Source organism: Flaviramulus multivorans (assembly GCF_021728415.1).
Taxonomy (GTDB): domain Bacteria; phylum Bacteroidota; class Bacteroidia; order Flavobacteriales; family Flavobacteriaceae; genus Sabulilitoribacter; species Sabulilitoribacter multivorans.
On sequence record NZ_JAKKDV010000002.1, the window covers coordinates 346,028 to 403,698 of the forward strand.

Consider the following 57,671-nt stretch of genomic DNA (forward strand, 5'->3'; position numbering starts at 1 on the left):
ACCTCAAACATAGTTGATGGTTCTGTTTCAGTTGGTGTTAGACATACCATGGCTAACGGTTGGAATGTAGATTTTAACAACACCTACGGTAAAAACAACTTTCATTATTATATAAAAGATAGTAATAATGCATCGCTAAAAGATGCATCTCCAACAGATTTTGATGCTGGTGGACACTTTCTTTCTCAAAATACTACAGGTTTAGATTTTAATAAATATTTAGATGATGTTGCCTCTGGTTTAAGTTTAGCTTTTGGTTTTGAATACAGAACTGAAAACTTCGGAATTTTTGCTGGTGAAGCGGCATCATACGGCTTGTATGACGAAAACGGTGTGCTTTTAACAAACCCTGCAACCCAAACCGTAGCTCAAGACACAAACGGTGACGATTTACCAGGTGGATCTCAAGGGTTTCCTGGTTATAGTCCTGCTAATGAAGTAGACAGAACAAGAACAAACTATGGTATTTATTTTGACACCGAACTTAATGTAAGTGAAAGTTTTATGCTTGCTGCTGCTGTTAGGTTCGAAAATTATAGCGATTTCGGTAATACATTCAATGCTAAATTAGCTAGTAGATTAAATTTAAGTGATAACTTTTCATTAAGAGGCTCAGTTTCTACAGGATTTAGAGCGCCATCTTTAGCACAGCTATATTACAATCTTATATTTAACAATATTGTGGCTGGCGAATCTGTACCTTCTTTACTTTCTGCTAATAATAGCACCGTTACCAAAGCATTTGGTATTGGTCAATTAAGCGAGGAAAAAGCTGTTAACACTAGTATAGGATTCACATTTAAAAAAGGCAGTTTTACTGCAACAGTTGATGCGTATTCTATAACCGTAAACGACAGAATTATTTTAACCGATAATTTTACAGACCAAGCCGTTTTAGGTCCTTTAAATGTTGATGCTGCTCAGTTTTTTGCTAATGGTGTTGATACCAGAACAAATGGTTTAGATATTGTATTAAACTATAGCACCGATGTAGGACAAAACGGAAAAGCTAGATTTGGTTTAGTAGGTAACTTTAATGATTTAAAAATTAAAAGTATAAACAATGGTAGTTTAAACCAATTTACATTCTTTGGTCCATTTTCTGAAGCATATTTAAAAGCAGCGGCTCCTGATTATAAATTTGGATTAAACTTAGGGTATTCATGCAATAAATTTGATGCCAATGTTGCATTAACTCAATTTAGCGAAGTAATACTTCAAGATTTTCAGTGGGTTGATTCTCCCGCTACTAATCAAGCAGAAGCAGATGCTTTATACGACGTAGCTACTGATGTGTATGAGGCTGCTTTAACGGTTGATTTAAGCTTAGGTTACAAAATAAGCGACCAAGTTAAATTCAGTTTAGGAGCAAACAATTTATTTAACATATACCCAACGCCACAATTTGATGGTTGGACAGACCAAGGTGGTCTAGCGGATTCCGTTCAAATGGGCTCAGATGGAACGTACGTATTTGGTAGATTAAACTTTAGTTTTTAAACACAAAATTTATAAAAAAAACCGAGCTAAATGCTCGGTTTTTTTATTTATAATTATTAGTTAAATCAGTCAGAACTTCTATGGCTTTTTTAGCATCTTTTTTTGCAACAAAAATATGATCGTGGTAATATCCAGCTATCACATTACAACTTATATGGTGTTTTGTTAATGCTGCCGAAAATGCAGCTGTTAAACCTACTGCTTCCAATGATGAGTGTACCGTTAAGGTAATCCACGATAACAAAAATTCATAAGTCAAATTTAGCTGATCTGCTTTATTTTTTTCAATTACAATGGTTACGCCTTCATCTTCTTTAAACTCACAAATAGTGTCTGTTCTGTTAATTTTATCAGTGTTTTTAACGGTTGCAAAAACATAATACCCTTCATTAAGTTTAGGAACCATTTGCTGTATCAATTTTGCTAAATCTTTTTCTCCTGCCATATTATTTAGTTTAAAACAAACCTAATAATTTAAAGTTTACCCTTTAATATTTTTGTAACATTATCACGCTTTAATCGTTTAGTAAGTATAAATAATCCAGAATGAAACACCTCATTACACTTCTTACCATTTGTCTATCCTATTTTTCTGTTTTTTCGCAAAGTGTTACTGCAAGATTAGTTGATAAAAATACTAAATCGCCCATTCCGTATGCTACCATTCAAACTGGAGAATACAGCGGTGTTATTTCAAACCAAGAAGGTTACTTTACCATAAACCTTAATGATGAAAACCTAAAATCAATTGACATTTCGTGTTTAGGGTATCAGACAAAATCAATGAGTATTCAAGACATCAAAAACTTAAATTATATAATTGAATTGGAAGAAGCTATCAATCAATTAAACGAAGTTTTTTTAAGTAATAAAACTCCTAATGCTGATGAGATTATTAAACAGGTAAACAGTAATTTAAATAAGAATTACAAGCACGACCACCAAACCCTTCAGTTTTTTCATCGTAATACAGCTTACGCCGATTTTAACCGTTTTGAAACCGAAGTCACTATGGCTACTGGCATGCGAAATAAGGAGCATGATGGCGTCAATAAAAGTCTTGATTCCTTAACACGAGCCATTGTAAATAGCAACACAGTGTATTTTCAAGATTATTTAGGCGATTTAATGATAAAAAACAGAAAAGATGCCAAACTAAATGTTTTAAAAGCCACCAGTTTGGTTGATAAACGCAACAATTTTTCATTAGAAAATGTACAAACCAAAGCACAAGATTTAATTTTAAAATATTTAGACACCACACTTACCTATAAACTAAAAACAGGCATTATTAAGGTTGAAGATTCTATGTCGCTAAAATCTGAACATAACCACAATAAAGATAACGACCCTATCTACGATGTTAAAAACCTTAAAGGCGAAACACACGGTTTATTACATGCGGCACAGACCTACGATGATTCTTTTATGAAGCAAATTATAAACCCAGAATTATATGAATATGAGTTTATAAATGTTACCAGTTTTAATGGTGAGTTGGTTTATATTATTGGATTCGAGCCCAGAAAATCTAAAGCTAAATATGCTGGAAAACTATATATAACAGACGAAACCTTTGCTGTTATAAAGTTAGATTACGATTTTGGTAAAGGCAAACGTGGTGAAAAATTCAATTTAAAATTGTTACTAGGTATAAAATATGTTGAAAACATTAATAAAGGCACCATCATTTATCAAAAAACAGTAGATAGCACCTATGCGCCAAAGTACATCAATCAAGAGGAAGGACGCTACTTTTATGTAAACCGACCTCTTAAATTTATTGAAAACAGCAGCGAGAAAAACAAAGTAGGTTTTAATTTTCTTATTGAAGGTAGTATGCGGTCGAAAAAGGAGTTGTTTATAATAAACACATCTACATTAAACGCCGGTGATTTTACCGCCTTTAAAGAACCGGAAGATGTACCTTACCAAAAGTTAAACCAATACGACCCTTCTATTTGGAAAGCCTATAATGCTATTGAGCCCTTAGAAGAAATGAAAGCGTTTAAAGCAGAAGATTAATTTGGGTTACGATTATCGTTTAGTGCAAAATGCGCTTTAATGCATTTTTACACAGCGTTGGTAGTAGTTTTTTCCATTTTATATCTTTCCAAATCCTTTATGAATTCTTCAAGTTTAATCTCAAATTTCCTTTTCGTCATTCTGATTGAAGCTATTCGGTTCGAATCATCATTCCAATTCGATGGAAACTCAGTTGAAGCTAAAATTTCATAAACTCCTTGTCCGCTTTTTCTTTCTCCTTTAAACATTGGGTCAACAATGAAGCACAGATAAAGGCATATGTTTAATTCATCCTTATAATAAATTTTCCAATGTTCATCATCCCACCAATCCTCATTCGAACCAATGGTTTTTATTTCCCATTTATTTTTAAGAAGCGCTTGTTCAACCTGATATTTATATCCTGATTTTTTGCTCATTAATTTAGAATATTTGTCACCATTTTTTCTGTACCTTTTCTTTCTCAAAATCTATTAATTCTATAGGTTCATTCGGAATGTCTTTAGACCAGAAATACAAAGTCGTGGAAAATTCAAGTTTTGGATTTTTTATCTCTCCATTTTTTTTCAATTTCTCAAATTCCGATTCAAGATAATTTTCATTCATGAAAACCTTATATTTCGCTGGTTGACTACTAACAAACCCTTTCAATCTCCATAAATCAAAGCCATCCCATCTTTGTTCAGGAAAAAATGCGAAATCAAAATCTACTATCTTATCATTAAAATGAGCAGACAAACCAATCCCATGAAAAGCATAAAATTTTAATCCATTAGCTTTTAATTCTCCAGTCTGTTCATACTTCCTTGAGTGCCATCCTTCCAAAAGATTTTCAATGCCGTATTTTTTCTTGAAAATTTTCACCACTTTGTTAGCAGACAATTGATAGTCTTTTATTAAATCATATATGTTGAGTTTATCTTCCATCCAATTACTACCAACGACGTGATATGAAGTCGTTTTAATACTGAAACAAGTTCAGCACAGGTAATTTATATCAAAAGCCAATTTAATCCAAATCCTACAAATTTAAAAGTGAATTTATAAACAATTGTAAACAAAAAATCCCAAGCGTTTGCTCAGGATTTAATTATAAATTATAAATGGTCTATTATCCGTCAGGATGCATAAAGCGTTGTTTTGCCAACAATTCTTCTTCGGTTTCTACATGGTCTTCGTCAGGTACACAACAATCTACAGGACACACCGCAGCACATTGTGGCTCATCATGAAATCCTTTACACTCCGTACATTTATCGGGTACAATATAGTAAACCTCATCGCTAACAGGCTCTTGTGCCTCATCAGCATCTACCTCTCTACCATCGGTTAATACTACAGTACCTTCTAAACTCGTACCATCTTTATAGCGCCAATCGTCTGCGCCTTCATATATTGCTGTATTTGGGCACTCAGGTTCGCAAGCACCACAATTTATACATTCGTCTGTTATAATAATTGCCATAGCGTTTTTTTCTTTCTAACTTTGCAGTCGCAAAAATAACGCCAAAACCATTCATAACCAAATTAGGAATGCAATTACAAGAAAGAATTAACGCTTTTGTAAAATTAGGAGAATTTATAGAGCAATTTTCTAATGAAGCTATCCAAAAGAACGATTATGTTAAACATAACGATTTGTTTTTTGATGGTTTTAAGCACCAATTAAAACTTGCCGAAGAGCATAACGGTTGGTTTACACCCGAAAATATACGATTTGCACTAAAAGGTTGGGCAACTTCTTTAACCCAAGACAACTTAAATACTTGGTTAAAACCTTACCATATTAATGCCATAAAACCCAAACAAGTAGCTATTATTATGGCGGGAAATATTCCTCTAGTTGGGTTTCACGATTTTTTGTCTGTGCTCATTACAGGACATACTGTATTGGTAAAACAATCCTCAAACGATAAACACTTACTACCCTATTTAGCGAAGTATTTGGAATATGTAGAACCTAATTTTAAAGGCAAAATAACCTTTACAGAAAAGAAATTGGACGGTTTTGATGCTGTTATTGCCACAGGAAGTAATAATACTGCGCGTTATTTTGAATACTATTTTAAAGGCAAGCCATCCATTATTCGTAACAACAGAAACTCTGTTGCAGTTTTAACGGGTAACGAAACTCCTGAAGATTTAAAAAACCTTTCGGAAGATATTTTTAGATATTATGGTTTAGGTTGCAGAAACGTATCAAAACTATTCGTGCCTAAAGGCTATAAGTTTGATGCTTTTTTTGAAGCTATGTATCATTGGCATCCTATAATAGATAAAGCAAAATATGCCAATAATTACGATTATAACAAAGCGGTGTATTTAATGAGTGAATTTGATATGCTAGAAAATGGCTTTTTTATGATTAAAGAAGACGACAGTTACGCATCACCAATTGCTACATTGTTTTACGAATATTATGAAAACCCTAATCAATTAAAAGAAAAACTGGAAGCAGACAAAGGGCTAATTCAATGTATAGTTTCTAACGGATTTATAGAAAATGAAATTGCCTTTGGAGCCACTCAAAAACCAAAACTTTGGGATTATGCAGATAGTGTCGATTCTGTTGAATTTTTGTTAGCAATTTGATGAAAAAATTATTGAATTTTTAACATGAAATACCCAATTAATTAGCAACTTTACACCTTAAAATTTCAGTACAAAATGAAAAAACATAACTTTAGTGCAGGACCAAGTATTCTACCTCAAGAAGTATTACTAAAAGCTTCAGAGGCCATCATGGATTTAGAAAATAGTGGCTTATCGTTAATCGAGATTTCACATAGAAGCAAGGCATTTGTAGATATTATGGAAAATGCCCGAGCATTAGCTTTAGAATTACTAGGTTTAGAAGGCAAGGGTTATAAAGCCTTATTTTTACAAGGTGGTGCCAGCACTCAATTTTTAATGGTAGCATTAAATCTTTTAGAAAAAAGAGCAGGTTACTTAAATACTGGTGCTTGGAGTCAAAAAGCTATTAAAGAGGCACAGAAACTTGATGATATTTATGAGGTTGCTTCCTCTGAGAATGCTAACTTCAACTATATACCTAAAGGATATGATATTCCTTCAGATTATGACTATTTCCATTGCACTTCAAACAATACCATTTTCGGAACTCAAATAAAACAATTCCCAAAGTGCGATATTCCTATGGTGTGTGATATGAGTAGTGATATTTTTTCACGTTCATTAGATTTTAGTCAATTTGATTTAATCTATGCCGGTGCTCAAAAAAATATGGGACCTGCAGGAACCACATTGGTGGTTATAAAAGAGGATATTTTAGGAAAAGTATCAAGAGATATTCCTTCTATTATGGATTATAAAATCCACATCAAACAAGGCAGTATGTTTAATACGCCTCCTGTTTTTGCAGTTTATACATCTATGCTAACCTTAGAATGGTTAAAAGGTCTTGGTGGCATTGCGGGTATTGAAAAGGAGAATGAAAAGAAAGCACGATTAATGTATTCTGAAATAGATTTAAACCCACTATTTAAAGGCTTTGCAGCAAAAGAAGACCGTTCGAATATGAATGCAACCTTCAATTTAGTAAATGATAATTTAAAAGATACTTTTGAAACCATGCTTAAAGAGGCTGGAATAAGTGGTGTAAATGGCCACAGAAGTGTTGGTGGTTATAGAGCTTCTATGTACAACGCCTTACCATTAGATAGTGTAAAAGCGTTAGTAGAAGTAATGAGTGAATTAGAAAGTAAAGCATAAAAATTAATAAAGTTGAATGTGTTCAACTTTTAACAAGTAAACAGAAAATGAAAGTATTAGCAAACGACGGAATTTCAAAAAGTGGTATTGAAGCGTTAGAAAAAGGTGGATTTGAAGTTATTACCACAACCGTAGCGCAAGAACAATTAATAAACTATATCAACGAAAAACAAATAACGGTTTTACTTGTACGAAGTGCTACCACGGTTCGTAAAGATTTAATAGATGCTTGTCCTAGTTTAAAAATAATAGGTCGTGGCGGTGTTGGTATGGATAATATTGATGTTGCATACGCTAGAGAAAAAGGATTGCATGTAATTAACACGCCTGCTGCTTCTTCCCATTCTGTTGCTGAATTGGTGTTCGGACATTTTTACGGATTAGCGCGTTTTTTACATAACTCAAATAGAGAAATGCCTCTTGAAGGTGATACGAATTTTGGTAAATTGAAAAAAGCTTATGCAAAAGGTGTTGAACTTAAAGGAAAAACGCTAGGTGTTTTAGGTTTTGGTCGTATTGGTCAAGCTACCGCTAAAGTAGCTTTAGGCGCTGGAATGAAAGTTGTTGCTTTCGATCCGTTTTTAGATAAAGCAAATCTGGAGTTAGAGTTTTTTGATGGTCAAAAAGTAAATTTTGAAATCAAAACCATTTCTAAAGAAGAGGTATTAAAACAATCCGATTTTATAACACTTCATGTACCTGCTCAAAAAGATTATGTGATTGATGAAGCAGAATTTAATATGATGAAAGATGGCGTTATACTAGCAAACGCTGCTCGTGGTGGTGTGGTTAACGAAATTGCCCTTGTAAAAGCGATTGAAAAAGGTAAAGTTGCTGGAGCTGCTTTAGACGTTTTTGAAAAAGAACCTAAGCCAGAAATACAATTATTAATGAATTCAGGCTTATCATTAACACCGCATACCGGTGCTGCAACCAACGAAGCTCAAGATAGAATTGGTACTGAATTAGCGTCTCAAATAATTAGTATTTTAAACTAATACAAGCATAACTATAAACTTAAGTCCTAAAATCAAATTTTAGGACTTTTTTTTGTACATTGAAATCCATTTTTAAAAATTAAAACAATAAATCATGTCAGGAATTCTAGACTTATTAAACAGTGACCTTGGAAAAACAATTATAAGTGGTGTTTCAAGTCAAACGAAACAACCGCAAAACAAAACGCAAGATGTATTAACTATGGCATTACCCGTATTAATGCAAGCTATGAGGCGTAATGCTGCGACACCACAAGGTGCTGAGGGTTTACTAGGAGCACTAAATAGTAAACATGATGGTAGTATTCTAGATAACCTAGGTGGTTTATTTAGTGGTGGTGTAGATTCCAATGTTTTAAATGATGGTAGTAAAATTTTAGGTCATGTTTTAGGAAATAAACAACAACATGTTGAAAATACCCTTGGGGCCAAAGCCGGTATGGATGCAGGTAGTGTGGCTCAAATTCTTAAGGTTGCGGCACCAATACTTATGGGTGTTTTAGGAAAAGAAACAAGACAAAAACAAGTAAATAGCCCAAGCGGTATTGAAGGCTTATTAGGAGGTTTATTAAAAGGAAATTCACCACAACAAGAGCAAAGCTTCTTAGAGTCTATTCTTGATGCCGATGGCGATGGTAGTGTTATTGATGATGTTGCTGGTATGGTTTTAGGCGGTAGCAAAAAGAAAAGCGGACTTGGAGGTTTGCTAGGAGGTCTTTTTGGAAGAAAATAATATTTTACTTTAGACATAATTGAAAAGGGTTAAACAAATGTTTAGCTCTTTTTTTGTTAAAAGGTCTTAAAATTAAGCATTTAAGGAACAGTTTTTGTAACTTTAGTATTAGCACTGTTTACTCATTAAAAGGAGCATTTAACTCATTCTCACTTTCAAGAATGACCTATGAGTTATATATTTAAAAATGAAATAAAATATTAATGCTATGAAAAATCTAATATACTATTTACTTCTCAGCGTGTTTATTTTTAATTGTAATACTCCGAAAACGGTATCTACAGTAAAAAATGAGCGTTTAGAAAATGTAAAAGATAATGATACCGTTACCATCGCTAATGATGATTTAGAATATGAGATTATTATTATTGAGCCAGGTTTTAATTTTTGGTTAAATAGTACTGCCAGACCAGAAGGTTTTTACTCTCAAGAATATATGGAAGTTAGAAATAATCAATATGTTATTGCCTGGAATCAGCGTGTACTTCAACCTCAATTATATGACCCTAATTTATATGAATTACAAATTGATTATCAGCCACAAATCGATTATGGATATGAAGTAAATTATAAACTTTATAATTATTTCATCTATTTTCAAATAAGATATAATCAAAGATTAGCAGGTTGGGTTCCTAGAATTTAATTTAGTTTTAGTTATTTTTGCATAAAAATTGCAAGTCTTGGAAAAACTGAAACAACGTTGGGGTATTGAATCTAACGTACAAATTATAATAATACTAATTGTCTTTGCGGTAACGGGTTCTACGGCTTCTTATATAGGTAAACCCATTTTACATTTTTTAAATATAACCACCGAAAATTTTAGTACTTTTGGTTACTGGTTTACACGAATTGTATTGCTTTTTATTATGTACCAATTTTTACTAGTAGGATTTGGCTGGTTATTTGGTCAACATAAATTTTTCTGGAATTTCGAAAAAAAGATGTTAAGTAGAATTGGGTTTAAACGTTTTTTTAATTAGTGACTGACTTAAAACAACATATAGTTTTTAAAGTAATTTGCCTTTTGCTTATGGTAGCATTATTAATTCCTGCTACCGTTAAGTTTACTCATGTTTTTTCTCATCATGAACATAAAGTTTGCCTTGGAGAAAAATCTACTCATATTCATGAAGTTGATTTTGATTGTGAATTCCATAAATTTCAAGTAAACAAAAATTTCACATTTAATAGTTCTTATTCTGCAATATACTCGCCCATTGAGCAATCTACAGAGATAGTTTCTCAATACTTTTTTTTAAGCGAGTTTCAGCACTTGCATTTCGCGCTTCGGGGTCCTCCTACTTTAATTTAATAATCTTAAAATATGCTGAATCTACTCAGCAAAAAATATTATTAAATTAATCAAAATCATTTATGAAATTATTTTTAAATATGTTGCTATTGTTAGCAATATCAAACTTATATAGTCAAAACAGCATTCAAGGAACCGTAACCGATGCTAATACTAACGAATCTTTAGCTTTTGTAAATATTTACTTTTCAGATATTGAAAAAGGAACAACCTCCGATGAAAACGGGAATTTTATTTTCGAAAACTTACCATCAGGGAATCACAATATCGTCTTTTCCATAATAGGTTATAAAACGCGATCTTTTCAAATAACCATTCCTACGACCGAGAAAATAAGTATCAGCTTAATGCCGTCAGCTATTGAGATGGAAAGCATTATTATTTCAACGCCTTTTCACAAATTACAGAGTGAAAATGTAATGAAAGTAGAACAAAAAACCGTTAAAGATTTAAAGGCTAATGGTGCTACTACACTTTCAGAAGGCATTACAAATATTGCGGGTGTAGAAAGCGTTACCACTGGAGTTAGTATTGGTAAACCCGTAATTAGAGGCTTAAGTTCTAACCGCGTTTTGGTGTACACACAAGGCGTTCGATTAGAAAATCAGCAGTTTGGTGATGAGCATGGTTTAGGTATCAATGATGCGGGTATTGAAAGTGTAGAAATTATAAAAGGTCCCGCGTCTTTACTTTACGGAAGTGATGCTTTAGGTGGTGTTTTATATTTAAATCCAGAGCGTTTTGCAAGCAACAACTCGTCATCTGGCGACCTCAATCTAAATTATTTTAGTAATACCAATGGCTACAATACCAATGCCGGTTATAAGGCGTCCGAAAACAATTTTAAATTTATATTCAGAGGAAGTTTAGCAGAACATGCTGATTATAAAACCAATGATTACCGGGTTACAAATACACGCTTTAGAGAGCAAGATTTTAAAGCTGGTGTTGGCTATCAAGGTGATACTTTTAAAACGGAATTCAGGTATAATGTAAACAATTCAAAATTAGGAATTGCTGAAGATATTGGTATACAATCAACTAACAAAACACCTTTATTACCATATCAAAATGTAACTAACCATGTACTGAGTTCAAAATCTACAGTATTCTTTAATAACTCAAAATTAGATATCAATTTAGGGTTTCTTTATAATGATAGAAAGGAGTTTGAAGAACATCATGAGCATGAAGATGAGGAAGATGAAGAAGATCATGAAGAGGAAGATGACATTTTAGAAGCAGCCTTACACATGAAACTAAAAACTGCAAATTACGATGTAAAATACAGTTTGCCACAATTAGGAAAGTTCGAAACTATCGTTGGTGTTCAAGGTATGAATCAAGTAAATACTAATTATGGTGAAGAACAGTTAATCCCTGATGCCACAACCAACGATTTTGGCGTTTTGGCTACTTCACACATTCACTTTAAAAAAGTTGATATACAACTCGGGGCGCGATATGATAACCGAAACATTGATGTAGTATCTGGTATTCAAAGAGACTTTAATAGTTTTAATGGTGCTTTTGGTGTAAAAACGAACCTATTTAATAATATTACAGCTAGAGTAAATTTAGCAACTGGGTTTAGAGCACCTAATTTATCTGAATTAACATCTGATGGGTCTCATGAAGGTACGAACCGATACGAAATTGGAAATCCTGACTTAACGAGTGAGCAAAACTTTCAAACCGATGTCGCTTTAGAATTTAAAAACGAGCATGTTGAGCTTTTTGTAAACGGATTTTATAATACCATAAATAACTACATTTTTTTATCACCAAATGGTGATTTTGTGGACGACGACCCCGTGTTTTTGTATTTACAAGACGACGCAAAATTATACGGTGGTGAAATAGGTTTTCACTTGCACCCGCATCCACTAGACTGGTTACATTTAGAAACTAGTTTCGAGACGGTTACAGGAAAGCAAGACAACAACAGCTATTTACCACTCATTCCAGCTAACAGTTTAACCAATGTAATTCGATTAGAGTTTGAAAAACCGTGGCTTAAAAACGGGTATGCTTTTGTAAAACTACGTTCTACATTCAGACAAAACAATGTAAGTGCTTTTGAAACTACCACCAATGGTTATAATTTGTTAAGTGCAGGTTTGGGCGGAAGCTTTTCGGTATTTAAAAATGAATTAGCAATTACAGTTTCAGGTAGTAACTTAACTAATAAAACCTATATCAATCATTTATCCCGATTAAAACCAGACGGTATTTTTAATATGGGTAGAAATATTAATGTTGGTTTGAGTTATAGCTTATAAAAACCAAAAAAGAGCCAACATATATAAGTTGGCTCTTTTTTTTATAATACAATTTCTATAAAAATTATCTTGAATAATTAGGCGACTCTTTGGTAATGGTTACATCATGTGGATGACTTTCGTTAATACCACTTGCGGTGATTTTTACAAACTGCCCTGTTTCTTTTAAGGTAGCAATATCTTTAGCTCCACAATACCCCATACCAGCACGTAAACCGCCAACAAACTGATGAATACTTTCATATAAATCACCCTTATAAGGCACACGACCTACAATACCTTCTGGCACTAATTTTTTAATATCGTCTTCAACATCTTGGAAATAGCGGTCTTTACTACCTTCTTTCATAGCTTCTACTGAACCCATACCACGGTAAGACTTGAATTTTCGTCCTTCGTAAATAATGGTTTCACCTGGAGACTCTTTGGTTCCAGCTAATAACGACCCCAACATCACACAATCTGCACCTGCAGCAATGGCTTTAGGGATATCACCTGTATATCGAATACCACCATCTGCAATTACAGGAACACCAGTCCCTTTTATAGCCGAAGCAACTTCTAAAACCGCTGAAAATTGCGGAAACCCTACACCAGCAACCACTCGCGTTGTACAAATAGATCCTGGACCAATTCCAACTTTTACAGCATCGGCACCTGCATCTACCAAATATTTTGCTGCAGAACCCGTAGCTATATTACCAACTATAACTTCCAATTTTGGGAATTTAGCTTTAATATCTTTTAAAACGCCAACAACGCCTTTTGTATGTCCGTGAGCTGTATCAATAACCACCGCATCAACACCAGCATTTACCAAAGCCTCAGCTCTATCAACAGCATCGGGTGTTACACCAATAGCCGCAGCTACACGTAAACGACCAAAAGCATCCTTATTTGCCATGGGTTTAAGTTTCAACTTCGTAATATCTCTAAAGGTTATTAAACCAGATAGTTTGTAGTTATCGTCAACTATAAGTAGTTTTTCAATTTTATGCTCTTGTAGTATAATTTCAGCATCTTGTAACGATGTACCAACAGCCGCTGTTACTAGGTTTTCACCTGTCATCACCTCGGTAATAGAGCGTTTGTTATCATGCTCAAAACGTAAATCACGATTGGTAACAATGCCTTTTAAGGTTCCTTCATCATCAACAATAGGAATACCACCAATACCATGTTCAGCCATATTTTGTTTAGCATCCATTACGGTTGCTGTTAATGGTAATGTAACCGGATCTATAATCATTCCACTTTCGGCACGTTTTACACGTCTTACTTTTAAAGCTTGTGCTTCAATAGACATATTTTTATGCAATACGCCAATACCACCTTCTTGCGCCATAGCAATAGCCATTTTACTTTCTGTAACCGTATCCATGGCAGCAGAAATAATAGGTACATTAATGGTGATGTTTCTCGTAAATTTTGTTTGTATATTAACTTCGCGTGGAAGAACTTCGGAAAATGCTGGAACTAATAAAACGTCGTCGTAGGTTAAGCCTTCTCCTACTATTTTGTTTTGATGTGAAATCATGATGCAATTACATTTATAATTGCGTGCAAATATACAACTAAATTATAAGATAATCTGTTAACTTTTATATCTGTTTTCGCAATACGGTTTAAGAACTTCTAAGGCGTAATTATATCTAGTCTCCGGGTTTGAGAGCTCGCCTTTAAACTCAATAGCTTTAGGCACCACTAAACCATACAAAAATTTTCTTTTCGCTATATGTTCTAAAGTTTTTAAGCTTTTTGTATCTATAGTTTTATAAATTGAGTCTATCCATATATATTGTTCCTTTTTCAATACATTTTTGTCCCATTCTATAGCCTCTTCTCTTTTTAAAATAGTATCAGAGACATATAATTGTTGTAATTCGATAAAAGCATTTTTAAAGACTACTTCGCTACCTAGTTTTGCATATTCCTTTATACGCTTTCGTAGTAAAAGTGAATACGGAAACACTTCAATTAAATGTAGTTTTTTGGAAATAAAATGTGCCATTTTTACCCAAACAACTTCATGCCCTTTTGTTTCTAATGATGTATACAGCCACTGATAAAAATCGCGTCGCTGAACAACATTATTATATTCGTCAAATAAGTTATTTTTAAGATTATAGATATTTGCTTGTTGCCAAATTACAGTATTTTTGGTTCTATCGGTTTTTAACCAATCTGAAGGCAACAAATTTTCATTTTGAGTTGCTTTTTGATACGATTTTAAATTTTGCCATTCTTTAGCAAATAGTGAGTGCGTTATACCAAATAAAAAGAAGCAAATAATCCATCGTACCATTAAGTAAAAATACGAGAAATTATACTTAGCGTGGTTTTTGAAGAAGTTGTTTTAAAATGATTATTGTAGAAAGGGTAAAAGTAAGCGTCATTAATATTCCTGATATCATAACAATATACTTCATCCATAATATTTCTTTCCAAAGTAAATATAAGCCTCCAAATGTTAAGACTACAGATACAAAAGGTTCAACTATTAGAAATAGTTTTAGCTTTTTATCGAGCTTTGTGATGGAAACAATACCACCGACCAAAAAGAAAATAATCGACATGGATAAGATGTGATTATGCACTAAGGTTAGCATTTCTTGATCGCTCTTTTTAAAACGCATGACCTTCGCATTTTCGTCGGCTTCATTCCCTAAATACTGTTCTTCAATACCATTTGGATTGGCAGAAGAGGTTTCTTCAACAAATAACAAACCTGTATAAAAACCAATACTCAACACCACTATAAAAGCTCCAATTAACAATTTAATTTCTTTAGGTAGTGTAAGTATTAGTCCGTTTAGTTGCATTTACAGAATATTTTTTGAGTGTAAAATTTTTAAAGACTGTAGCAAATCGTTCATAGCATTTGTCATGGAACGGACTGAAATAGTTGCTCCAGAAATAGCAATTATATTATCGCCATAACTTAGCTGGTCGCCTTCTTTTTTACCTATGAATTGCCTTAACCAACGTTTACTACCAATTTCTCCACCGTATTCTTCGCGGTAAATTAATACTTTCGTTTTTAAAACGATTAAATCTTTATCCAATAACACTAAATAATCAAATTGAGCTGTCTTACTAGGTGCTTTTGCCACATACGCATACCCTAAAAGCCCATTATTAGTTTCTATTTTGAATAGATTATTATTATTAAATTGAGATGGTACTTCTTTAACTATGTCTGAAGGAACTATAAACTCATTCAAATTAAAGACTTCAATATTAAAATTGTCTTTAATTTCATTATCCACTTTTTTTTGAATATTTTTTGGTAGTCCAAAAAACATCATTAAAACCGTTGTGACTAATATTGAAGTTTGTTTTAAAATCATGTTGCAAAAGTATTGTTTTTCACTTAATATGATAATAGGTAATCGCCAAAAAAATGGCGATTACCTTTTTGTTATCTGTTGCGTTAGGGATTGAAGCTTTGTTGAAGCTCTACCGATGCAAAATCGGTAAGCGACTGCCGAAAGCCCAACCCAAAGGGTAACGCCCAAATTATTTTAGAACCAAACGCCGATTCCAAAATTTAGTCTGTCTGCCACATCGCCACCTGAAACAGCATTGTCTCTAAACTGGTAATCTCCTTTTAGCACAACACCTGGCGCAATATGATAGCTTAATCCAGTTGTTAAATCGTTGCGATTGTAAGCATCATTTCGTGTTAAACCACCTTCGGTTTTAGCATGTGTATCGTACTGCTCATATCTTGCAAAGGCAAATAAACGTTGTTCTTTTTCTTGTGGTAAAAGGTTGTAAGCAGCCTCTAAATACCAACCTTGTAACTGGCTACCTAAATCGCGCCCAGTTAAATTGTTATACGCTTCAGTACCTGATAAGCTTCCATGAACAAATTGTCCACGTGCTGTAAAGCGTTGGAATGCGTAACGTGCATCTAGTCCTAACATGGTGATACCAATATTGGCACCAGCAATATCCTCAACATCGTCTTCCGCCTGAGTGTCTCCAAAATATCCTGAAAGTCCTAAACGTAGTCCAGGAATTCCATAATAATCGAATTTTAACGATAAGGTTGGGCTATCAACCGTTGATTGAATAGCTTTTTGACGACCACCACGTAGCCCACTTGAACCACCAAGAACGCCATTAACACCGCCTTCTCCATCAAAAGATGTTGACTTAAATCCGTTAAAAACATAGGCTTGGTATCCTAAAGAAAGGTTGTTGAATCTACCTGTTACTCCAAAACCAATTTCTCTCCAAGTCGTTGGTATAATAACGTTATCAATTGCTGGTCGTTCAACACCATTAAACGTTGTAGGTTCGTGAAATTCGTTTATAATACCAAAAGGTACTAGCATTAAACCACCGCGTAAACTTACGTTTCCACCAACATTATAGTTAACAAAGGCTTGCTCAATAAATACTTCTTCAACATGTTCAAACTCAACCTCAGTAACGAATTGTGTTTTTTCGTTGAATTTGTAACCAAAAAGTAATACTAAGCGTTGAACATCAAGCTCGCCATTTTGAGCTTCGGGTTGATTGTAGGTTAACTCACCATAAGCACCAACTGTTACAGATTTTCCGTAGTTACCAGAAAGAATTCTTTGGGCTGCGTTAAGTTGTTTTTGAGGGTCGAAAGTAATAGAATCTTGTATAGTTTGTGCACTAGCAATAGATGCTAAAAAGATTGAAAAAAGTAGGGTTAGTTTCTTCATTTTAAAATTGAATTTTGTTTTTATTTAGACTTATTATAAATAATAATTAATTTGAAGTCGCAAATATAAAACTCATTTTTACTTACACAAAGTTTATTTAGAATAATTTTAAATAGAATTTTTGAAATGAATTTATACCATTAATTATCAATGTTTTATGATTGAAAAAATTTAATGGTATTTTAAAAATATTTTTGAGGCTTCGTTAAAAGCACTCTCAAAACTCAAGGCATTTAATCCGTTTACTTTTTTAGAAGTGAAGTAAGACAATAGCTTTTCGGTAGGCATATTCCCTGTAAGTTCGTCTTTCGCCATAGGGCAACCACCAAAACCTTGAATTGCACCATCAAAACGGTTACAACCCGCGTTATAAGCAGCATCAATCTTTTCATACCACGTAGTTGGTGTGGTATGTAAATGAGCTCCAAATTCTATATTAGGATATTTAGGAATTAAATTAGAAAAAAGGTAGTCAATACTTTCAGGGTTCGAAGTTCCAACCGTATCACTTAAGGATAATATTTTAACGCCCATATTTGCCAGTTTTTCAGTCCAATCGCCTACGATATCAACATTCCAAGGGTCGCCATAAGGATTCCCAAAACCCATAGATATGTAAACCACCACTTGCTTATTAGATTTGTGAGCAATTTCTAAGATTTCTGAAAGGGTTTCAACCGATTGTGCAATGGTTTTATGCGTATTACGCATTTGAAAATTTTCCGAAATAGAAAATGGATAACCTAAATAATCAATTTCTTTATGCTGGCTTGCATCTTCAGCGCCTCTTGTATTTGCGATGATAGCCAACAACTTACTGGTGGTTTTACTTAAATCTAGCATTGATAAAACCTCAGCTGTATCAACCATTTGAGGAATGGCCTTTGGTGAAACAAAGCTCCCAAAATCAATCGTATCGAACCCAACACGTAATAACGATTGAATATATTGCACCTTTTGCTCAGTTGGAATAAATGCTTTTATTCCTTGCATAGCATCACGTGGGCATTCTATAATTTTTACTGGTTTTGACATTCGAAAAAAATAGGAGGATAAAAATACTATTAATTTAATTAAGCCAACAATTGAAGTTTGAAGTTTTAACAATCTATTTGTAAGGATTCGTTTTTATCTCGACTCTAAAAAAGCTAAATAACTTCTGCTATGAAAAAAATTACTCAACTACTTTGTTTAATTACATTAACTATATCAAGCTTTACTTATTCTCAGAGTACCGCAAATTACACCATAGAATTTAATAGCATTTGGGAATCTGTTTCAGATAACCCAACTATGGGACAAAGTACTATTGACTTACCGGCAAGTGCTCATTGGTCGCCTTTAGCAGTTGCAACGCACAAAACGGTTAATACCTTTTTGATGATGGGCGGAACAGCTTCATTAGGAATAGAAAATATTGCAGAAACAGGTAGTACCACAGCATTTGTAAATATAGTTAACACTAGCTCTGATGCTGATCAAGTTATAGTTGGAAGTAGCTTAGGAACGGCAAAAGGCAGTATTTTTATCAATAATCTAGTAGTTAGTGAAGATTTCCCTCTGGTTACTTTAGCATCCATGATTGCGCCAAGTCCTGATTGGTTTATCGGCGTTAATGGTATCGACTTAAGGTCGGGTAATCCATCTATTAATAACGGTTGGAAAGATACGTTTACCATTGATTTATTCCCATATGATGCAGGAACTGAAGATGGTAGCTCGTACTCACTTAGTAACCCTGCTACAAATCCACAAGGCGTTGTTACAAGCTTAGTAAATGTTACGCCATTTAATAGCAATAAAATTGGGACACTGACTTTTACTTACAACTCTTCAACCTTAAGTAATAATAATAACGCTTTTGAGACTATTAAAATATACCCAAATCCGACAAATGGAAACATTACAATTTCTAATATTAAAAATATAGAATTAAGCACCGTTCAAGTTTATAATGTTTTAGGTAGGCTGATAAAAGAGATTTCTTTAAAAAATGGTTTAAACAAAGTGAATTTAGATTTAACTAGCTTAAATCAAGGTGTTTATTTATTAAGTTTAAATGACTCTAACGGAAGAAGTAAAACTCAAAAACTCGTTATAAACTAGCCTAAAAAGTTGCGTTTTCTCACATTAATCGATTATTAACCAAACTTCATCGTTTTTATTGTTTAATAATCATGCAAGGGTATACATTTATTAAAATGTTTTGCCCCAATGAAGCTTTTTAATAAAAAATCCCTCGTCTTAGTTTCGATAGTTCTATCGTTTTCTTTCAATATATTTTCTCAAAGTAAAACTGAAATAACTTGTGGTACGGTTACTTCACCAGAATTTATTAACCATTATAATAGTATAAAACAAGAGCTTAAAACTTTTGAGCAAGATTTCATGCAAATGAAATCTGGTAAAACCTACACCTCTAAAAAAGAAATTAGTAACATCCCGATTAAAATTCACATTATTAGAAATTCTGATGGCTCTGGTGGATTAAGTACAGATAACCTCAATAATGCTCTTGCAGAATTAAACGCTACTTATGCCGATGCGTTTATAGGATTATCCTTATACGAAGGTGTTAATTATATTGATAACGATCAATTATGCCACTTTCAAAAAGGAAACGAAAATGAATTAATTAAAAACAATTATGTCCCTGGAATAATAAACGTTTATTTTACAGAATACATCGAAAATTATTCGGATGAAAGTATTTGTGGTTATAGTAAAAATGAAAAAGTCAATACTATTTTTATAAAAAACAGTTGCGCTACTAATGGTTCTTCGTTAGCGCATGAATTTGGACATTTCTTTTCTTTAGTGCATACACATGGTTTGAGTAGTGAATTAACTACTGAGTTTGTTGATGGTAGCAATTGTGATACCGATGGCGATAGTGTTTGCGATACGCCAGCAGACCCGGGATTATCAAATAAAAATATAGACAACTTTTGTAATTATATTGGTGAATTAAAAGATGCGCATGGTGATAGTTACAAGCCTGATACTAATAACATCATGTCTTATTCTAGAAAAGCTTGTAGAAATCATTTTTCAAATGGGCAACTCGCTAGAATGTATGCGTATTATAAAATTATTGAAAAGCGCATCACATCGCCAAACGTGGATTTTGATGAAATTACTACTGATAAAATCAATGATTTAGCAAATTTAAGATTATATCCAAACCCTGTTACTAAAGGGAAAATCAACTTTAACGTTTCCAAAATTGAAGAGGCTGTCCGTTTTCAAATCGTTAATTTACAAGGGCAAATGCTTTCTCAAGGCATTGCAACTTATGGAGAAATTGATGTTAATTATTTATCGTCTGGAAGTTACTTATTGATTTTAGAAAACTCTAATTCAAAAGCCATTAAACGATTTATAAAGTAATTAAGCTTTAAGCAATGCTTTGTTAATACGCTTGATAAGGCTAGGACCTTCGTAAATAAATCCTGTATAAATTTGAATTAAATCGGCTCCCGCAGCTATTTTTTCTATAGCATCCTTTTCAGAGTGAATACCTCCTACTCCAATGATAGGAAATGCTTTTTTACTCTTATCGGATAAGTATTTTATAACCCTTGTACTTCTATCTTTTATTGGTTGCCCACTTAAACCACCATTACCAATACTTTCAAGTAGTTCGTTAGATGCCTTTAAACCCGTTCTGTCTGTAGATGTATTACTGGCAATAACACCGTCAAGCTTTGTTTCCTTAACTAAGTCTATAATTTCATCCAATTGTCCGTTGTTTAAATCTGGAGCAATTTTTAATAGAATAGGTTTTTGCTTTTTAAATGTACTATTAGCTTTTTGCACCGCACCAATCAACTCTTCTAAATAATATTTGTCATTCAATTTAGCATGACTTCCCACATTGGGGCAACTTACGTTAAGTACAAAGTAATCCACATACGAATGTAGTGCATTAAAGCACTCTAAATAATCTTTCGTATATTCTTCAGGTTTTGTAGCTGTGTTTTTTCCAATATTACCACCAATTATCAGTTTACCTTTATTTTTTTTTAATTGTTCTATAGCCGCTTCTAAGCCTTCATTATTAAAACCCATTCGGTTTATAATACCTTGGTCTTCTTTTAATCTGAATAATCGCTTTTTTGGGTTACCCGCTTGTCCCTTTGGTGTTACCGTTCCAATTTCAATAAAACCAAACCCAAAGTTCGCCAACTCGTTATACAAGACAGCATTTTTATCGAAACCTGCGGCTAAACCTACAGGGTTTTTAAATGTAAGTCCGAATAATTGCCTTTCCAATTTTTTATCGTTAACCAGATATAAACTTCTAAATAATGCTGAAAACCCTGGTATTTTAGAGGTGATTTTTATTAATGAAAATGTGAAATGATGAATTTTTTCGGGGTCGAATAAAAAAAATAAAGGGCGAAGTAATAATTTGTACATCAGTATTATTTATGCAAAAATACTTCTAAATAAAAAATTGCGCAATTCAAATGGTAAAAATCTTAATAATCGTAACTTTAAGGCGTATAATACGCTATTGATTATATCACTCAAACACTATAAAATGATTTCAAAAGAACACATTATAAAACGTTTTGTAAGTTACGTTACTATTGATACAGAATCTGATCCTACATCAAAAACCACACCCAGCACTAAAAAACAATGGGACTTAGCCAATAAACTAGCTGATGAACTTAAAGCCATTGGTATGCAAGATGTTGATATTGACGATAATGCCTATATTATGGCAACCTTACCTAGTAATGTAGATAAAGATGTTCCGGTTATTGGGTTTATTTCTCATTTTGATACCTCACCAGACTTTACAGGAGCCAATGTAAACCCGCAAATTATTGAAAAATATAACGGGAAAGATATTGTTTTAAATAAAGCTGAAAACATTGTTTTATCACCCGATTATTTTGAAGACTTGCTTCTTTATAAAGGACAGACTTTAATTACCACCGATGGCACCACACTTTTAGGAGCCGATGATAAAGCAGGTATTTGCGAAATTGTTTCGGCTATGGAGTATTTGATAAATCACCCAGAAATTAAGCACGGAAAAATAAGAGTTGGTTTTACACCTGATGAAGAAATTGGTAGAGGCGCTCATAAATTTGACGTTAAGAAATTTGGTGCAGATTGGGCTTATACGATGGATGGTAGCCAAATTGGAGAATTGGAATACGAAAACTTTAATGCTGCTAAGGCGGTTGTAAAAGTAAAAGGAAAGATTGTACATCCAGGTTATGCCAAAGGAAAAATGATAAACTCTATGTATATAGCGCAAGAGTTTATAAACTCGCTTCCAGCACTCGAAACACCAGAGCATACTGAGGGTTATCAAGGGTTTTTTCATTTACACGACATTCATGGTAATGTAGAAGAAACTACCTTACAGTACATTATTAGAGACCACGATAAAGAGCATTTTGAAGCGCGCAAAGAAATGATGGAGAAGTTAACAAACGAACTTAATTCGCAATACGGAAAAGAGGTTATTATTACTGAAATTAAAGACCAGTACTATAACATGCGTGAAAAAATAGAACCTGTAATGCATATTGTTGATATTGCCGAAGAAGCCATGAAACAATTAGGTATTAAACCACTTATAAAAGCTATTAGAGGTGGTACGGATGGGTCGCAATTGAGTTATATGGGGTTACCTTGCCCAAATATTTTTGCTGGCGGACATAATTTTCATGGGCGTTATGAATATGTGCCTGTTGAAAGCATGATAAAAGCTACCGAGGTAATTTGTAAAATTGCTGAATTGACCGCTTTAAAATAGCGGTTACTTATAACTTGACTTTGTACGAAAAATTAACAAACATTTACAAAGAACTTATGAGAAATTCAATATTCATTTTAATATTATGCATTACATATTTTAGCACATCTTGTTCTTCCGATTCTAATCAAGATGATGATAGTGTCAATTACACCTATAAAGTTACTAGAGAATACATTAATGACAAATATTATATAGAATATTCGTACAATGAAAATAATCTATTGACTCGACTTTTATATTATGATTATGACAATGTAACCTATTATCAAACAGATTTTCTTTATGACCTAAATAACAATGTAATTGAAACTAAATCATATGCTCCAAATTCAAATAACATATATACTAATACATATACTTACGATGATGATAATAGACTTAAAAAAGCATATTATTCAGAAAATTTTATTAACCCTAATCAGATTGTAACGCTAACATTTACGTACAATGACAATATTATTACTGTAAGCGAAAGCACAGATAATATCGTATCACCTCAAAAGGAAGTAACTTTTGAATTAAATAATGTTGGATTAGTTATTAGACTTAATAAATACTATTATTATTCGATATTGAATTACGATTCGAATAATAATCTTACAGAAATAAATACTTACAATAGTTTTGATAATACATTAATAAATAGTCAAATTTATTTATTCGACAATAATCCAAATCCATTTTATGGTCAATTGAAATCAATTTATTTTGTTAAACTTTTAGATAAATTTAGTAGCCTTAGTTTAGGTCCATATTTAAGAGGTGAATACCAAGGGTATGCATTTCCTTTTCAAAACAATAATGTAACTACTACGTTTCAGAATGGAAGCTTATTTGATAATTATAGTTATTCTTACAATGAGGATGATTACCCAATAAAATCAACCGAAACTAAAAATGGAGATAGAGACTCTGTATTTTACATTGAATATGAATAAAAACGATTTGCCAACACCGTGTATAATTCATTGCTTTGGCAAGTGCTTACTTGGAAAATTCCTTCGGAATTTTCTTGCGTTCGTTTTAGTTTACTAAATTAGTTGCTCAATCACGCAACGAAATCATACACAAACACGTTAAACGAAATAACAAACTCAAAACATGAAAAAAGTCTATTCCGTTGAAGAATATATTGAAGAAAACAACCATTTTGCTGATGCGCTAACGCTTTTGCGCCGTATGATTAACAAAACCGAGTTAGAAGAAACCGTAAAATGGAGTGCACCTGTATATACTTTAAATGGTAAAAACGTAGTTGGTTTAGGAGCTTTTAAAAACCATTTTGGTATCTGGTTTTTTAATGGTGTGTTTTTAAAAGACGAGCACAACTTACTTATTAATGCGCAAGAAAACAAAACCAAAGCTTTACGACAAATGCGTTTTGAATCGATTGAACAAATTGACAAAAACATTGTTTTAGCTTATGTTAAAGAAGCCATTGAAAACCAGAAACTAGGTAAAGAAATTAAACCAGACCGCAGTAAAAAAAAGCTTGAAATACCTATTGAGCTTAAAAACGCATTAAGTAACAACACAAGCTTAAAAGATGCCTTTAAAACCTTAACCCCTTATAAACAAAAAGAATACTGTGAATATATAGACACGGCAAAACGTGAGGCTACCAAACAAACTCGCCTTGATAAAATTAAACCCATGATTTTAAAAGGTATTGGGCTGAATGATAAATACAAAAACTGCTAAATAAACAACATACAGTCTTTAGTATCTTTAACTTCGCCATAATATGTTTCGCGGTATTTATGCAAGGTTTTTATTGGTAATCCAAACAGATATTTTTTAATATAAGTTACTTTGGTTGTAAGCTCACCCATCTTTACGGTGTGCCGCTTTTCAACTTGTGTTTTTCTTTTGATTTGTATAATTTTCATGTCTGTGTGTTTATTAAATAATTAAAGCATACAATAATTACATTAAGTAAATAATATTGAATACTTAAACATTAACTAATTATCAACGAGTTTGATAACGAAATGATTGAATTGAGTTTTAAAACTCGAGATTATGAAGTTGGAGGGATAAATTTATCCGATTGTGTTCTAAAAACTAGAAAACTAAAATTGAAGATTCTACTATTCTGTCTTTCATGCATTCCTTTTCCCATGCTGCAAACTTACGAAAACATAAGGCTACTGTCAAGAATGTTATGTTAAGATAAATACAACATTTCCAAATAAACAAAAGCCTCCAGAATATGGAGGCTTTTATATATATGCTTAATTCGTTTTTTTATTTCGCGGGTGCATTAAGCTTAGAGCTCATTTCCATAGAAATAGCAGAACGCTCAAACTTTAACTTTCCAGCCATTGTTTCAATAACACAGCTGTTATCTTTATCGTTTAACTCGGCTATTTTACCATGTAACCCACTTTTGGTAACCACTTTATCACCACGTTTTAATTCTGCAGCAAATTTCTTTTCTTTTTTTGCACGTTTCATTTGTGGTGCAATCATAAAGAAATACACAACTACAAACATTAATACAAATGGCAATAAACTACTTAATCCTCCTTCTCCCATTTTTTATGTATTAGTCGTGGTTATGTCCTTCGTGTCCAGGTTTTGTACTAGACTTAACCTGTTGAACTGGCGAATTACTAATTGATGGTGTAGGGTTTGCGCTTGCAGGTGCATTAGGGTCTGGTTTAACAAACGCCATAATTTTAACCATTTCAGTTCCTTTTTCTGTATTTGCAGTTACAGTAACCGTTTTTGTTACTTTATTAGTACCAGTTCCGTTAAATTTAACTGTAAACTGTCCTTCAGCGCCAGAAGCTAATGGCTCTCTGCTCCAATCTTGAGGTACCGTACATCCACAAGAACTTTTAATATCAGTAATTACTAATGGTGCATCACCAATATTTTTATATTTAAAAACAGTTTCAACGGCTGTTTTAGCTTCAATTTCGCCAAAATCATGCTCAGTTTTATCAAATTGAATTACTGGGAATTTTGATGAACTGGCATCTCTTTCAGCAGCTGCTGTTAAGTTGCCTTCTTCAATTTTTTTAGCGGCATTCTCTTTACACGATGTAAAGGCAATCAAGCATAATGTGCTTAATCCTAATATTACTTTTTTCATGATATTTATTTTAATTTGGTTTGTAAAAATAGTAATAATTTAAAGCATTTAAAATTTTTGGGTTGTTATTAACAAAATTTACATCAACCCTCTGCCTATTTTATTAAGCGATCCTGATGTTTCATACTCTTTTACCAGCTTATCTAAAATACCATTAATAAAAATACTACTCTTAGGTGTTGAGTATTCCTTTGATATTTCTAAATATTCATTGATGGTAACTTTTACTGGTATTGAAGAGAAACTTTTTAATTCGCAAATAGCCATTTGCAGCAATACATAATCAACATTTGCAATCCTATCAGAGTCCCAATTTTGTGTTTTATTCTCTATTTCTTTATTAATAGAACTTCTGTTTAAAAGTGTTTTGGTAAACAAATCAATAGCAAACTGTTTATCATCAGCATCTTTATAAAGTTTTGGAGTAAAATAATTTTCAGCCGATGTTTCTTTTACCTTTCTCAACAACTTTAAAATAGTTGTATTTACTGTAGGAAGGTCGTCTAGCCAAGTTAAATTTTTGTCTTCAATATATTCATATAGCTTTTCATTGGGCGCAATTACCTCTTTAAAAATATCTATAATAAAAGTTTTGTCTTCTTTAAAGTCTGAAGTTCTAGTTTTCATATATTCTGCATACAATTCACTAGAGGTTATTGCTTTAAAAATAATATCTACATACTCGCCATCTAAATCCCAATTCTTAATTTTATGAGTTTCAAACTTGTTTTTAAGGTCTGTATTTTCTTTTAAAACCTTTAATAATTGGTTGTTTACAAACTTCCGGTTAGGATTTTTGTCTTCATTAGTGGCAAGATGCTTTTTCTGTTTTTTTTGTAAATCGTCTTCAGCTCTTTTTTGAACTTCAATTAATAACGAGATTAATAACAAGTACAGGTTGTACATATTATCTATACTAAATAGCAGAAATTTTTGATCTTTACTAAAATCATCACTTTCACCACCTTTAAAGGCATATATAGTTTGCATTACTTTTACGCGAATATGTCTTCTGTTTAGCATAATTACAAAGAACTTAAATTAAAAAAGATGAAATATATTCATGGTTTTCACGCTGCAAAAATAATACTATATTTAAATAAAATACACTATTTATTCATTTTAATTAATTGCAATACTTTAAGCTATATTTAACAATTAGCTTTACGTTCAATTCCTTTTAATTATCATTAATACGCTATATTTGTGCTTCCTTAGTTTTTTACTAAATGAAAGAATTACAGCACTTAAATAAATATCTTTTAAAATACAAAACTCAACTTTTAGTAGGTGTAATTATTACCATTGCTGCCCGGTTATTTTTACTTTATACTCCCCGATACGTAAAACAAATTTTTATTGTAATTGAAAACTATTCTAAAGGCTTAATTACTGAAAGCATTTTTGAAAAACAGTTGCTTGAAGCCATACTATACATTGTAGGAGCTGCCATAATAGGTGGTATACTTACTTTTTTTATGAGGCAAGCTATTATAAATGTTTCTCGCTACATAGAGTTTGATTTAAAAAATGAGGTTTATAACCAGTATCAAAAACTTTCTCTAAACTTTTATAAGAAAAACAGAACGGGCGATTTAATGAATCGAATTACCGAAGATGTCAGTCGAGTTCGAATGTACTTTGGACCAGCCATCATGTATAGCATTAACACCATTACACTTTTTGTTATTGTCATAATTTATATGGTAAGCGCATCACCCAAATTAACATTATACACCATTGTTCCGTTACCCATATTATCGGTGGTTATTTATAAGTTAAGTAAAGAAATTCATAAGCGTAGTACCATTGTTCAGCAATACTTATCAAACCTATCAACATACACTCAAGAATCGTTTAGTGGTATATCGGTTATAAAAGCTTATGGTATTGAACCACGAACTTCCGTAAATTTTAAAAGTTTAGCTTCCGAAAGTAAAGAAAAGCAAATAAGTTTAGCCCGAGTACAAGCGTGGTTTTTTCCCATGATGATACTACTTATCGGCACAAGTAACTTGCTTGTTATTTATATAGGTGGTATGCAATATATTAATGGTGAAATAGAAAGCATCGGTACCATTGCGGAGTTTATTATTTATGTAAATATGCTCACATGGCCTGTAGCTACGGTTGGTTGGGTGACTTCCATTGTGCAACAAGCCGAAGCATCTCAAAAACGTATTAACGAATTTTTAAAGTTAGAACCTGAAATTAAAAACACGGTTGACACACATACAATTATTAAAGGAGCTATTGAATTTAAAAATGTTTCTTTTACTTATGATGATACCAATATCACTGCTTTAAATAATATTAGCTTTAATATTGATGAAGGTAAATCATTAGCTATTTTAGGTAAAACAGGGTCTGGGAAATCTACAATTTTAGATTTAATTGGAAGGCTGTATGATATTGACAACGGAGAAATTTTAATTGACAGCAAAAATATTAACACATTAAACTTAACTGATTTAAGAGATAGTATTGGTTATGTACCTCAAGATGCCTTTTTGTTCTCTGATACCATAAAGAACAATATTAAGTTTGGAAAACAAGATGCTACAGATGATGAAGTTATTGAGGCAGCAAAATATGCTCAAGTGCATAAAAACATCATCAAATTTAATAATGGTTATGATACTAAATTAGGAGAGCGTGGTATTACATTGTCTGGTGGACAAAAGCAACGCGTATCTATTGCAAGAGCTATTATTAAATCTCCAAATATTTTGTTATTAGATGATTGCTTATCGGCTGTTGATACCGAAACAGAAGAGAAAATTCTTAAAAACCTTGAAAAAATTTCAAAGGGGAAAACATCTATTATTGTAAGCCATAGAGTATCTTCTGCAAAAAATGCTGACAAGATAATTGTATTAGATAATGGAGAAATTGTTCAGGAAGGTACACACGACGCTCTAATAAATGTAGATGGGTATTACAAACACCTATATTTAAAACAACTAAGCGAAACAAATCAAAAAGATGATTAATGGGTAACCAGTGTAGTTCATCAATTTTTATTTAATAAAATGCAATGAAAATCAATGAATTTAAAAGAAACTTTAAAAAATGTTGGTTAGTATCGGTTTTTTTTAGATTTTTGATTAATAAACAATTTTCAATTCAACTATATGAATAATAATGATATGATGGAGAAAGAGGAAATTTTTTCGAAAGTATTAAGAGCAGGAAGACGCACATATTTTTTTGATGTTAGAGCTACAAAAGCAGACGATTATTACCTAACAATTACTGAAAGTAAAAAGTTTACTAATGACGATGGTTCGTTTCATTACAAAAAACATAAAATATATATCTATAAAGAAGACTTCGCTGAATTTAAAGATATACTAGCGGAAATGACCGAATATATTATCAATGAAAAAGGTGATGAAGTTATTAGCGAACGTCATCAAAAAGATTTTAAAAAGGAATATGACGATGAAACTCCTGGTGTTACAGAAGCTAATTTAAAAAGTCCTGAAAGCTTTACAGATATAGAGTTTGACGATATATAATCGCTTATTAAAAACTATTTGAATCCGTTATAACCTAAAATAACGGATTTTTTTATGTCTTTACGGTAAGTAATGCTAAACATAATGTCAACGCTAAAAAAGCAAAAGCCATTAACCAAGAAAAGTTAATAGCAATGAATAGTACACACAAAAACAGCCACATTGGTACCAAAGTAATTGCTATAGCAAAACGAAACGTTGATATAAACTCAACCTCATCAATTTTTGGTTCTACGAGTAACTTCCAAATCAAGTAAGGTCCAAATAATGAAATAATCAATAGTGTTTTAAAAAACGGTTTTAAAACCGAAAAAACATTTGCTTTTTTTACATCATGCTTTTTAAAATTGCTCGATATTGTATTATTTACGCTTTTAGGGTTTAAAAAGTCAACGTTCAAATCCACAAGTCTTTTTAAAGTTTCATCATATGTATCATTTGAAATGTGTGTTGTAAGTTTAGAAATTTCTAATTGAATACGTTCTCTTAACTTTTGAGTGCCTTCATTTTTACGATCTAAAACAAAGTCTTTCGCATTAAGTGGTTCTCCAAAAAGTAAGGAAGCACTATCTGGGAATTTTTCGGCATTAATAAAGTTTACACCAACAGGTATTAATTGTAAATCTAAATCAGGAAATTTATCTAAAGTTTCAAAAACTATTCGTGTAAATCCCTTACTTAAAGGTCTTACCGTTCTATTAATATTATGACTGCCTTCGGGAAAAATAACAATAGCCTCATTATTATTAAATAACTTAGAACAGGTATCGAAAATCATCGCATTATTTGATAAGTTGTTCCAACCATCTCTAATTCTATAAACAGGAAGCATTTGTAGGCTTTTCAAAATTCGACTAACAAAAGAACTTTTAAAAACCCCCGCTCGTGTTAAATAATATGAAAACCTATTACCTTGAGTCGCTATTAAAAGAGCATCTAATAGGGCATTTTGGTGATTGGCTAAAAACAAAACAGGTTTGTCTTTTGGGATTACTTGTATATTACGAACATGAATTCTTCTGAAATAAAAAAACAATCCCAGTTTTAAATAAGCACGTACACTATGTAGCCAAACCTTTTTCAATCTGTTATTTTTTTGATGATTTATAAGACCAATAAAAAGCCAAGGTTAAACCAGAAATAATATGCCAAATACCCCAAAATGCAGCTAAAATTGCCATTCCACCTAAACCATTAAAAAAAGTAAATATGAGCAGTAAACCCAATCCTGAGTTTTGAATGCCAGTTTCAATAGCCAGTGTTTTTTGATTTGTAAACGACAATCTAAACAATTTTGCGACCATTAACCCCAAAATTATTGCCAGAGCGTTATGAAAAATACCGATTAGCAAAACATGTTGGATATAGTTATTAAAAACTTCTATATTATTTGAAAAGGCAATCACGACTATTAAAGCAAAAACAATAATAGAAAATGGTTTTAATACTTTTGACAACTTGGTTGCCATTTGAGGGTTTTTATATCTAAAAAACATCCCTAAAACCAGAGGAATACCTAGAATTAAAACCACAATTTTTATTAACTCGAAGGGGTTTAATTCAACTTCTTTTAAAATCTGCGAAGTAGGTTCATATAAACTACCATAAAACTGGAAATTAAAAGGCGTCATTACAATGGCAATAAACGTTGCAAATGCTGTTAAACTAACAGATAAAGCTGTGTTCCCTTTTGCTAAATGAGACATGAAATTTGATATATTGCCTCCAGGGCAAGCGGCAACCATCATCATTCCTAAAGCAATGCTAGGTTCTGGTTTAATTCCTATAATGAGAACAAATGTTAAAAGGGGTAATAAAATAAACTGGGATAATATGCCAACTAAAAGCAATTTAGGCGTTTTTAATAGCAACTTAAAGTCATCAACTTTAATACCTAAGGCAACTCCAAACATGACTACTGCAAGTGCTATGTTTAAAACCCATAATCCGTTAGTATCAAAATTTATTTTTACTTGATCTAATTCCTGCATATACTAGGAGACTACGCTACCGTTTTTTACTTTTTCCTCTGGGTTTAATAAAATGACATCTTTACCATTTACCGCTCCCAATACCAAGCATTCACTCATAAATTTTGCTATTTGCTTTTTAGGAAAATTAACAATAGCTACTATTTGTTTTTGAATTAAATCTTCTTTTTTATAAAGTGTTGTTATTTGCGCTGAGGATTTTTTTATGCCTAAATCCCCAAAATCAATAGTTAATTGGTAGGCAGGATTTTTAGCTTCAGGAAAATCATTAACTTCAATTATAGTACCAATACGTAAATCTACTTTCGTGAAGTCTTCAAAAGTTATCGTCTCATTCATTTTTTAAAAATACAAATTATCCCGAACTTTGAATAAACTTATTTATTATGGCACGTACACCTTCAAATATGATTCCGCTAGGAACAAAAGCTCCAGAATTTAATTTACTAGATACAGTATCTCATAAAACGCTATCGCTTCAAGAATTAAAAGGTGATAAAGGAACTGTTATTATGTTTATTTGTAACCATTGTCCTTTTGTGATTCACGTGAATTCTGAATTGGTTTCTATTGCTAATTTCTATATAAAACAAGGAATAAGTTTTATTGCTATATCGAGTAATGATGTGATAAACTATCCGCAGGATTCCCCCGAAAACATGACCATTCATGCTAAAGAAAACCATTACCCTTTTCCTTATTTATACGACGAAACACAAGACATAGCAAAGGCTTACGATGCGGCTTGCACGCCTGATTTATATGTATTTGATAAAGATTTAAAGCTAGCTTACAGGGGGCAATTGGATGATTCTAGACCTGGCAATGGTATCCCATTAACAGGTAAAGATTTAAGGCAGGCTATTAATTGTTTGTTGGAAAATAAGGAGAATTTAGAACCTCAAAAACCGAGTATTGGTTGTAATATAAAATGGAAAAACTAACTAGAGAGTGAGTTGCCAAAAACCAACATCATACCACGCGTTAAATTTGTAACCTACTTCTTTAAAATGAGCCACTTTTTCAAATCCAAAATTTTCATGCAATTTTACACTGGCATCATTTGGTAAGGTTAGGCCTCCTATTAATACATGATACTTTTGCTTTTTAAGTTGCATAATAAGTTCTGTGTATAATTTTTTGCCTATTTGCTTCCCAAGATTTTCGTGGTCAATATAAACGGTTAACTCAACAGTGTTTTTGTATGCTGGTTTTGTTCTAAAAGTATTAGCATAAGCATACCCTAATATTTGATTTTTTTCCTCAAAAACAATAAATGGGAATTGGCTAGAGATAGCATTAATTTTCTCCTCAAAGTCTTGAATAGAGAACGGAACTAAATCCAAGGTAACTATGGAATTTAACACATAATAATTGTAAATATTTACAATTTGTTGTGCATCGTTTATAGTTACATCCCTTATCATTTAAACCCAGCCATTACGTTTTAATGTATTCTCAATATGTGCATAATGATGATTACTATGCCACGCATAAATACCAATGTTTTTTTTCAGAACCACTTCACTTTGTGTTTCAGGGTGAATAAAACATTTATTTAAATCGCTATCAGACAAGCCTTTTAAGAAATAAACAAGCTTATAATGAACAGCCCTTAAATGCATTAAAGACATCTCAATAGGTGCAGTTTTAGTATCAAAAAGTTCAGCCCAACGATCTTCAAAATAAGCTTTAATAACTGGTTTATCCTCAGTTAAAGCCCATTTAAAACGAGCGTAACTATGGTGATGACTATCAGAAAGATGATGAACAACCTGCCTTATAGTCCATCCATTGGGTCTATAAGTTGTATTTAACTGGTCTTCGGTTAAGTCTTTAACAAGATTTTCTAATCGGTTAGGGAAATGCTCTAAAATAGAAATCCAGCTTTCATTTTGTTCCTTTGAAATATTATTAGGACAATCAAATTGTCCTATAGGGTATTTAAGCTTTTGTAGTTCTTCGTCAGTCATAAACAAATATAAAAAAAGCACTTCAATAGAAGTGCTTAAAATATTTTAAAAATGATGAAAATATTATTTTACGTTCATCAATTCTACATCAAAAATTAAAGTAGCATTTGGTGGAATAACGCCTCCAGCACCTCTACTACCATATCCTAAATGACTAGGGATAACAAAACGTGCTTTATCGCCTATTTTTAAAAGTTGAATCCCTTCATCCCAACCAGAAATGACTTGACCCATACCCAATAAAAAGTCTATAGGTTCATTACGTTTATATGAAGAATCAAAAACAGTTCCATCAGCTAATTGACCTTTATAATGCACCGATACGGTTTTACCTTTCTCAGCTTTAGCACCATTTCCATTCTGTAGAATTTGGTAACGTAAACCACTCTCAGTTGATTTAAAACCTGCTGCCAATTTATCTAATTCAGCTTCGGCTTTAGCCTTCTCTTCAGCCAGTCTTTTTTCTCTAGAACCTTCAAATGTTCTAAAGGCTTCGATGGCATTAAACGATTCAGCTTCTGAACCTACACGAACAATTTCTAAAGTTTCTATTTTATCACCCTGTTCAATAGCATCAACCACTTCTTGTCCGTGTTCAACCTTACCAAACACGGTATGATTATTATCTAACCAAGGTGTTTCAATATGTGTTATAAAAAATTGACTTCCATTAGTTCCAGGACCCGCATTAGCCATTGATAATACACCTGGACCATCATGTTTTAAATCTGAATGAAACTCATCATCAAATTGGTAACCAGGGTTTCCTGAACCCGAACCTTGTGGGCAACCGCCTTGAATCATAAAATCTGGAATGACTCTATGAAATTTTAAACCATCATAATAAGGTGTTCCTTGTGGTTTTACTTTATTTTCTAAATTTCCTTCAGCCAAAGCTACAAAATTACCTACTGTTCCAGGTGTTTTTTTGTATTCTAAAGCTACTAGAATTTCTCCTTTTGTTGTGTTAAATTTTGCGTATAAACCGTCTTGCATTGTTCTAATTTTTAAGAAAGTGCAAATATAAGGAAGTAAGTTAAAATGTTAGGAATTAAAAGGCTTTAAGTTTTAAAACTAATTTGTAGATTTTATATTGAGATGAAACGGGGGAAATCATCACTTGATTTAGTTAAAAAAAAAGGATAACTTCGTTTACTTGTGCTGAACTTGTTTCAGTAACCAAGATTTACATCATTGCATTGAACACAAGCTGAAAAATGGAACTAATAGGCAGGATAAATAGAAGAAAAATATATTATGTTCAGATTAGAAATAACTCTGAATGGAAATCTTCATTGCCGAAAAATGATTGGGTTGCTTTTACGATAGCGAATAAGGAAGATGAGGAATTAGTTCCGGTGGTTGTAAAAGTATGCATGAACAAAAATGTATCTTACACTTGTAGTGCTGGAACTTTATCATATTGGACAGAACAATACTTTGACGAAGAATTTGTAGGACGTGCTGTAGATTATGAGATTCAGAATAAAAAGGAATTTGATTATGACTCAAGCCTAATGACTACTTCACATGATAACTTCAGTGAAGGCTTTTGGTTTGCGACAACTCTTGCTCATGACCCTAAAATAGAAATTGACAAAGTTGTTTGTTTGGATTTTACTCAACGAAAAGTAAAAAAGCATTTGATCGAACTAATTGACAAAATTAATAATGGTTGGTTGCCAAGTGACGAAGAAATTGAATTGGCAGAATATGGCAACTGAATAAAAAAGCCAGCGTACAACAACGTGTATAATTTATTGCTTGTTCTAGCTTACTTTCGAAAACCCTTGCATACAATCACGTTAAACAAACGTAAAAAATGGTAAAATGGATTAAAAATTAATTAGCTACTTCACTAATAAATTTTATACGATATAGTCTAAGTTCTTCATCGTCATAATCACCATCAAACTCTTTTATAGCCTTGTCAATACTATCAGAATCCGTATCCATAAAATAATCATGAATTTCTTCCTGCTGGTCTTCATCTAAAATCTCGTCTATCCAATAGCTTATGTTCAATTTAGTACCAGAATATACAATAGCTTCCATTTCTTTAATAAAATCTTCCATACTCATACCCTTTGATGAAGCAATATCATCAAGCGGTAATTTTCTATCAATATTTTGAATAATATAAAGCTTGTTCGCTGAATTACTACCAGTAGATTTCACTACTAAATCGTCTGGACGAATAATATCGTTTTCTTCAACATATTTAGCTATTAACTCCACAAAATCCTTTCCATACTTTTTAGCTTTTCCGTCTCCAACTCCATGAACATTGGCTAGTTCGGTTAAATTTATTGGGTATTTTAAAGCCATATCCTCCAAAGAAGGATCTTGAAAAATAACAAAAGGCGGTACATCTAATTTTTTAGCGTTCTTTTTACGAAGATCTTTTAACATCCCCATTAAAACTTCGTCAGCCACATTACCACTACTTTTTGCACTTGTAATAATGCTTCCATCTTCTTGCTCTCCTTCAAAAATATGATCTTCTGTCATCATAAAACTTTCCGGAGTTTTTATAAAGTTTTTACCCGCTTTGGTTAACTTAATAATTCCGTAAGTTTCAATATCCTTTTTTAGATAACCAGCCACTAAAACCTGGCGCAATAAAGCCATCCAATACTTTTTATCTTTATCTTTTCCTTTACCAAAAAAGGGTAATTCATTGGTTTTATGAGAGTTTATCAAGGCATTTTCTTTACCAATGATAACAGCAACCAAATCTTTAGATTTATATTTTTCGTTAGTAATATCAATGGTTTCTAAAAGCAATTTAACATCATCTTGTGCTTCGTGTTTCTTTTTAGGATGACGAATATTATCATCCATATCGCCACCTTCTCCGGTTTCATTATCAAACTCTTCACCAAAATAATGTAAAATAAATTTTCTCCTTGAAATGGAAGTTTCAGCAAATGCTACAACTTCTTGTAACAAAGCTTGACCAATTTCTTGTTCTGCTACAGGCTTACCGGACATAAACTTTTCTAACTTTTCAATGTCTTTATAAGAATAATAGGCTAAACAATGGCCTTCACCGCCATCACGTCCTGCTCTACCAGTTTCTTGGTAATAACTTTCAATACTTTTAGGAATATCATGATGAATTACAAAACGTACGTCGGGTTTATCGATACCCATGCCAAATGCAATAGTAGCTACAACCACATCACAATCTTCCATTAAAAACATATCTTGATGTTTCACGCGTGTTTTTGCATCAAGTCCTGCATGATAAGGCACCGCATTTATACCATTTACTTGAAGCACTTGTGCGAGTTCTTCAACACGTTTTCTACTTAAACAGTATATAATGCCAGATTTTCCTTGATTTTGTTTTACAAACCTAATAATATCAGCATCTACATTTTTTGTTTTTGGACGTACTTCGTAGTATAAGTTAGGTCGGTTAAAAGAAGCTTTAAATGTTTTAGCTCCAGCAATTCCTAAGTTTTTAATAATATCTTCTTGTACTTTTGGTGTTGCAGTTGCCGTTAGTCCAATTATCGGAATGTTATCTCCTATTCTACCAATAATATGTCTTAAATTTCGGTATTCTGGTCTAAAATCATGACCCCATTCGCTAATACAATGCGCCTCATCTATGGCCATAAAAGAAATTTTCACGGACTTTAAAAAATCAACATTTTCTTCTTTGGTAAGCGATTCTGGAGCCACATAAAGCAATTTTGTAACACCATTTACAATATCGTGTTTTACTTGTTTTACTTCAGTTTTATTTAGTGAAGAATTTAATACATGTGCTACCCCATCTTCTTTTGATACTCCTCGTATGGCATCAACTTGATTTTTCATTAAGGCAATTAAAGGAGACACTACAATCGCTGTACCTTCTTGCATTAAAGCGGGTAACTGGTAACAGAGGGATTTTCCTCCTCCTGTTGGCATAATTACAAATGTGTGATTTCCTAATAAAATGCTCTCTACTACACCTTCTTGAAGACCTTTGAACTTATTAAATCCAAAATATTTTTTTAACGCAGCATGTAAGTCAGTTTTTGCTATTAACATCAATTACTAAAAAATTAATTTATTCGTATAAAACCCAAATCGTCATTAAAATTAATTAACTAATTTAATATTGTATTTGGAGAACCCTCATATTTTTTTCGTTAGTTTTGTAACTAAAATCTAAATTAAAACAAATTAAATTTTGGTCATCCTTAAAGATAACAAAATCTTTAAAAAGCAACAAAAAAATAGTAAAATTTGAAAGACAATAATTCTATTATAAATATAGCGAAACAAACTATTAAAATGGAAGGAGAATCCATTTTAAATTTGTCTAACTTAATTACTGATGATTTTGCTCATGCTGTGCAACTCATATATAACTCCAAAGGTCGTGTTATCATTACAGGTATTGGTAAAAGCGCTATTATAGCAAATAAAATTGTAGCTACCTTAAATTCTACTGGTACACCAGCTATTTTTATGCATGCTGCTGACGCCATTCATGGTGATTTAGGACTTATTCTTAAAGATGACGTTGTAATTTGTATTTCAAAAAGCGGCAACACTCCAGAAATTAAAGTACTGCTTCCTCTTATTAAAAGTGCTAAAAACAAAATTATTGCCATTACGGGTAATAAAGCGTCTTTTTTGGGGCAAAATGCAAACTATATCTTGGATGCTTTTGTTGAAAAAGAAGCGTGTCCCAATAATCTAGCGCCTACTACTAGTACTACGGCACAACTAGTTATTGGTGATGCACTTGCTGTGTGTTTGCTTGACCTTAGAGGTTTTTCTAGTAATGATTTTGCTAAATATCACCCAGGTGGTGCTTTAGGTAAAAAACTGTATTTGCGTGTTGAAGACATTTCTTCTGTAAACCAAAAACCAAAAGTGAACCCAGATACGAGTATAAAAAAGGTGATTGTTGAAATTTCCGAAAAAATGCTCGGTGTAACGGCGGTTGTTGATAATGACAAGATAATCGGAATTATTACGGATGGCGATTTAAGAAGAATGCTATCTAAGGTTGATGATTTTTCAAAATTAACCGCTAAGGATATTATGAGTTCTAACCCCAGACGTATTGATAATAGTGCTATGGCTATTGATGCATTGGAGCTTATGGAAGCAAACGATATATCGCAATTGCTTGTAGAAGAAAATGGTATATATGCAGGTGTAGTGCATCTGCACGATTTAATAAAAGAAGGTATTATATAATGGCGAAAAAAGATATTAATGAGATGTCTTTTTTAGATCATCTTGAAGATTTACGCTGGCATTTAATTCGAATTTGCATTGCAGTTATTAGTGTTGCGACTTTAGCTTTTATTTTTAGCCGTTTTATTTTTGAGCAAATTATTTTTGCGCCCTTAAAAATGAACTTCCCAACCTATGATTTTCTATGTAGGGCAGCAAATTATATAGGTGTTAGCACCACTTTTTGTGCTGAAGAAATGCCAATGATTATTCAAAACCGTACCATGGCGGGGCAGTTTTCAGCAGATATTTGGACCGCTATTTTAGGTGGATTTGTTATCTCATTTCCTTATGTAATTTATCAACTTTGGAAATTTATTAGCCCCGGATTGCATCAAAATGAACGCAAACATTCGCGTGGGTTTATCATTATTTCATCGTTATTATTCTTTATAGGCGTCTTATTTGGGTATTATATAGTAACCCCGCTTTCGCTTAATTTTTTAGCGAATTATAGCATTTCTGATGTTGTTGACAATCAAATAGATATTAGCTCATACATTGCTTTAGTGCGTTCTTCTGCGTTAGCATCGGGCTTAATTTTCGAATTGCCAATAATTATTTACTTTTTAACAAAAGTAGGTTTGGTTACCCCAGAGGTTTTAAGAAAATACAGAAAGTATGCCTTGGTTTTAGTGTTAGTGCTATCGGCAATCATTACGCCACCAGATATTGCAAGTCAGGTTATAGTAGCTATCCCGATTTTAATTTTATACCAAGTAAGTATTTACATTTCAAAAATTGTAGTTAGAAATCAAAAACGAAAAGAGAAAAAGCATGTCTGATATTGTTACTGAATTTAATGATTATCGTTCTAGGATGAATGATAAAATTCTTGCTGATAACAACAAAGTTATTAAGCGTATTTTTAATTTAGATACGAACGCTTACGCAGAAGGGGCTTTAGATGTTAAAACAAAAGAACTTCTTGGTTTAGTGGCTTCTGCTGTTTTACGATGTGATGATTGTGTAAAGTATCATTTAGAAACAAGCTATAAAATGGGATTAAAAAAAGAAGAAGTTGTTGAAGCTTTAAGTATCGCTACTTTGGTTGGTGGTACTATTGTAATACCACATTTACGACGCGCCTACGAATTTTGGGATGCTTTGGAAGCCAATAAATAGATAAAATTTACGTTATTGCAAATATGATTTTAAGAGCCGAAAATTTAATGAAGTCCTATAGCGGACGAAAAGTAGTAAAAGATGTTTCCTTGGAAGTTAACCAAGGTGAAATTGTAGGTCTTTTAGGTCCTAACGGAGCAGGAAAAACAACCTCTTTTTACATGATTGTAGGCCTTATAAAACCCAATGGTGGGCATATTTATTTAGATAATACCGAAATAACCAAATACCCCATGTACAAACGGGCTCAAAACGGCATAGGCTATTTGGCGCAAGAAGCATCGGTATTTAGAAAATTGAGTATTGAGGACAATATTTTAAGCGTGTTACAGCTTACTAAACTTAGCAAAAAAGAGCAGCATCATAAAATGGAGTCGCTTATTGAAGAATTTGGTTTAGGGCATATTAGAAAAAGTCGTGGCGATTTATTGTCTGGTGGTGAGCGTAGACGAACAGAAATTGCACGTGCCTTAGCAACTGACCCTAATTTTATTCTTTTGGATGAGCCTTTTGCAGGAGTAGACCCGGTGGCAGTAGAAGATATTCAACGTATTGTAGCACAACTTACCAAAAAGAATATTGGTATTTTAATTACCGACCACAACGTACAAGAAACCCTTGCAATTACTGATAGAACCTATTTAATGTTTGAAGGTAGTATTCTTAAAGCTGGTGAACCTGAAGAGCTTGCCAATGATGAAATGGTACGTAAAGTGTATTTAGGGCAAAACTTCGAACTTCGTAAAAAAAAGATTAGAGATTAGTTATCGGCATTTTTCTTATAAAAAATCTTTTTAAAAATTTTCACAAAAAATAAAGATAAAATTCCAACCAGAAGTCCAACAATAATTTCTTCAACAATTGTCGGTAATTCTATTTTCTCTAAAAAGTGATGAATATATTCCACATTATGAGAAAAAATACCACCTGCTACAAGTATTAACGCAATTGTACCTATTACGGCTAAACTCTTTATTATTATCGGTAAAGCTCTAATTAATAAGTAACCTATGGTTTTTGAAATGCTTTTCTCTCTTTTACTGAATTTAACTAGCCTGTAGCCTAAATCATCCATTCTAACTATTAATGCCACAATACCATAAACTCCAACAGTAGCAATAATACAAACAATTGAGACTACTAAAACCTGGAATAAAATGGGTTTTTCTAATACCGTTCCAAGTGCAATAATGACAATTTCAACTGATAAAATGAAATCTGTAAAAATGGCTGATTTTATCTTTGTTTTTTCAAGCTCTAATAGTTCTTTTTTAGAAAGATTAGCCTTTAAACCTACGTGCTCTTCAGTTTCAGTTTCATGAGGCACAACGTATTCATAAATTTTTTCCGCGCCTTCATAAGCCAAATAAATGGCACCAAGAATAAGCGCTAATGTAATTGCCCAAGGCGCAAAAGCACTTAGTAAAAATGCAACTGGGAGGATAATAAGCTTGTTTCGCGCAGATCCTTTGGTTATTGCCCAAAGCACAGGCAACTCTCTAGAGGAAACAAAACCAGTTGCTTTTTCAGCATTTACCGCTAAGTCATCCCCTAAAATACCCGCTGTTTTTTTTGTGGATATTTTACTCATAACTACTACATCATCCATTAATGCAGCAATATCATCTAGTAAAGCAAAAAAACCAGAAGCCATTTAAAATTTTATTTTGAAGTTAAATTATCTAGTAAAGACATGAGTATGTAAAGCAGAATAATCATAGGTATGGCTGCAAAATGCAAAACAATTAATAATACCAAACACAGTAAAATAAAAATATATCTAGTTGCATTTCCTTTAAAACTATAATCTTTAAACTTTAAAGCAAAAAGTTTGATGCTTGAATTTAGTAGATAACAGCTTAGTATGGTAAGGCCAATTAAAAACCATTCGTTAAGAATAATAGCGTTAATAGCATCACTATTTTGAAACTCTAAAATTAATGGTAATGATACTATTAGAAGTGTATTTGCAGGCGTTGGTAAGCCTTTAAAATACGTTTGTTGGTCTTCGTCAATATTAAATTTTGCCAGTCGGTAAGCAGATGCCAAGGTTATTGCTAAACCAAAATATGGCATAACATTGGTTTCTCCCCAGCTTAAATCGGAAAGCTCGATAAGCTTATAAACTATCAATCCTGGTACTACTCCACTCGTAACCATATCTGCCAACGAATCAAGCTGTACGCCTAAATCGCTTTGTACGTTTAGTTTTCTGGCCGCAAAACCATCAAAAAAATCGAAAAATATACCGAGAAAAACAAAAAATGAAGCCGTTACAAAGTTACTGTTAACCACAAAAATAACAGCAATACAGCCACAAAGTAGGTTTAAGAGCGTTAATCCATTTGGTATAAATTTCTTCATATATTTATTTTAATATTGTAAAAATAGCAAACAATTTCAGTTGAAAGCAATATCTGTTATATTTTCAAGTTTATAGGTTTAAATATTATGTGCATCTTTGTAAAAAAATTGCGTTTGAGACCTTACATTACTGCATTATTTTTTGTTTTGTCTGTTTCAGTCTTTAGTCAAACTGTTAGAAAATACTCTAATGAGTTTATGAACATTGGTGTAGACGCTGCTGCATTGGGTATGAGTAGTGCCGTTACATCTCAAACTGCCGATGTAAATTCTGGATATTGGAATCCTGCTGGACTTTTAAAACTTGAAGATAACCAGTTGGCATTAATGCACTCTAGTTATTTCGCTAACATTGCAAATTACGATTATGCTGCTTTTGCTATGCCTTTAGACAATCAAAGTGCTATTGGAGTTTCGCTGATTCGTTTTGCGGTAGATGATATTTTAAACACTACACAACTTATTGATGAACAAGGTAATATTAATTACGACAGAATAAGTTTGTTCTCAACTGCTGATTACGGACTTACATTTTCCTATGCCAGAGCATTACCAGTGCAAGGTTTGAATTATGGTGTAAACGCTAAGATTATCCGTAGAATTATAGGTGATTTTGCTTCTTCTTGGGGATTCGGTTTAGATTTAGGCATTCAGTTTGAAACCAATAACAACTGGAAATTTGGTGTTATGGCGCGGGATATCACAACTACTTTTAACGCATGGGCTATTAACGAAGAAGAATTTGCCAAAGTGCAAAACGCCGTTGCCGGACAAAATCAAGAATTACCCGAAACAACCGAAATTACTATACCTAAATTACAAATAGGTGTTTCAAAAATGGTAGATTTTAATGTGGATTATACACTGTTAACAGCGGTAAATTTAAATATTAGGTTTGAAGAAAATAATGATGTTATTTCAACATCATTTGCTAGCATTAATCCTGCCTTAGGCTTTGAGTTTGGATACATAGACATGGTTTATTTACGTGCTGGAATGGGTAATTTTCAAAATGAATTACAAATTGATAATAGCGAGCAACTAAGTTTTCAACCCAGTTTTGGTGTTGGTTTTAAATACAATGGTATTCAAATTGACTACGCTTTTACAGATATTGGCGACCAAAGTGTGGCATTATATTCCAACGTGTTTTCGTTAAAACTTGATTTCAGTATTTTTAGGTAAATTTAATACATGAAAAAAGCACTACTTTTTCTATTTCTTTTTATATCTGTAAAATTAGTTATTGCCCAAAACATTACTTTATCCGAACAAGCTGAAATTAGTGTACTTACAATTGGTCCAGGTGAATCTCTAAATGATTCTTTTGGCCATAGTGCCTTTAGAATCAAAGACCCCGTAAATAATCTTGACGTTACTTATGGCTATGGCGAATACGATTTTGATGCTCCTAATTTTTATTTAAAGTTTGCTCAAGGAAAGCTTAACTATTTAATTAGCAAAATCGATTTTCAAAGATTTTATCAAATTTATGCCTATTACAATAGAACTATAAAAGAACAAGCTTTAAACTTAAATCAAGCTGAGAAACAGAAACTCTACGACTTTTTAATCAATAATTATAAACCAGAAAACAGACGCTATTTATACGATTTCTTTTTCGATAATTGTGCTACAAAAATTAAGGATGTTGCTAAAATAGCAGTAAATAATTCCATTACTTTTAATAAACCAGAAGATTACAAAGACGCTACTTTTAGAACTTTAATTCAGAATAATTTAAACAGAAACTCTTGGGGAAGTTTGGGTATTGATGTGGCTTTGGGCTCTGTAATTGATAGAAAAGCCACTTCTGAAGACCACATGTTTTTACCCGAAAACATTTATCTATTTTTTGAAAGTGCAAGTTTAAACAATGGTGAAAAACCTTTAGTAAAAAGCAGTCGTGTATTATTCCAGGAAAAAGAGAGAGTTAAATCAAATTCATTTTTCACAAGTCCGCTATTTGTTTTTGGACTTATAGGGTTCTTTATTCTATTTATTACATACAAAGACCGTAAAAAGAATTCACAAAGTAAATGGCTAGATATTACTCTGTTTATAATTACTGGCTTAGTAGGTGTTTTTATACTACTACTTTGGTTTGCTACCGACCATAAAGGAACACATCAAAATTACAACTTGCTTTGGGCTTTTGCCTTAAACGTATTAGTAATTGGTCAGCTTTTTCGGAAGAAAGTAAGTGCATGGTTTATTAAATACATAAAACTTTTAGCAATCCTATTGTGCCTTTTAACACTTCATTGGATTATAGGAGTTCAAGTTTTTGCTATTGGATTGATTCCGTTTTTAATTGCTTTATTTATAAGATACCTTTATTTAATTTCTTACTACAAAAAGCAGGTTACTGTCCTCTAAAAAATATCACTGTACTGAGTGTTTTAACAAGAATATTAGCATCTAAAAAGAAGCTACGATGTTTTATATAATACAAATCGTATTGTAGTTTAAGCAAACTATCATCAACGGAAGACCCATAGCGTGTTTTTACTTGCGCCCAACCTGTTAAACCGGGTTTAATGATGTGACGCGTTTCATAAAAAGGTAACATTTGCGAAAGTTCTTTCACAAAAAATGGACGTTCTGGTCGCGGCCCAATTAAACTCATTTCACTTTTTAAAATATTATAAAATTGAGGTATTTCATCCAATCTAGAATACCTTAAAAACTTACCAAAAGGCGTAATTCTTACATCTCCTTTTTTAGCCCAAACCGCACCAGATTTTTCAGCATTTTTAATCATGGTTCTAAACTTAATTATTTTAAAAACCTTACCATTTTTACCCATCCTATCTTGTAAATAAAAAAGACGTCCACGATTACCTATAGCGTTTCCAAGAAGAATGACTGGTAAAAACAATACACCAATTAAAATACCTAATACCGAAATTATTATGTCAAAAAGTCGATGAAAAAACAGATATAACTTATTTTGATTACTTCTACTAAATGGGAAATACTTATAAAAATCTTTTCCAACAAATTGTACCGGTATTCTTTGGGTCATCTCTTCATAAACCTGAGTATATTCCTTTATAGGCAAACCTTCTTCCAGCAACCTAATGAGTGTATAATATATTTCTGAGGTTATAGCTTCAGAATTGTAGCTAGCAATAACAATTTCTGATATGTTTTCGTCCTTAATAACTTGTTTTATTTGTTTAGGTGTATATTGAGGAATAGCATTGAATTTAATGGACTCAAACTTATTTAATTCACAATTTACAAAGCCAACAATTTTATAATTAGGGTCGGAACTTTTAAAGGCCTCTATTATGGTTTCTATGTTTGAAGTTTCTCCTATGATTAATACTTTTTTATAAAACCTAGGTGACACTATAAAGGATACATAAGCAATTCTCCATAAAAACAATGCAACTAGCATCGCAAAATAAAAGAATAGAATTTGCAATCGATTATCAGGTAAAACTGGTGTGAAAAATGGTGTAAGTAAATAAAATAATACGGTTATTGAAACGGTAAATACAATACTAGTAGAAAACTTTTCAATTTTACTAGATTTTTGCAAATCGTATAATTCAAACACGGTTCCGAATATCGAAACATATAAAATTAAAACTAGAGTCCATCTCCAGTTTTCTTTTGTAATTGTAAAATAATCAAAATCAAAAGTGTTGCTAACAAAATAAAGTACAATAAGAATTGATAATATATCGAAGATACGAAGTAGAATTTTACGTTCTGATATATTAAAATGAATACCTGTATAAGACATTATTTAGAGCTAAACTTGAGAGACTATAAAGATAATAAGTAAATTTAATTAAGCTAGAAATTATTGCAAGAGTTTAATCCATTGATTTTTAACAATATTCCAATCAAAATTCTCAACCCTTTTTCTAGCAGACAATGCTATTTGATTTGCTTTATCTGGTGTACTATGTAACTCTTTTATTGCGTCAACAAATGATTCAACTGAGTTAGGTTCTATTAAAACACCCTCTTTGCCATTTTCAATTAAAAAAGGCATTCCACCCACATTAGTAGAAATGACGGGCAAACCGAGTGCCATAGCTTCAATAACACTAACAGGCATATTATCAAAATTGGTGGTGTTTATAAAAAAATTATAATTTGTAGATAAAGAAATCCATTCTTTTTTTGATAGTTTCCCTGTAAAGGTAACATCTACTTTTGATTGTTTTGCCAGTTCTCTAGCTTCTAAAAAACTTCCATCACCATCAGGACCAACCATACAAAGCTCCGCTTCTAGGTTATCATCTTTTAACATTTTTAAAACTCTTATGGCTAATAATGGGTTATAAATTTTTGAAAACGAGCGTACCCAGAGTAATTTAACTTTGCTATAATTTCTTTGTTTAAATGGGTATTTAGCTAATTCTATTGAATTAGGAATATTAATAACATTCAAAACTGCAAATTCTTCAAATTTTCTCTTTATAAAAATTGAAGGCGCAACATTTATATGGGCATTATTAAATATTGCTTTTGAAAGTACTGGTGAGGTTTTTAGTCTTTCTGGCAAATTCCCACCGTGTAATAATGGAATATACTTTAATTTTAAAATTCTACACAGTTGGCTCACAAAAAAAGCGTAGTAAAAATTTAATGTGCTATACGTATCAATTAAAACATAATCTGCTTTTTTTCTATACTTAAAACAGGTATAAAGCATATGTAATAATCGAATAATGATGCTTTTTTTATGTGATGCCGATATAACTTTAAAGTTAGTTTCGCTTAATAAAGGTGCCAATACATCAATTGATGACAAATTTGTTTTTTTATAATTATTTGATTTATTTCCTATGTAAACGATACATTTCAAGGTAATTTCTTAATGATTTTAGTGTCTATTTAACTTCGTTTTATCAATTTTCCCTTTCGGTTTTGCTTTATATTGAATACTTAACAAACACAACCCGTAAACGAAAGCAGGTGCGGCGATTCGCATTGAGGAGTGATTAATAGTAAAAAACCAAAATATATATAAGGAATAAAAAAAGATATTTGATTTGTTTTTGACTCTTAATAGTAATGGTGCTGCTAATAAAATTAACAACGCTATTAATCCAAATAGTCCATGTTCAGATAATATACGGCTCATTTCGTTATGAGATGCCGCTTCAATACCTTCATTTTGCTGTCTTAATTCTTTTATTTTTCCAACACCTACACCTAAAACTGGGTTTTTAAAAAATTCATCTAATTCAAAAGAAATTAAATCAGTTCTTCCTGTAGAAATATCTTCTTTCTCTCTACCTAATGCATCTTTATTGGCATATCTATTTTCAATTAAACCGCTTGTCTGAATTGATGAATAAAGCCAAACCAATAATCCTAGACTCGCAAAAATCAAAACCATTCTGCTAATTCTAAACTTTGCTTTGACATTAACCTTTTTAAAATAAAAATAAATAAAGGCGGCAATCATAAAAAGTGCCGTTATAACACCTCCTCGGCTAAAGGTTACTATACCTCTAAAACTCATAGCTGCCAATAATAAACCATTGATTATTTTTAGCGTTAAGGTCGGTGAAAGCATAAAAAAACGCACACTAAATACAAACATTCCTAACCCCAAAACTGTAGATACTTGGTTAGGACCAAAGCCACCTGAGGCAGCAAAATTAGAGCCCGTTCCAGTAATTGTTTCTCGAATATCTGGAGTAAAAAAGAACAAATATGTTGTCATAGCTATTAAAGGCAATGCCATGTATAACAATATTTTATGCATATTATCATAAAGTACTTGCCTTTTGTAACAAAATATAGATACTATGCCCAAGCATATGGGTCCGCTTAAGTTAAACGCAATGGCTGTACGAATAGTAGTTTCTTCTGTGATGTTAAATCCTGCTACCAATATTCCAGGAATAAGAAGAAAAATATACACAATATAGGGAATGGGTTGCTTAGTTAAGTTAATAGTAAGAATGCCCATTAAAGTAAATAGAATGACCAAATACTTTGAAGCTTCATATAGAAAATTACCTCCAGTCATCCTTAAAAACACCTCTGCTCCTACTACATAGCTACAAGCTATTAAAACTTTTATGGCGCGTTGAGATGGTTTTACTTTAAATATTTCGTTCGTAAAATAAATAAATATTACTAGTAAATACACTTTTGACAACCCTGAAAACGTATGGATTAAAAAGCCAATTAAAACATGTAATACAATGATTTTTATGTAATTAAAGCTTTTCAATTTTATTTTAGATAAGAATTATATGTGCTTAAAATGGTTTCTATTTGCTTTTTTTGGGAAAAATTTTTCTCAATTTGTCGGTTAAAACGCATAGCGAAATCATGTCTTAATTCGGGGTTCTCAATATATAAAGATAATGCATTAGACAATTCATTAGGCATTGAAGGATTAACCAAAATTCCATTATGTTGATGGGCGATAACCGATTCACATTCCCCAACTTTAGTTGCAACAACTGCTAATTTAGCTAAACCATATTCTAATAATGCAATTGGTAAGCCCTCAGATTTTGAAGATAATACTCCGATTTCGCACTGATTTAAAATATTATAAATATCTGGTTTGATTCCGTACAAATAAACCGATTTGCTTAAATCAAGTTCTTTAATTTTATTATCAATTGATTTTGCATAATCATCATTAAAGCTTTTACCTATACCATGTAACGTCCAATCAGGGTGTCGTTTTAAAACTATTGCAAAAGCTTCCAGCAGCGTAATATAATCTTTCTGAGGTCTTAAATTTGCTAAACACACTATTCGCTTTCCTTCTTCTCCTTTTAAACTGGTTTTGGCTAAGACTTGGTTTATTGTTGCGAAATTTGGTAAATAAGTAACACTTCTGCACTTTAAATTTTGTTTTGCCCAAGTTTCTAAAGATTTGTTTACACTAAAAATATGTGTGAAATATTTGGAACACCATTTTAAAACACCAGCTTTTCTGTTACTTAAAAATTCACTGTTGCCAAAGTGGTCATGCCAAATAACAATAATTTTTCGGTTTAATAATTTTATTAAAGTTGCTAGAAAAAATGAGGAAGAATGTGCGTGAATAATTTGTATTTCATGTTCTTTAATAAAACTACTTAACGTTTTAATTGCAGTAAAATCAAGAGTCTTAGTTTTATTCAAAAATAGATAGCCCACTTTGGTTGAAAGACTTTCTTTTAAAAGTCCTTCTTTACGAGTTGCGCACAAAAAAGACCCTTCAATATTTGATGACAAAGCATTAGCTATATTAACTGCCACACGCTCAGCCCCACCTGCTTCTAAAGAGTCTATTAATTGTAATACTTTCATTTAAACTTTTAATAGTTTCATAATTTCTACCTCAAAGGTTTCCAATGTATAATTTTGAGACCATTTTAAAGCATTGTTTGACATTAATTTTAACTGTTCAATGTCGTTTAATGAATTTTCTATTTTATATACAGCCTTTTCTAATTCAGATTCAATCAAAATACCTCGTTTACCATTATCCAACATATGAGGAACACATGACATTGAAGTACTTATTGGAATAACACCAAAAAACATAGCTTCAGCAATGGCTTTTGGCCAACCTTCGGATTTTGATGGTAATATTAAAAAATGAGCCGATTTTAAAGTTTTTTTTATGATTTCCTTTTCTTTATTACCCAATATTTTTACAAAACCTTCTAACTTATTATTTACCATATATTGCTGGAGTTCTTCCTTTAAAATACCTTCTCCATATATATCTAATTGAATGTTTTTTCCTTTTTTATATAACGCTTCAACTATTTTTATTGCTAATAACGGACGTTTCCCCTTAACCAAACTTCCTATAAAAACGAATTTCAATAATTTAGAATAATTTCTATTTTTTAGTGGCTCCTTTTCATTATCTGAGTAGGTAGCTGTAAAAAAGGGTTTTATGTTTTTTGACTGATTTTTCCAATCACCGTAAACCAAAACTGTTATTTTTTTCGTTAAAAAAGTATTTGACAACAACCGCTTCTGAAATTTATAACTCCATGGTTGTTTCGCCTTTGGGTCCCAATTTCCTGCATATTTAGCTGTTTTTAATTTATGTGGGAAAAAGATTTGTACCAAACAGCCTAATAAACCAATATTTCCTGGGCAGCGTAAATGTATATGATCTGCTCTTTTACAAGCTTTAAAGAGAGTTATTATAATCAAAGGTATTTTATAAATAGACAAAAACGCCTTTTTTATACTTGTAAACTCTAAAGAAGAAACTTCTTTAAAGTTCAAGTTATTATGTTTATAATCTAAGTCAATGGCATTCTTTTTTTCTGAAATTTTGGGGGCAACAATATGTACTTCATCAACATGTTTTAACCAAATATTCATTTCACGAACATAAGGTGCATAAGCTGAAATGGTTTTGCCATTTAATTTATGTTCAACATGAGATATGATTAAGAATTTCATTGATCATTTTTATATATTCAAAATAATACAAACTTTATTCAAATATAGCATTTACAACATATTTAGCTTGGGCTTCGGGAGTACAGTACTTAGAAAAGTATCGTTTTCCATTCCCAGCTATTTTTTTATGAAAATCAGAACTATTTAAAACTTTATCAAATACTTTTCCATAATCGTTAGTATTTTCAATATAGTAAATGTCCTTTTCATGATTTAAAGGAATTGGGAGCTCTATTTTAAACGGAAATGATAAAACAAATAAACTTTGATTCAAGTATTCCGCTAAACGCCAACTAACAGCACCATAAACAGCAGGGTTATTTAAGACTATTTTAGACTTTTTGCTTAATTTAGAAAAGGCCTTAGGTGTGTATTTTTTTTCATTCAATTCATCTTCAAAATCAAAATTATTTCCATCAGAACGAGGAATAAAACCCCCTTCAAAATTTATACGAGCGTCTTGTTTGCAATAGCGAATAAATTCTGCTCTAATATTATTTGTTTCTGCTTCTTTTTTCCAAATACTTGCAGTGAAAAATATATAATTATCTTTTTCTGTTTTTAAATGATATTCCCTATAAGATGGTCTCCTTAATAAAATATAAATCTCTCTCGCTAGTACTTTTAGCTTTAAATATTTAATTAAACTAAGGTTGAAGAGTTTTAAGTAAAGGGGTAAAATATTTATTGGGTAGTGCGGAAACAACGCTTTTACTTTTTTTTGTTGAAAAGATCCAATATCCAAAAGTTTGTTTGTAACAAAATAGGCGTCTACTTGTTCATATAAATTTTGATCGAAATAAACAGGATCATCATTATTTATTACTGCGATTTTATCATCTACTCTAAATATAATTACTGGCTTATTATTGTACTTAAGAAAAGCCCTTTCCATTTTAAATTTAACTTTGAACACTTTGTGAAGCCCGTATAAATAATAAGACGAATAAAAGTTAGGTATATTAAGTATAGAAATCGTACGCATTAATTAATTTTTGGCTTGTTAAATATAAGGGAAAACCAACCAACTATCCGGCCTAAACTTTCTGTAAATGCTTGTTTTTTATGTTTATCCGTAATAGTGTTACTTAAACGAATAACCGTTAATAAAAAAGCCGTTGCATGCCATTTAAATTTTGACTTAATATTCGGTTTTGGATATTTAACGCGCCATACATACCATCCGTTTCTTATCACCATTTTACCATATTTAAATTTATTTGGTCTTCCTTCTTCATTATGATAGTGGGATAATTGCGCTGAAGTGTTTACATATAACTTGCCAATTTTTGCAAGTCGCAAACTAAAATCGGTATCTTCATAAAGTCCGTAACCTTCAAAATATGTTGAAAATGATAATCTATCAAAAACTTCTTTTTTATAACTGGAAACACCACCCATAATTTGTTCAACCTCATAAGTTTTACCCGAAGGTGGTAAAAACCCAATAGACCTACCATGTGCAAATGTTGGCAAAAACCCAGGCGGAGTATCAGGTAACAAACCAAATTTCCTTCTTAATTTAAAACGTGAAGGCTCGTTACGCATCCATCCATCAAAATAGAATTTGTTACTGTTTTTAGGGGAAGCAGCTTTTTCCCAATAGACTTCATTTTTAATATAACCGCCAACTGCAAGCGCATCCTTTTGTGTTTTATATGTACTTAGTAAGTTTTCAAAATAATTTTCTTCTAAAATTATATCATCATCTAAAAAGCAAATAATTTCAGTATTGTTATTAACCATTTTAATCCCGTAGTTTCTTTGCTTTGTTAACCCACGATGCAAATCATCTACTAAAGTGTACTTTAAATTCTTGTAATTTGAGTTTTCTAAAAGCTTTGAAGAAGCATTATTTGTTGAACCATCGACTATTATAATTTCATTAGGATATAGCGTTTGAATTACTACTGAATCTAACAGTGATTGTAAAGCCTTCGGCCTCATGTATGTACATACTATTAAGGAGAAATTCATACTAAATTATTCTTCATTTGATTTGCCCAATAAATACTTTGTTGCCATTGTTTTTTAAATGTTTTATAGTATTTGAAAGGGTTTTTTATAGATTGAGCCTTATAAAACTTCAAAAACAGAACAAGTTTATAGCCTTTTAACTGTTTTGTGGTTTGATGCTTTAACTTATAATATGTTATTGCTGGTGAAGGCTTTGGTTTATCACCTTTCAATGTCCAAATATGCTCAAAAGATGTTCTAAAACCACCTATTGGTGCTTTAACATGCTCAATTTCTGGCTCTGGTAAATATATTACATCAACTCCATTATTGCGTAATTGCATTCCAAAATCGGAATCCTCACCAAAACTAAATTCATAATTCATATCGAACGTTAAACCTTTCAAGCAAATCGATTTTACAACACTACATCCTGAACCAAAAGTGCTCCATTGCATTTGGTTTAAATGCGTTTTTATATCTTTTTTTTGCAAACAACTTAAAGTTACGGCAGCTAATTGGTATTCTAACATTTTGTTGATGGTATATTCGATATGGTTGGGTTGTATTCTAATATCGTCATCAGCGAGAAAAACATACTTTGAAGTTACCTTTTTCAAAGCTAAATTTCTCGCATTACAAGCCCCTGTCGTGTGTGTAAATTTGTGAATGATTTTAAATGGCCATGTTTTATTCGAGATGAAATCTAATTCAGATTTACTATTCTGATCCTGATTTTGCTCAATAATAATAACTTGATTTGGTAGAAGCGTTTGATTGGTTAGATCAATTAAAAAATTACACACGTGTTGCTTTCTACCTAAAGTTGGAATAATTACATCTACCGTTTTATTTTTATCTATTTCACTATTAGAAATTGATTCGAGGTCTAAACTAAAATTAGTTTTTATTTTTTTATAGAATAAGCTATTAATGAATGGTAAGATTGGAAACTTTCGTTCATAAATTATATAACTAATTAGTAATAACAAAACCCAAACGCTTTTATAATGCAATTTAACAAACTTAAACAATTGGAAAGTTGAAGCTTTGTGTTCCTCTGTTAACTTATTTGATTGAATTAATATTTTAGGCTCTGAATAGCAAAACAACCCTTTTGGCATTCCCAATTTTGCAATGGAGTTAAGAACAAAATCAAAAGAACCGCTCAGTTTTATTTTATTTTCAAACTTTAATAGTTCCGAACCATAAATAGCACCAACTTGACTACTCATTAACCATGTTGGGTATTTTACGAATTTATTCACCTTTAAAAATGGTGAGTCTTCTACATAGCCTATTTGCTTCGGTAAATACTGATCTTCGCAATAAGAAAGCATGGTGTTTTTTAGTTGAAATGACTCCTTAATGCCGTCTATATTTAAATGCTCTTTTAGTGAATAGTGACACCAAACTAAAATTCTTTCCTTATACTTATTTGCAATGATAAACATTGCTTTTATAGGGTTTTTTATGGTATTAAATACTATTTGATTGGTTTCTAAATCAATAATCTCAAAAACTTCTTCGCCCTTGTGTGTTAAAAGAATCATGTGTTTAAAACAGATTTATAGTATTCTATATTAATGTCAGCATTCTTATTGATATCAAACCGATTTTCAACTTTATTTCTTGCCGCTTTTCCTAACTTCAAACACAAAACATCGTCATTTAAAAGTTCCACAATACGACTTGCATACAATTCAATTTCAGTTGGATGCACTAAAAAACCGTCTTTGCCATCATCTATTATTTCTTGTGCCCAACCAATACTTGTATTTACAACAGGTTTTTGAAGCGCCATAGATTCAATAGTTACCATTCCTAAAGTTTCTGCAAATGATGGGAATACACAAACATGAGCATTTTTAATATGTTCTTGCACTTCTAAATACGGTATTTTACCTAAATAATTAACATGCTTATGTGCTTCATCAGAAAAAATTTGTTCAACCAATTTGTAGGTAGATGGTTCTCCTGTTTTAATGTCGGACGAATCATTACCAATCAAAATTAATTTTGCATCAGGATTACTTCTTATAACCCTATTAAAAATTTCTGCTAATTCAAAAACACCTTTTTTTCTAATGATTGTTCCTATATAGAGAATCGTATTTCTATCATATTCATTAGGTGTATTATTTACAAAGTTTTCTAATTGAAGACCATAATGGATAGTTTTTATTTTTTTCTTGTCTAATCCAAAAATTCTTTGTGTTTCAAACCCAGCATAACTTGTTGGAGCTATATAAGCCACTGCCTTTTTTAAAGCCAATTTTTCAAACACAAAATTCTTAAACTTCTGCCTTCTGTTTTCCAACTTACAGAAATAGGCGTCGCTTCCATGAAATCGAATCACCAAAGGCAAATTGAAACGCATGAAAGCTGTAATTCCCGTCCAATCAGCAGCTTCAAGGATATTAATTTTATCCTTTTTGACTACCTCATTTATATACTTTTGCAATCGTAACCTATAATAATACCAAGTGAAGAATTTATAGTTTTTTTTAGCAATTAAATGAATCGTTACTCCTTCATCTTCAACAATATTATTTTCATTTTGGTGATATACAAATACGGTAACCTTAACCCCTTTTTTTACTAAATTAACTGCCAAGTTTTTAATGCTGGTGCCAATTCCCGCAGCATGTTTAACACTGGGGTGTGGATACTCCGATGTAATGAACCCTATTTTCATTTTAATATGGTATGAATGGCATTCCAAATATTCTCTGAGGCTTTGGTTGGTGTTTCGCCAACTACAATTTTGTACCATTTTTTACATTCCTCAACGTTAGAAAGTTCTCCATCTAAAATCTGTTTTACTAAACTTTCCAAATCATTTTTATCTCTACAAAATATTGCTGCCTCTTGACTAGGCATACTTCTAAAATGAACATATTTATAATTTTGGCCAATATCTCGAATACCTTTTTTTAGCTGTGGCTGTTCATAATTATAATAAATACATGGTTTATTATGAGCAACAAAATCAAAAACTGTTGAAGAGCATACATTAGTTACAAACTCACTATGTTCACAAACGTTATAAAGCATCTTGAAATCTTCTGGAGTTGGTAACACATGATTCCATTGACTACCAACTTGCTTCCAAATAGGATCTAAAACGGCTATAATATCTTTATTAGCTTCAACTACTGCATCATATCTTGAAGTAAAATCTACTGGACATTTTCTGTAAATGATTCCTAAATTTTCGCCTTTGGTATTTAAACTCCTAACCGCATTGGCTAAATCTTCTAAATAATATTGATCTAACGGTGAAGTTGTTTCATCATCGCCTGAATAACAAATGTATCTTTTATTAATATCTAAATTATGTTCTTTAAAAAAGGCTTCACGTGTTTGTTGTAAAGAAACATCGTAATGAGGCTCAAATTGGGGTGTTCCTGTAACAATGACTTGTTCATTTTTAACAAATGGATAATATTGTAAAACCTGTTGTTTCATTAAATCACTCCATACAAAGTAATAATCGGTTTCAACTACTTGCATCGCTTTAGGTACATTATCCCACGAATATACAAACGCTACTGTTGGTATTCCTAAATCTTTAGCTGCCAATAAAGCACTTATAGATTGTGTTGCCCGCTGTGTAGTGCAAAAAACCAAATCGGGTTTATGTTTCTCCAATTGAGATTTACAATACTTGTATTTTGAAGTAGAGCGCTCTAAACTATTTATTTTATGTCTAAGTTTTACAACACCTTTTTCGGAAGAATACAGGCCAATTAGCCACTTGGTATAAAGGCTTTTAAATATATTTTTTAAGCCTTTATAGTTGAATGGGAATTTATAAGTAGGGTAAACATTATCCTTGAATTTATCTCGAGAAATGTTCAACTCTGCACGTTTTCTTGCTCGTGAATAAATAGGTAATAATTTATGTACCGTATGATCTCCAATAACAACTTCCTTAAATCCCAAATTATCTTTTAGTGAGAAAATTGTATTATTCCAATAATGAATTTCAAAATCCATTTTTTCTCCAATTTCTTTGAAATTTGTAAAGGCAAAATTTCTTAAACCAACACCATCTGGAAAAAAAACAAACACTTTTTTCTTCATTTACTTTTCACTTTTAAATGGGCAAACTGCCATTAAATTAGAACATATCCCTTCAATTACCTCTGGTTTTGGAAGTGTTTCTTTACCATCAAAAAGACATTGCAAATCATTTAAACTCATCTTAGAATTTTTAATGTCAGATTTGTATGAAGGAATTTGAACAGATTCGAAATAATCTTGATATTTAATATCATCTCCAAAAACATCATCAGAAAATTTTTGCCAAATTGCTGGAATACCATATGCATGTGCCACTATAATACCGTGTAATGAAGACGACACTATTTTTTCGCATTTTAGAATGTCGTTTGTGGTTTTTTCTACATTATTTGTCATCAAATCGATTAGTAAAATGGAATCTTCGTTTTCATAAAAGTCTTTTACTTTTTTAAAATCATTATAATGAGGTATTATTCCAATTTTGTATTCTTTACTTATTTTGGGATGGTAATATTTTGGTAATAATAGCGCAGGATCTCCGTATATTTCTGGAACTTCATACCCCAGATTTAACAAAAACACCCTTGTTTGTGGGCCTCTAACTGCTAAAAATTTAGCCTCCTTAATAGGGTAATCTTTTGAAACAATACCACTACCCCAAACAATACATTTATTATTTACGTTTGCTAAAATACTCCCTACCGTGACGTAGATTGGTGCAAAAAAATCGTAAAATGAAAACTTCTTTGGCCATCCAAAAACAACTTTTCTATCCGATATTTTTTCAACAAGATATTTCCCAAGCAAATCACCATAATTTTCTTTGGTTTTCCCTTGTATCTTAATTTCATTCCACCAAAATAATCTAATTTTT

60 protein-coding genes (2 of these 60 running past the window's edge) are annotated in these 57,671 nt (G+C 32.0%); 25 read left to right on the forward strand and 35 right to left on the reverse strand.

The window, feature by feature from the left end:
• Positions 1-1,500, forward strand: the 3' portion of a protein-coding gene (locus L3X39_RS06345; RefSeq protein WP_237230936.1) for a TonB-dependent receptor. It extends 1,188 nt beyond the left edge of the window; only the last 1,500 of its 2,688 coding nucleotides appear in the window; its start codon lies beyond the left edge, outside the window; its stop codon occupies positions 1,498-1,500.
• Between the two features lie 43 nt (positions 1,501-1,543).
• Here L3X39_RS06345 and L3X39_RS06350 read toward each other — a convergent pair whose 3' ends face one another.
• On the reverse strand, positions 1,544-1,945 hold the full coding sequence (locus L3X39_RS06350) for an ACT domain-containing protein (RefSeq protein ID WP_237230937.1): 402 nt from the start codon (positions 1,943-1,945) through the stop codon (positions 1,544-1,546).
• A 101-nt stretch (positions 1,946-2,046) separates the two neighbouring features.
• On the opposite strand from L3X39_RS06350, the gene L3X39_RS06355 reads away from it, so the two are divergent.
• Positions 2,047-3,525, forward strand: a complete 1,479-nt coding sequence (locus L3X39_RS06355; protein WP_237230938.1) for a carboxypeptidase-like regulatory domain-containing protein — start codon at positions 2,047-2,049, stop codon at positions 3,523-3,525.
• Between the two features lie 47 nt (positions 3,526-3,572).
• Here the strand turns inward: L3X39_RS06355 and L3X39_RS06360 are convergent, their stop codons facing one another.
• The 3 genes from L3X39_RS06360 to L3X39_RS06370 form a co-directional block, all read right to left on the reverse strand.
• Positions 3,573-3,944, reverse strand: a complete 372-nt coding sequence (locus L3X39_RS06360) for a hypothetical protein (RefSeq protein ID WP_237230939.1) — start codon at positions 3,942-3,944, stop codon at positions 3,573-3,575.
• Positions 3,945-3,960: 16 nt separating this feature from the next.
• Complete coding sequence (locus L3X39_RS06365) at positions 3,961-4,452, reverse strand: DUF6896 domain-containing protein (protein ID WP_237230940.1); 492 nt, start codon at positions 4,450-4,452, stop codon at positions 3,961-3,963.
• A 184-nt stretch (positions 4,453-4,636) separates the two neighbouring features.
• Positions 4,637-4,990: a 4Fe-4S dicluster domain-containing protein gene (locus L3X39_RS06370; protein WP_237230941.1), complete on the reverse strand. Its 354-nt coding sequence runs from the start codon at positions 4,988-4,990 to the stop codon at positions 4,637-4,639.
• Positions 4,991-5,058: 68 nt separating this feature from the next.
• Between L3X39_RS06370 and L3X39_RS06375 the strand changes: the two genes are divergently transcribed.
• From L3X39_RS06375 to L3X39_RS06410, 8 genes are all read left to right on the forward strand, one after another.
• Positions 5,059-6,117 (forward strand): acyl-CoA reductase, encoded by a 1,059-nt coding sequence (locus L3X39_RS06375; protein ID WP_237230942.1) that lies wholly within the window; start codon positions 5,059-5,061, stop codon positions 6,115-6,117.
• 75 nt (positions 6,118-6,192) lie between these two features.
• The gene (serC, locus tag L3X39_RS06380) at positions 6,193-7,257 is read left to right on the forward strand and encodes a 3-phosphoserine/phosphohydroxythreonine transaminase (RefSeq protein WP_237230943.1); all 1,065 of its coding nucleotides are present in this window, start codon (positions 6,193-6,195) and stop codon (positions 7,255-7,257) included.
• A 47-nt stretch (positions 7,258-7,304) separates the two neighbouring features.
• Entirely contained in the window at positions 7,305-8,255 is a 951-nt protein-coding gene (locus L3X39_RS06385; RefSeq protein ID WP_237230944.1) for a D-2-hydroxyacid dehydrogenase, read from the forward strand.
• Positions 8,256-8,349: 94 nt separating this feature from the next.
• Positions 8,350-8,988: a DUF937 domain-containing protein gene (locus tag L3X39_RS06390; RefSeq protein WP_237230945.1), complete on the forward strand. Its 639-nt coding sequence runs from the start codon at positions 8,350-8,352 to the stop codon at positions 8,986-8,988.
• Positions 8,989-9,196: 208 nt separating this feature from the next.
• A complete protein-coding gene (locus L3X39_RS06395) occupies positions 9,197-9,634 on the forward strand; it encodes a DUF6146 family protein (RefSeq protein ID WP_237230946.1) in 438 nt (145 codons plus the stop codon).
• A gap of 37 nt (positions 9,635-9,671) precedes the next feature.
• A complete protein-coding gene (locus L3X39_RS06400; protein WP_237230947.1) occupies positions 9,672-9,974 on the forward strand; it encodes a DUF6787 family protein in 303 nt (100 codons plus the stop codon).
• Between the two features lie 50 nt (positions 9,975-10,024).
• Positions 10,025-10,306, forward strand: coding sequence for a hypothetical protein (locus L3X39_RS06405; RefSeq protein ID WP_237230948.1), 282 nt, complete (start codon positions 10,025-10,027; stop codon positions 10,304-10,306).
• Positions 10,307-10,368: 62 nt separating this feature from the next.
• A complete protein-coding gene (locus L3X39_RS06410; protein WP_237230949.1) occupies positions 10,369-12,588 on the forward strand; it encodes a TonB-dependent receptor in 2,220 nt (739 codons plus the stop codon).
• Positions 12,589-12,652: 64 nt separating this feature from the next.
• Here L3X39_RS06410 and guaB read toward each other — a convergent pair whose 3' ends face one another.
• The 6 genes from guaB to L3X39_RS06440 form a co-directional block, all read right to left on the reverse strand.
• Entirely contained in the window at positions 12,653-14,125 is a 1,473-nt protein-coding gene (gene guaB / locus L3X39_RS06415; protein ID WP_237230950.1) for an IMP dehydrogenase, read from the reverse strand.
• Positions 14,126-14,182: 57 nt separating this feature from the next.
• Entirely contained in the window at positions 14,183-14,893 is a 711-nt protein-coding gene (locus tag L3X39_RS06420) for an Insecticidal toxin complex protein (protein WP_237230951.1), read from the reverse strand.
• A gap of 25 nt (positions 14,894-14,918) precedes the next feature.
• Positions 14,919-15,410, reverse strand: a complete 492-nt coding sequence (locus L3X39_RS06425) for an Aq_1264-related membrane protein (RefSeq protein ID WP_237230952.1) — start codon at positions 15,408-15,410, stop codon at positions 14,919-14,921.
• Positions 15,411-15,938, reverse strand: a complete 528-nt coding sequence (locus L3X39_RS06430; protein WP_237230953.1) for an FMN-binding protein — start codon at positions 15,936-15,938, stop codon at positions 15,411-15,413.
• Between the two features lie 174 nt (positions 15,939-16,112).
• Positions 16,113-17,291 (reverse strand): porin, encoded by a 1,179-nt coding sequence (locus tag L3X39_RS06435; protein WP_237230954.1) that lies wholly within the window; start codon positions 17,289-17,291, stop codon positions 16,113-16,115.
• Between the two features lie 171 nt (positions 17,292-17,462).
• On the reverse strand, positions 17,463-18,326 hold the full coding sequence (locus tag L3X39_RS06440; RefSeq protein ID WP_237230955.1) for a hydroxymethylglutaryl-CoA lyase: 864 nt from the start codon (positions 18,324-18,326) through the stop codon (positions 17,463-17,465).
• A 129-nt stretch (positions 18,327-18,455) separates the two neighbouring features.
• Between L3X39_RS06440 and L3X39_RS06445 the strand changes: the two genes are divergently transcribed.
• Together L3X39_RS06445 and L3X39_RS06450 are read left to right on the forward strand one after the other, a co-directional pair.
• Entirely contained in the window at positions 18,456-19,397 is a 942-nt protein-coding gene (locus L3X39_RS06445; RefSeq protein ID WP_237230956.1) for a T9SS type A sorting domain-containing protein, read from the forward strand.
• Positions 19,398-19,505: 108 nt separating this feature from the next.
• Entirely contained in the window at positions 19,506-20,681 is a 1,176-nt protein-coding gene (locus L3X39_RS06450) for a zinc-dependent metalloprotease (protein WP_237230957.1), read from the forward strand.
• Here L3X39_RS06450 and L3X39_RS06455 read toward each other — a convergent pair whose 3' ends face one another.
• Complete coding sequence (locus L3X39_RS06455; RefSeq protein ID WP_237230958.1) at positions 20,682-21,713, reverse strand: quinone-dependent dihydroorotate dehydrogenase; 1,032 nt, start codon at positions 21,711-21,713, stop codon at positions 20,682-20,684.
• 124 nt (positions 21,714-21,837) lie between these two features.
• On the opposite strand from L3X39_RS06455, the gene pepT reads away from it, so the two are divergent.
• From pepT to L3X39_RS06470, 3 genes are all read left to right on the forward strand, one after another.
• Positions 21,838-23,073, forward strand: a complete 1,236-nt coding sequence (gene pepT / locus L3X39_RS06460; protein ID WP_237230959.1) for a peptidase T — start codon at positions 21,838-21,840, stop codon at positions 23,071-23,073.
• Positions 23,074-23,129: 56 nt separating this feature from the next.
• Positions 23,130-24,014 (forward strand): hypothetical protein, encoded by an 885-nt coding sequence (locus tag L3X39_RS06465; RefSeq protein ID WP_237230960.1) that lies wholly within the window; start codon positions 23,130-23,132, stop codon positions 24,012-24,014.
• Between the two features lie 163 nt (positions 24,015-24,177).
• Positions 24,178-24,777, forward strand: coding sequence for a YdeI/OmpD-associated family protein (locus tag L3X39_RS06470; RefSeq protein ID WP_237230961.1), 600 nt, complete (start codon positions 24,178-24,180; stop codon positions 24,775-24,777).
• On the opposite strand, the gene L3X39_RS06475 is transcribed toward L3X39_RS06470, so the two are convergent.
• The 4 genes from L3X39_RS06475 to nusB form a co-directional block, all read right to left on the reverse strand.
• Positions 24,774-24,965, reverse strand: coding sequence for a hypothetical protein (locus L3X39_RS06475; RefSeq protein ID WP_237230962.1), 192 nt, complete (start codon positions 24,963-24,965; stop codon positions 24,774-24,776). The genes L3X39_RS06470 and L3X39_RS06475 overlap by 4 nt on opposite strands.
• 358 nt (positions 24,966-25,323) lie before the next feature.
• Positions 25,324-25,614: a preprotein translocase subunit YajC gene (gene yajC, locus L3X39_RS06480; RefSeq protein WP_237230963.1), complete on the reverse strand. Its 291-nt coding sequence runs from the start codon at positions 25,612-25,614 to the stop codon at positions 25,324-25,326.
• Positions 25,615-25,624: 10 nt separating this feature from the next.
• Positions 25,625-26,176 carry a DUF1573 domain-containing protein gene (locus L3X39_RS06485; protein ID WP_237230964.1) on the reverse strand — a complete coding sequence of 184 codons (552 nt, stop codon included), beginning with the start codon at positions 26,174-26,176 and terminating at the stop codon, positions 25,625-25,627.
• A gap of 78 nt (positions 26,177-26,254) precedes the next feature.
• Positions 26,255-27,199, reverse strand: a complete 945-nt coding sequence (gene nusB / locus L3X39_RS06490) for a transcription antitermination factor NusB (RefSeq protein WP_237230965.1) — start codon at positions 27,197-27,199, stop codon at positions 26,255-26,257.
• 206 nt (positions 27,200-27,405) lie between these two features.
• Between nusB and L3X39_RS06495 the strand changes: the two genes are divergently transcribed.
• Both L3X39_RS06495 and L3X39_RS06500 read left to right on the forward strand, forming a co-directional pair.
• Positions 27,406-29,169 (forward strand): ABC transporter ATP-binding protein, encoded by a 1,764-nt coding sequence (locus L3X39_RS06495; RefSeq protein ID WP_237230966.1) that lies wholly within the window; start codon positions 27,406-27,408, stop codon positions 29,167-29,169.
• Between the two features lie 141 nt (positions 29,170-29,310).
• Entirely contained in the window at positions 29,311-29,697 is a 387-nt protein-coding gene (locus L3X39_RS06500) for a PUR family DNA/RNA-binding protein (RefSeq protein WP_237230967.1), read from the forward strand.
• A 52-nt stretch (positions 29,698-29,749) separates the two neighbouring features.
• On the opposite strand, the gene L3X39_RS06505 is transcribed toward L3X39_RS06500, so the two are convergent.
• The 3 genes from L3X39_RS06505 to L3X39_RS06515 are packed head-to-tail and all read right to left on the reverse strand — an operon-like array spanning position 29,750 to position 32,027.
• A complete protein-coding gene (locus L3X39_RS06505) occupies positions 29,750-30,781 on the reverse strand; it encodes a lysophospholipid acyltransferase family protein (protein WP_237230968.1) in 1,032 nt (343 codons plus the stop codon).
• A gap of 4 nt (positions 30,782-30,785) precedes the next feature.
• Positions 30,786-31,688, reverse strand: coding sequence for a bile acid:sodium symporter family protein (locus tag L3X39_RS06510; protein WP_237230969.1), 903 nt, complete (start codon positions 31,686-31,688; stop codon positions 30,786-30,788).
• Between the two features lie 3 nt (positions 31,689-31,691).
• Positions 31,692-32,027, reverse strand: coding sequence for a tRNA-binding protein (locus tag L3X39_RS06515; protein WP_237230970.1), 336 nt, complete (start codon positions 32,025-32,027; stop codon positions 31,692-31,694).
• Between the two features lie 47 nt (positions 32,028-32,074).
• Here L3X39_RS06515 and L3X39_RS06520 point away from each other — a divergent pair, with 47 nt between their 5' ends.
• Positions 32,075-32,632 (forward strand): thioredoxin family protein, encoded by a 558-nt coding sequence (locus L3X39_RS06520; protein ID WP_237230971.1) that lies wholly within the window; start codon positions 32,075-32,077, stop codon positions 32,630-32,632.
• Here the strand turns inward: L3X39_RS06520 and L3X39_RS06525 are convergent, their stop codons facing one another.
• The 3 genes from L3X39_RS06525 to L3X39_RS06535 form a co-directional block, all read right to left on the reverse strand.
• Complete coding sequence (locus L3X39_RS06525; RefSeq protein WP_237230972.1) at positions 32,633-33,115, reverse strand: GNAT family N-acetyltransferase; 483 nt, start codon at positions 33,113-33,115, stop codon at positions 32,633-32,635.
• Positions 33,116-33,661, reverse strand: coding sequence for a YfiT family bacillithiol transferase (locus L3X39_RS06530; RefSeq protein WP_237230973.1), 546 nt, complete (start codon positions 33,659-33,661; stop codon positions 33,116-33,118).
• 63 nt (positions 33,662-33,724) lie between these two features.
• Positions 33,725-34,657 carry a peptidylprolyl isomerase gene (locus L3X39_RS06535; protein ID WP_237230974.1) on the reverse strand — a complete coding sequence of 311 codons (933 nt, stop codon included), beginning with the start codon at positions 34,655-34,657 and terminating at the stop codon, positions 33,725-33,727.
• A 221-nt stretch (positions 34,658-34,878) separates the two neighbouring features.
• On the opposite strand from L3X39_RS06535, the gene L3X39_RS06540 reads away from it, so the two are divergent.
• Positions 34,879-35,385: a DUF7684 family protein gene (locus tag L3X39_RS06540; RefSeq protein WP_237230975.1), complete on the forward strand. Its 507-nt coding sequence runs from the start codon at positions 34,879-34,881 to the stop codon at positions 35,383-35,385.
• A 118-nt stretch (positions 35,386-35,503) separates the two neighbouring features.
• Here L3X39_RS06540 and recQ read toward each other — a convergent pair whose 3' ends face one another.
• Entirely contained in the window at positions 35,504-37,708 is a 2,205-nt protein-coding gene (gene recQ / locus L3X39_RS06545) for a DNA helicase RecQ (RefSeq protein ID WP_237231313.1), read from the reverse strand.
• A gap of 246 nt (positions 37,709-37,954) precedes the next feature.
• On the opposite strand from recQ, the gene L3X39_RS06550 reads away from it, so the two are divergent.
• The 4 genes from L3X39_RS06550 to lptB are packed head-to-tail and all read left to right on the forward strand — an operon-like array spanning position 37,955 to position 40,800.
• Positions 37,955-38,872: a KpsF/GutQ family sugar-phosphate isomerase gene (locus L3X39_RS06550; protein ID WP_237231314.1), complete on the forward strand. Its 918-nt coding sequence runs from the start codon at positions 37,955-37,957 to the stop codon at positions 38,870-38,872.
• Positions 38,872-39,696 carry a twin-arginine translocase subunit TatC gene (gene tatC / locus L3X39_RS06555; protein ID WP_237230976.1) on the forward strand — a complete coding sequence of 275 codons (825 nt, stop codon included), beginning with the start codon at positions 38,872-38,874 and terminating at the stop codon, positions 39,694-39,696. The genes L3X39_RS06550 and tatC overlap by 1 nt, the downstream gene beginning before the upstream one ends.
• Entirely contained in the window at positions 39,689-40,036 is a 348-nt protein-coding gene (locus L3X39_RS06560; protein WP_237230977.1) for a carboxymuconolactone decarboxylase family protein, read from the forward strand. Before tatC ends, L3X39_RS06560 begins: the two co-directional genes overlap by 8 nt.
• Positions 40,037-40,059: 23 nt before the next feature.
• On the forward strand, positions 40,060-40,800 hold the full coding sequence (lptB, locus tag L3X39_RS06565) for an LPS export ABC transporter ATP-binding protein (protein WP_237230978.1): 741 nt from the start codon (positions 40,060-40,062) through the stop codon (positions 40,798-40,800).
• On the opposite strand, the gene L3X39_RS06570 is transcribed toward lptB, so the two are convergent.
• Complete coding sequence (locus L3X39_RS06570; protein WP_237230979.1) at positions 40,797-41,690, reverse strand: DUF808 domain-containing protein; 894 nt, start codon at positions 41,688-41,690, stop codon at positions 40,797-40,799. The genes lptB and L3X39_RS06570 overlap by 4 nt on opposite strands.
• Before the next feature lie 8 nt (positions 41,691-41,698).
• Entirely contained in the window at positions 41,699-42,400 is a 702-nt protein-coding gene (pssA, locus tag L3X39_RS06575) for a CDP-diacylglycerol--serine O-phosphatidyltransferase (RefSeq protein ID WP_237230980.1), read from the reverse strand.
• A 114-nt stretch (positions 42,401-42,514) separates the two neighbouring features.
• Here pssA and L3X39_RS06580 point away from each other — a divergent pair, with 114 nt between their 5' ends.
• Both L3X39_RS06580 and L3X39_RS06585 read left to right on the forward strand, forming a co-directional pair.
• Positions 42,515-43,585: a putative type IX sorting system protein PorV2 gene (locus tag L3X39_RS06580; protein ID WP_452124568.1), complete on the forward strand. Its 1,071-nt coding sequence runs from the start codon at positions 42,515-42,517 to the stop codon at positions 43,583-43,585.
• A gap of 9 nt (positions 43,586-43,594) precedes the next feature.
• A complete protein-coding gene (locus L3X39_RS06585) occupies positions 43,595-44,779 on the forward strand; it encodes a lipoprotein N-acyltransferase Lnb domain-containing protein (RefSeq protein WP_237230981.1) in 1,185 nt (394 codons plus the stop codon).
• On the opposite strand, the gene L3X39_RS06590 is transcribed toward L3X39_RS06585, so the two are convergent.
• From L3X39_RS06590 to L3X39_RS06640, 11 genes are all read right to left on the reverse strand, one after another.
• Positions 44,766-46,157, reverse strand: a complete 1,392-nt coding sequence (locus L3X39_RS06590) for an exopolysaccharide biosynthesis polyprenyl glycosylphosphotransferase (RefSeq protein ID WP_237230982.1) — start codon at positions 46,155-46,157, stop codon at positions 44,766-44,768. The genes L3X39_RS06585 and L3X39_RS06590 overlap by 14 nt on opposite strands.
• A 60-nt stretch (positions 46,158-46,217) precedes the next feature.
• On the reverse strand, positions 46,218-47,177 hold the full coding sequence (locus tag L3X39_RS06595; protein ID WP_237230983.1) for a glycosyltransferase family 4 protein: 960 nt from the start codon (positions 47,175-47,177) through the stop codon (positions 46,218-46,220).
• Positions 47,178-47,249: 72 nt separating this feature from the next.
• Positions 47,250-48,614, reverse strand: a complete 1,365-nt coding sequence (locus tag L3X39_RS06600) for an O-antigen ligase family protein (RefSeq protein WP_237230984.1) — start codon at positions 48,612-48,614, stop codon at positions 47,250-47,252.
• Positions 48,615-48,616: 2 nt separating this feature from the next.
• A complete protein-coding gene (locus tag L3X39_RS06605; RefSeq protein WP_237230985.1) occupies positions 48,617-49,693 on the reverse strand; it encodes a glycosyltransferase in 1,077 nt (358 codons plus the stop codon).
• Positions 49,694-50,812, reverse strand: coding sequence for a glycosyltransferase family 4 protein (locus tag L3X39_RS06610; RefSeq protein WP_237230986.1), 1,119 nt, complete (start codon positions 50,810-50,812; stop codon positions 49,694-49,696).
• Between the two features lie 34 nt (positions 50,813-50,846).
• Positions 50,847-51,707, reverse strand: a complete 861-nt coding sequence (locus L3X39_RS06615; protein WP_237230987.1) for a hypothetical protein — start codon at positions 51,705-51,707, stop codon at positions 50,847-50,849.
• An 89-nt stretch (positions 51,708-51,796) separates the two neighbouring features.
• Positions 51,797-52,789, reverse strand: coding sequence for a glycosyltransferase family 2 protein (locus L3X39_RS06620; RefSeq protein ID WP_262910965.1), 993 nt, complete (start codon positions 52,787-52,789; stop codon positions 51,797-51,799).
• Positions 52,786-54,321 (reverse strand): glycosyltransferase family 2 protein, encoded by a 1,536-nt coding sequence (locus L3X39_RS06625; RefSeq protein ID WP_237230989.1) that lies wholly within the window; start codon positions 54,319-54,321, stop codon positions 52,786-52,788. The genes L3X39_RS06620 and L3X39_RS06625 overlap by 4 nt, the downstream gene beginning before the upstream one ends.
• Positions 54,318-55,466: a glycosyltransferase family 4 protein gene (locus L3X39_RS06630; protein WP_237230990.1), complete on the reverse strand. Its 1,149-nt coding sequence runs from the start codon at positions 55,464-55,466 to the stop codon at positions 54,318-54,320. The genes L3X39_RS06625 and L3X39_RS06630 overlap by 4 nt, the downstream gene beginning before the upstream one ends.
• On the reverse strand, positions 55,463-56,857 hold the full coding sequence (locus L3X39_RS06635; protein WP_237230991.1) for a glycosyltransferase family protein: 1,395 nt from the start codon (positions 56,855-56,857) through the stop codon (positions 55,463-55,465). The genes L3X39_RS06630 and L3X39_RS06635 overlap by 4 nt, the downstream gene beginning before the upstream one ends.
• Positions 56,858-57,671, reverse strand: partial view of a polysaccharide pyruvyl transferase family protein gene (locus L3X39_RS06640; RefSeq protein WP_237230992.1) — the 3' portion only. Its footprint extends 14 nt past the window's final position; 814 of the gene's 828 nt are visible here — the last part of the coding sequence; its start codon lies off the right edge, out of view; the stop codon is at positions 56,858-56,860. It abuts the gene before it with no gap.

What these genes read in the sequence shown, in the direction of transcription:
- L3X39_RS06435 (WP_237230954.1), bottom strand. Translation starts at nt 17,291, where the DNA reads ATGAAGAAACTAACCCTACTTTTTTCAATCTTTTTAGCATCTATTGCT.
- nusB (WP_237230965.1), bottom strand. Translation starts at nt 27,199, where the DNA reads ATGCTAAACAGAAGACATATTCGCGTAAAAGTAATGCAAACTATATAT.
- L3X39_RS06550 (WP_237231314.1), top strand. Translation starts at nt 37,955, where the DNA reads ATGGAAGGAGAATCCATTTTAAATTTGTCTAACTTAATTACTGATGAT.
- tatC (WP_237230976.1), top strand. Translation starts at nt 38,872, where the DNA reads ATGGCGAAAAAAGATATTAATGAGATGTCTTTTTTAGATCATCTTGAA.
- L3X39_RS06540 (WP_237230975.1), top strand. Translation starts at nt 34,879, where the DNA reads ATGGAACTAATAGGCAGGATAAATAGAAGAAAAATATATTATGTTCAG.
- L3X39_RS06510 (WP_237230969.1), bottom strand. Translation starts at nt 31,688, where the DNA reads ATGCAGGAATTAGATCAAGTAAAAATAAATTTTGATACTAACGGATTA.
- L3X39_RS06355 (WP_237230938.1), top strand. Translation starts at nt 2,047, where the DNA reads ATGAAACACCTCATTACACTTCTTACCATTTGTCTATCCTATTTTTCT.
- L3X39_RS06455 (WP_237230958.1), bottom strand. Translation starts at nt 21,713, where the DNA reads ATGTACAAATTATTACTTCGCCCTTTATTTTTTTTATTCGACCCCGAA.
- L3X39_RS06610 (WP_237230986.1), bottom strand. Translation starts at nt 50,812, where the DNA reads ATGAAATTCTTAATCATATCTCATGTTGAACATAAATTAAATGGCAAA.
- L3X39_RS06365 (WP_237230940.1), bottom strand. Translation starts at nt 4,452, where the DNA reads ATGGAAGATAAACTCAACATATATGATTTAATAAAAGACTATCAATTG.
- pepT (WP_237230959.1), top strand. Translation starts at nt 21,838, where the DNA reads ATGATTTCAAAAGAACACATTATAAAACGTTTTGTAAGTTACGTTACT.
- L3X39_RS06620 (WP_262910965.1), bottom strand. Translation starts at nt 52,789, where the DNA reads ATGAATTTCTCCTTAATAGTATGTACATACATGAGGCCGAAGGCTTTA.
- L3X39_RS06495 (WP_237230966.1), top strand. Translation starts at nt 27,406, where the DNA reads ATGAAAGAATTACAGCACTTAAATAAATATCTTTTAAAATACAAAACT.
- L3X39_RS06625 (WP_237230989.1), bottom strand. Translation starts at nt 54,321, where the DNA reads ATGATTCTTTTAACACACAAGGGCGAAGAAGTTTTTGAGATTATTGAT.
- L3X39_RS06585 (WP_237230981.1), top strand. Translation starts at nt 43,595, where the DNA reads ATGAAAAAAGCACTACTTTTTCTATTTCTTTTTATATCTGTAAAATTA.
- recQ (WP_237231313.1), bottom strand. Translation starts at nt 37,708, where the DNA reads ATGTTAATAGCAAAAACTGACTTACATGCTGCGTTAAAAAAATATTTT.
- L3X39_RS06425 (WP_237230952.1), bottom strand. Translation starts at nt 15,410, where the DNA reads ATGCAACTAAACGGACTAATACTTACACTACCTAAAGAAATTAAATTG.
- L3X39_RS06440 (WP_237230955.1), bottom strand. Translation starts at nt 18,326, where the DNA reads ATGTCAAAACCAGTAAAAATTATAGAATGCCCACGTGATGCTATGCAA.
- L3X39_RS06360 (WP_237230939.1), bottom strand. Translation starts at nt 3,944, where the DNA reads ATGAGCAAAAAATCAGGATATAAATATCAGGTTGAACAAGCGCTTCTT.
- L3X39_RS06530 (WP_237230973.1), bottom strand. Translation starts at nt 33,661, where the DNA reads ATGACTGACGAAGAACTACAAAAGCTTAAATACCCTATAGGACAATTT.
- L3X39_RS06370 (WP_237230941.1), bottom strand. Translation starts at nt 4,990, where the DNA reads ATGGCAATTATTATAACAGACGAATGTATAAATTGTGGTGCTTGCGAA.
- L3X39_RS06420 (WP_237230951.1), bottom strand. Translation starts at nt 14,893, where the DNA reads ATGGTACGATGGATTATTTGCTTCTTTTTATTTGGTATAACGCACTCA.
- L3X39_RS06635 (WP_237230991.1), bottom strand. Translation starts at nt 56,857, where the DNA reads ATGAAGAAAAAAGTGTTTGTTTTTTTTCCAGATGGTGTTGGTTTAAGA.
- L3X39_RS06485 (WP_237230964.1), bottom strand. Translation starts at nt 26,176, where the DNA reads ATGAAAAAAGTAATATTAGGATTAAGCACATTATGCTTGATTGCCTTT.
- L3X39_RS06390 (WP_237230945.1), top strand. Translation starts at nt 8,350, where the DNA reads ATGTCAGGAATTCTAGACTTATTAAACAGTGACCTTGGAAAAACAATT.
- L3X39_RS06590 (WP_237230982.1), bottom strand. Translation starts at nt 46,157, where the DNA reads ATGTCTTATACAGGTATTCATTTTAATATATCAGAACGTAAAATTCTA.
- guaB (WP_237230950.1), bottom strand. Translation starts at nt 14,125, where the DNA reads ATGATTTCACATCAAAACAAAATAGTAGGAGAAGGCTTAACCTACGAC.
- L3X39_RS06535 (WP_237230974.1), bottom strand. Translation starts at nt 34,657, where the DNA reads ATGCAAGACGGTTTATACGCAAAATTTAACACAACAAAAGGAGAAATT.
- pssA (WP_237230980.1), bottom strand. Translation starts at nt 42,400, where the DNA reads ATGAAGAAATTTATACCAAATGGATTAACGCTCTTAAACCTACTTTGT.
- L3X39_RS06570 (WP_237230979.1), bottom strand. Translation starts at nt 41,690, where the DNA reads ATGGCTTCTGGTTTTTTTGCTTTACTAGATGATATTGCTGCATTAATG.
- L3X39_RS06520 (WP_237230971.1), top strand. Translation starts at nt 32,075, where the DNA reads ATGGCACGTACACCTTCAAATATGATTCCGCTAGGAACAAAAGCTCCA.
- lptB (WP_237230978.1), top strand. Translation starts at nt 40,060, where the DNA reads ATGATTTTAAGAGCCGAAAATTTAATGAAGTCCTATAGCGGACGAAAA.
- L3X39_RS06525 (WP_237230972.1), bottom strand. Translation starts at nt 33,115, where the DNA reads ATGATAAGGGATGTAACTATAAACGATGCACAACAAATTGTAAATATT.
- L3X39_RS06500 (WP_237230967.1), top strand. Translation starts at nt 29,311, where the DNA reads ATGAATAATAATGATATGATGGAGAAAGAGGAAATTTTTTCGAAAGTA.
- serC (WP_237230943.1), top strand. Translation starts at nt 6,193, where the DNA reads ATGAAAAAACATAACTTTAGTGCAGGACCAAGTATTCTACCTCAAGAA.
- L3X39_RS06605 (WP_237230985.1), bottom strand. Translation starts at nt 49,693, where the DNA reads ATGAAAGTATTACAATTAATAGACTCTTTAGAAGCAGGTGGGGCTGAG.
- L3X39_RS06445 (WP_237230956.1), top strand. Translation starts at nt 18,456, where the DNA reads ATGAAAAAAATTACTCAACTACTTTGTTTAATTACATTAACTATATCA.
- L3X39_RS06470 (WP_237230961.1), top strand. Translation starts at nt 24,178, where the DNA reads ATGAAAAAAGTCTATTCCGTTGAAGAATATATTGAAGAAAACAACCAT.
- L3X39_RS06410 (WP_237230949.1), top strand. Translation starts at nt 10,369, where the DNA reads ATGAAATTATTTTTAAATATGTTGCTATTGTTAGCAATATCAAACTTA.
- L3X39_RS06375 (WP_237230942.1), top strand. Translation starts at nt 5,059, where the DNA reads ATGCAATTACAAGAAAGAATTAACGCTTTTGTAAAATTAGGAGAATTT.
- L3X39_RS06560 (WP_237230977.1), top strand. Translation starts at nt 39,689, where the DNA reads ATGTCTGATATTGTTACTGAATTTAATGATTATCGTTCTAGGATGAAT.
- L3X39_RS06430 (WP_237230953.1), bottom strand. Translation starts at nt 15,938, where the DNA reads ATGATTTTAAAACAAACTTCAATATTAGTCACAACGGTTTTAATGATG.
- L3X39_RS06450 (WP_237230957.1), top strand. Translation starts at nt 19,506, where the DNA reads ATGAAGCTTTTTAATAAAAAATCCCTCGTCTTAGTTTCGATAGTTCTA.
- L3X39_RS06475 (WP_237230962.1), bottom strand. Translation starts at nt 24,965, where the DNA reads ATGAAAATTATACAAATCAAAAGAAAAACACAAGTTGAAAAGCGGCAC.
- yajC (WP_237230963.1), bottom strand. Translation starts at nt 25,614, where the DNA reads ATGGGAGAAGGAGGATTAAGTAGTTTATTGCCATTTGTATTAATGTTT.
- L3X39_RS06385 (WP_237230944.1), top strand. Translation starts at nt 7,305, where the DNA reads ATGAAAGTATTAGCAAACGACGGAATTTCAAAAAGTGGTATTGAAGCG.
- L3X39_RS06405 (WP_237230948.1), top strand. Translation starts at nt 10,025, where the DNA reads ATGGTAGCATTATTAATTCCTGCTACCGTTAAGTTTACTCATGTTTTT.
- L3X39_RS06350 (WP_237230937.1), bottom strand. Translation starts at nt 1,945, where the DNA reads ATGGCAGGAGAAAAAGATTTAGCAAAATTGATACAGCAAATGGTTCCT.
- L3X39_RS06615 (WP_237230987.1), bottom strand. Translation starts at nt 51,707, where the DNA reads ATGGAAAGGGCTTTTCTTAAGTACAATAATAAGCCAGTAATTATATTT.
- L3X39_RS06515 (WP_237230970.1), bottom strand. Translation starts at nt 32,027, where the DNA reads ATGAATGAGACGATAACTTTTGAAGACTTCACGAAAGTAGATTTACGT.
- L3X39_RS06465 (WP_237230960.1), top strand. Translation starts at nt 23,130, where the DNA reads ATGAGAAATTCAATATTCATTTTAATATTATGCATTACATATTTTAGC.
- L3X39_RS06630 (WP_237230990.1), bottom strand. Translation starts at nt 55,466, where the DNA reads ATGAAAATAGGGTTCATTACATCGGAGTATCCACACCCCAGTGTTAAA.
- L3X39_RS06395 (WP_237230946.1), top strand. Translation starts at nt 9,197, where the DNA reads ATGAAAAATCTAATATACTATTTACTTCTCAGCGTGTTTATTTTTAAT.